This is a genomic window from Psychrobacter sp. CX10, assembly GCF_057621575.2.
On record NZ_CM177736.1, the window covers coordinates 1,903,160 to 1,960,830 of the forward strand.

The 57,671-nt window shown below is 38.8% G+C and carries 45 protein-coding genes (2 of these 45 running past the window's edge); 23 read left to right on the top strand and 22 right to left on the bottom strand.

The window, feature by feature from the left end; translation table 11 throughout:
- Positions 1-322: the 5' portion of an SPOR and LysM peptidoglycan-binding domain-containing protein gene (locus AC21OH_RS07695; protein ID WP_487371099.1), read on the bottom strand. It extends 1,079 nt beyond the left edge of the window; only the first 322 of its 1,401 coding nucleotides appear in the window; its start codon is at positions 320-322; its stop codon lies beyond the left edge, outside the window.
- Positions 323-1,144: 822 nt separating this feature from the next.
- Here AC21OH_RS07695 and AC21OH_RS07700 point away from each other — a divergent pair.
- Together AC21OH_RS07700 and AC21OH_RS07705 are read left to right on the top strand one after the other, a co-directional pair.
- A complete protein-coding gene (locus tag AC21OH_RS07700; RefSeq protein WP_487371100.1) occupies positions 1,145-2,530 on the top strand; it encodes a WS/DGAT/MGAT family O-acyltransferase in 1,386 nt (461 codons plus the stop codon).
- 80 nt (positions 2,531-2,610) lie between these two features.
- A complete protein-coding gene (locus AC21OH_RS07705) occupies positions 2,611-4,053 on the top strand; it encodes a WS/DGAT/MGAT family O-acyltransferase (protein ID WP_487371101.1) in 1,443 nt (480 codons plus the stop codon).
- Between the two features lie 424 nt (positions 4,054-4,477).
- Here AC21OH_RS07705 and AC21OH_RS07710 read toward each other — a convergent pair whose 3' ends face one another.
- Together AC21OH_RS07710 and AC21OH_RS07715 are read right to left on the bottom strand one after the other, a co-directional pair.
- Positions 4,478-7,642 carry an insulinase family protein gene (locus AC21OH_RS07710; RefSeq protein ID WP_487371102.1) on the bottom strand — a complete coding sequence of 1,055 codons (3,165 nt, stop codon included), beginning with the start codon at positions 7,640-7,642 and terminating at the stop codon, positions 4,478-4,480.
- A gap of 806 nt (positions 7,643-8,448) precedes the next feature.
- Positions 8,449-9,201: a histidine phosphatase family protein gene (locus AC21OH_RS07715; protein WP_487371103.1), complete on the bottom strand. Its 753-nt coding sequence runs from the start codon at positions 9,199-9,201 to the stop codon at positions 8,449-8,451.
- 907 nt (positions 9,202-10,108) lie between these two features.
- On the opposite strand from AC21OH_RS07715, the gene AC21OH_RS07720 reads away from it, so the two are divergent.
- Complete coding sequence (locus AC21OH_RS07720) at positions 10,109-11,116, top strand: adenosine kinase (RefSeq protein ID WP_487371104.1); 1,008 nt, start codon at positions 10,109-10,111, stop codon at positions 11,114-11,116.
- Positions 11,117-11,264: 148 nt separating this feature from the next.
- Here AC21OH_RS07720 and AC21OH_RS07725 read toward each other — a convergent pair whose 3' ends face one another.
- Complete coding sequence (locus AC21OH_RS07725) at positions 11,265-12,557, bottom strand: O-acetylhomoserine aminocarboxypropyltransferase/cysteine synthase family protein (protein WP_487371105.1); 1,293 nt, start codon at positions 12,555-12,557, stop codon at positions 11,265-11,267.
- Positions 12,558-12,810: 253 nt separating this feature from the next.
- Positions 12,811-13,461 carry a Fe-S biogenesis protein NfuA gene (gene nfuA / locus AC21OH_RS07730; RefSeq protein ID WP_487371106.1) on the bottom strand — a complete coding sequence of 217 codons (651 nt, stop codon included), beginning with the start codon at positions 13,459-13,461 and terminating at the stop codon, positions 12,811-12,813.
- 810 nt (positions 13,462-14,271) lie between these two features.
- Between nfuA and rarD the strand changes: the two genes are divergently transcribed.
- The 4 genes from rarD (at position 14,272) to AC21OH_RS07750 (ending at position 19,240) form a co-directional block, all read left to right on the top strand.
- Positions 14,272-15,270 (top strand): EamA family transporter RarD, encoded by a 999-nt coding sequence (gene rarD, locus AC21OH_RS07735; RefSeq protein ID WP_487371107.1) that lies wholly within the window; start codon positions 14,272-14,274, stop codon positions 15,268-15,270.
- 179 nt (positions 15,271-15,449) lie between these two features.
- On the top strand, positions 15,450-16,535 hold the full coding sequence (locus tag AC21OH_RS07740) for a bifunctional nicotinamide-nucleotide adenylyltransferase/Nudix hydroxylase (protein ID WP_487371108.1): 1,086 nt from the start codon (positions 15,450-15,452) through the stop codon (positions 16,533-16,535).
- A gap of 218 nt (positions 16,536-16,753) precedes the next feature.
- A complete protein-coding gene (locus tag AC21OH_RS07745) occupies positions 16,754-18,148 on the top strand; it encodes a nicotinate phosphoribosyltransferase (RefSeq protein WP_487371109.1) in 1,395 nt (464 codons plus the stop codon).
- A 330-nt stretch (positions 18,149-18,478) separates the two neighbouring features.
- On the top strand, positions 18,479-19,240 hold the full coding sequence (locus AC21OH_RS07750) for an SGNH/GDSL hydrolase family protein (protein WP_487371110.1): 762 nt from the start codon (positions 18,479-18,481) through the stop codon (positions 19,238-19,240).
- Positions 19,241-19,389: 149 nt separating this feature from the next.
- On the opposite strand, the gene AC21OH_RS07755 is transcribed toward AC21OH_RS07750, so the two are convergent.
- The 3 genes from AC21OH_RS07755 to AC21OH_RS07765 all read right to left on the bottom strand — a co-directional run bounded on the left by AC21OH_RS07755 (position 19,390) and on the right by AC21OH_RS07765 (position 22,444).
- Positions 19,390-19,860: a DUF2127 domain-containing protein gene (locus tag AC21OH_RS07755; RefSeq protein WP_487371111.1), complete on the bottom strand. Its 471-nt coding sequence runs from the start codon at positions 19,858-19,860 to the stop codon at positions 19,390-19,392.
- A gap of 236 nt (positions 19,861-20,096) precedes the next feature.
- Positions 20,097-21,245, bottom strand: coding sequence for a dihydroorotase (locus AC21OH_RS07760; protein ID WP_487371112.1), 1,149 nt, complete (start codon positions 21,243-21,245; stop codon positions 20,097-20,099).
- 116 nt (positions 21,246-21,361) lie between these two features.
- Positions 21,362-22,444 (bottom strand): aspartate carbamoyltransferase catalytic subunit, encoded by a 1,083-nt coding sequence (locus AC21OH_RS07765; protein WP_486536497.1) that lies wholly within the window; start codon positions 22,442-22,444, stop codon positions 21,362-21,364.
- A 524-nt stretch (positions 22,445-22,968) separates the two neighbouring features.
- On the opposite strand from AC21OH_RS07765, the gene AC21OH_RS07770 reads away from it, so the two are divergent.
- Complete coding sequence (locus AC21OH_RS07770; RefSeq protein WP_487371113.1) at positions 22,969-24,009, top strand: class 1 fructose-bisphosphatase; 1,041 nt, start codon at positions 22,969-22,971, stop codon at positions 24,007-24,009.
- Between the two features lie 127 nt (positions 24,010-24,136).
- On the opposite strand, the gene AC21OH_RS07775 is transcribed toward AC21OH_RS07770, so the two are convergent.
- Positions 24,137-24,718: a lactoylglutathione lyase family protein gene (locus AC21OH_RS07775; protein WP_487371114.1), complete on the bottom strand. Its 582-nt coding sequence runs from the start codon at positions 24,716-24,718 to the stop codon at positions 24,137-24,139.
- A 115-nt stretch (positions 24,719-24,833) separates the two neighbouring features.
- On the opposite strand from AC21OH_RS07775, the gene AC21OH_RS07780 reads away from it, so the two are divergent.
- A complete protein-coding gene (locus AC21OH_RS07780; protein ID WP_487371115.1) occupies positions 24,834-25,757 on the top strand; it encodes a LysR family transcriptional regulator in 924 nt (307 codons plus the stop codon).
- A gap of 49 nt (positions 25,758-25,806) precedes the next feature.
- Positions 25,807-26,637 (top strand): TrmH family RNA methyltransferase, encoded by an 831-nt coding sequence (locus AC21OH_RS07785; RefSeq protein ID WP_487371116.1) that lies wholly within the window; start codon positions 25,807-25,809, stop codon positions 26,635-26,637.
- A gap of 207 nt (positions 26,638-26,844) precedes the next feature.
- On the opposite strand, the gene tuf is transcribed toward AC21OH_RS07785, so the two are convergent.
- The 4 genes from tuf to rpsL all read right to left on the bottom strand — a co-directional run bounded on the left by tuf (position 26,845) and on the right by rpsL (position 32,115).
- The gene (gene tuf / locus AC21OH_RS07790; RefSeq protein ID WP_486535648.1) at positions 26,845-28,035 is read right to left on the bottom strand and encodes an elongation factor Tu; all 1,191 of its coding nucleotides are present in this window, start codon (positions 28,033-28,035) and stop codon (positions 26,845-26,847) included.
- Positions 28,036-28,513: 478 nt separating this feature from the next.
- Positions 28,514-30,643 (bottom strand): elongation factor G, encoded by a 2,130-nt coding sequence (gene fusA, locus AC21OH_RS07795; protein WP_486536142.1) that lies wholly within the window; start codon positions 30,641-30,643, stop codon positions 28,514-28,516.
- A 478-nt stretch (positions 30,644-31,121) separates the two neighbouring features.
- The gene (rpsG, locus tag AC21OH_RS07800) at positions 31,122-31,595 is read right to left on the bottom strand and encodes a 30S ribosomal protein S7 (RefSeq protein WP_486536141.1); all 474 of its coding nucleotides are present in this window, start codon (positions 31,593-31,595) and stop codon (positions 31,122-31,124) included.
- A gap of 145 nt (positions 31,596-31,740) precedes the next feature.
- Complete coding sequence (rpsL, locus tag AC21OH_RS07805; protein WP_486536140.1) at positions 31,741-32,115, bottom strand: 30S ribosomal protein S12; 375 nt, start codon at positions 32,113-32,115, stop codon at positions 31,741-31,743.
- A 516-nt stretch (positions 32,116-32,631) separates the two neighbouring features.
- Here rpsL and AC21OH_RS07810 point away from each other — a divergent pair.
- Complete coding sequence (locus tag AC21OH_RS07810) at positions 32,632-33,150, top strand: FKBP-type peptidyl-prolyl cis-trans isomerase (RefSeq protein WP_487371474.1); 519 nt, start codon at positions 32,632-32,634, stop codon at positions 33,148-33,150.
- 203 nt (positions 33,151-33,353) lie between these two features.
- The gene (locus AC21OH_RS07815; protein ID WP_487371475.1) at positions 33,354-34,394 is read left to right on the top strand and encodes an aldo/keto reductase; all 1,041 of its coding nucleotides are present in this window, start codon (positions 33,354-33,356) and stop codon (positions 34,392-34,394) included.
- Between the two features lie 144 nt (positions 34,395-34,538).
- Here AC21OH_RS07815 and AC21OH_RS07820 read toward each other — a convergent pair whose 3' ends face one another.
- Positions 34,539-35,489, bottom strand: coding sequence for a lysophospholipid acyltransferase family protein (locus tag AC21OH_RS07820; RefSeq protein WP_487371476.1), 951 nt, complete (start codon positions 35,487-35,489; stop codon positions 34,539-34,541).
- 324 nt (positions 35,490-35,813) lie between these two features.
- Here AC21OH_RS07820 and hflX point away from each other — a divergent pair, with 324 nt between their 5' ends.
- The 4 genes from hflX (at position 35,814) to AC21OH_RS07840 (ending at position 40,245) form a co-directional block, all read left to right on the top strand.
- The gene (gene hflX, locus AC21OH_RS07825; RefSeq protein ID WP_487371477.1) at positions 35,814-37,229 is read left to right on the top strand and encodes a ribosome rescue GTPase HflX; all 1,416 of its coding nucleotides are present in this window, start codon (positions 35,814-35,816) and stop codon (positions 37,227-37,229) included.
- 432 nt (positions 37,230-37,661) lie between these two features.
- A complete protein-coding gene (locus AC21OH_RS07830; protein ID WP_487371478.1) occupies positions 37,662-38,183 on the top strand; it encodes a CidA/LrgA family protein in 522 nt (173 codons plus the stop codon).
- A 33-nt stretch (positions 38,184-38,216) separates the two neighbouring features.
- Positions 38,217-38,903 (top strand): LrgB family protein, encoded by a 687-nt coding sequence (locus AC21OH_RS07835; RefSeq protein ID WP_487371479.1) that lies wholly within the window; start codon positions 38,217-38,219, stop codon positions 38,901-38,903.
- 463 nt (positions 38,904-39,366) lie between these two features.
- A complete protein-coding gene (locus tag AC21OH_RS07840) occupies positions 39,367-40,245 on the top strand; it encodes a lytic transglycosylase domain-containing protein (protein ID WP_486536134.1) in 879 nt (292 codons plus the stop codon).
- A 309-nt stretch (positions 40,246-40,554) separates the two neighbouring features.
- Here the strand turns inward: AC21OH_RS07840 and AC21OH_RS07845 are convergent, their stop codons facing one another.
- From AC21OH_RS07845 to AC21OH_RS07855, 3 genes are all read right to left on the bottom strand, one after another.
- The gene (locus tag AC21OH_RS07845; RefSeq protein ID WP_486536133.1) at positions 40,555-40,794 is read right to left on the bottom strand and encodes a DUF2789 domain-containing protein; all 240 of its coding nucleotides are present in this window, start codon (positions 40,792-40,794) and stop codon (positions 40,555-40,557) included.
- 268 nt (positions 40,795-41,062) lie between these two features.
- Complete coding sequence (locus tag AC21OH_RS07850; RefSeq protein ID WP_487371452.1) at positions 41,063-42,046, bottom strand: malate dehydrogenase; 984 nt, start codon at positions 42,044-42,046, stop codon at positions 41,063-41,065.
- A 486-nt stretch (positions 42,047-42,532) separates the two neighbouring features.
- A complete protein-coding gene (locus tag AC21OH_RS07855; protein WP_487371459.1) occupies positions 42,533-44,575 on the bottom strand; it encodes a lytic transglycosylase domain-containing protein in 2,043 nt (680 codons plus the stop codon).
- A gap of 641 nt (positions 44,576-45,216) precedes the next feature.
- Here AC21OH_RS07855 and miaB point away from each other — a divergent pair.
- The gene (gene miaB, locus AC21OH_RS07860) at positions 45,217-46,713 is read left to right on the top strand and encodes a tRNA (N6-isopentenyl adenosine(37)-C2)-methylthiotransferase MiaB (RefSeq protein ID WP_487371453.1); all 1,497 of its coding nucleotides are present in this window, start codon (positions 45,217-45,219) and stop codon (positions 46,711-46,713) included.
- A gap of 126 nt (positions 46,714-46,839) precedes the next feature.
- Here the strand turns inward: miaB and argE are convergent, their stop codons facing one another.
- On the bottom strand, positions 46,840-48,102 hold the full coding sequence (gene argE, locus AC21OH_RS07865; protein WP_487371454.1) for an acetylornithine deacetylase: 1,263 nt from the start codon (positions 48,100-48,102) through the stop codon (positions 46,840-46,842).
- A 95-nt stretch (positions 48,103-48,197) separates the two neighbouring features.
- Positions 48,198-48,866, bottom strand: coding sequence for a UPF0149 family protein (locus AC21OH_RS07870; RefSeq protein ID WP_487371455.1), 669 nt, complete (start codon positions 48,864-48,866; stop codon positions 48,198-48,200).
- Between the two features lie 397 nt (positions 48,867-49,263).
- On the opposite strand from AC21OH_RS07870, the gene AC21OH_RS07875 reads away from it, so the two are divergent.
- Positions 49,264-49,668 carry a hypothetical protein gene (locus AC21OH_RS07875; RefSeq protein WP_487371456.1) on the top strand — a complete coding sequence of 135 codons (405 nt, stop codon included), beginning with the start codon at positions 49,264-49,266 and terminating at the stop codon, positions 49,666-49,668.
- Positions 49,669-49,776: 108 nt separating this feature from the next.
- On the top strand, positions 49,777-50,538 hold the full coding sequence (locus AC21OH_RS07880; RefSeq protein WP_487371457.1) for a cell division protein ZapA: 762 nt from the start codon (positions 49,777-49,779) through the stop codon (positions 50,536-50,538).
- 60 nt (positions 50,539-50,598) lie between these two features.
- Here the strand turns inward: AC21OH_RS07880 and AC21OH_RS07885 are convergent, their stop codons facing one another.
- On the bottom strand, positions 50,599-50,985 hold the full coding sequence (locus AC21OH_RS07885; RefSeq protein WP_487371458.1) for a hypothetical protein: 387 nt from the start codon (positions 50,983-50,985) through the stop codon (positions 50,599-50,601).
- Positions 50,986-51,766: 781 nt separating this feature from the next.
- Here AC21OH_RS07885 and AC21OH_RS07890 point away from each other — a divergent pair.
- Positions 51,767-53,425 (top strand): NAD+ synthase, encoded by a 1,659-nt coding sequence (locus AC21OH_RS07890; RefSeq protein ID WP_487370814.1) that lies wholly within the window; start codon positions 51,767-51,769, stop codon positions 53,423-53,425.
- A 113-nt stretch (positions 53,426-53,538) separates the two neighbouring features.
- Here the strand turns inward: AC21OH_RS07890 and AC21OH_RS07895 are convergent, their stop codons facing one another.
- Entirely contained in the window at positions 53,539-54,279 is a 741-nt protein-coding gene (locus AC21OH_RS07895) for a YggS family pyridoxal phosphate-dependent enzyme (protein WP_487370813.1), read from the bottom strand.
- A 305-nt stretch (positions 54,280-54,584) separates the two neighbouring features.
- On the opposite strand from AC21OH_RS07895, the gene AC21OH_RS07900 reads away from it, so the two are divergent.
- Together AC21OH_RS07900 and AC21OH_RS07905 are read left to right on the top strand one after the other, a co-directional pair.
- Positions 54,585-55,625: a type IV pilus twitching motility protein PilT gene (locus AC21OH_RS07900; protein WP_487370815.1), complete on the top strand. Its 1,041-nt coding sequence runs from the start codon at positions 54,585-54,587 to the stop codon at positions 55,623-55,625.
- A 46-nt stretch (positions 55,626-55,671) separates the two neighbouring features.
- A complete protein-coding gene (locus AC21OH_RS07905) occupies positions 55,672-56,787 on the top strand; it encodes a PilT/PilU family type 4a pilus ATPase (protein WP_486536123.1) in 1,116 nt (371 codons plus the stop codon).
- An 85-nt stretch (positions 56,788-56,872) separates the two neighbouring features.
- Here the strand turns inward: AC21OH_RS07905 and fur are convergent, their stop codons facing one another.
- Entirely contained in the window at positions 56,873-57,307 is a 435-nt protein-coding gene (fur, locus tag AC21OH_RS07910) for a ferric iron uptake transcriptional regulator (RefSeq protein ID WP_486536122.1), read from the bottom strand.
- 252 nt (positions 57,308-57,559) lie between these two features.
- Here fur and AC21OH_RS07915 point away from each other — a divergent pair, with 252 nt between their 5' ends.
- Positions 57,560-57,671, top strand: the start of a protein-coding gene (locus tag AC21OH_RS07915) for an outer membrane protein assembly factor BamE (RefSeq protein ID WP_486536121.1). The gene runs 263 nt beyond the window's last position; only the first 112 of its 375 coding nucleotides appear in the window; the start codon lies at positions 57,560-57,562; its stop codon lies beyond the right edge, outside the window.

A 57,671-nucleotide genomic window follows, 5' to 3' on the forward strand; every position in this document is an offset into this window, starting at 1 on the left:
GCTGATTTTCATCACGTGCCTTTTGCATTGCAAGTTGTTCTGCTTTTTCTTGTTCAGACAAAAACTCGCGCGCTCTACGATCAAGCTCTGCTTCTTTTTGCTCACGCTCAATACGTTTTTGCTCAAGTATACGCTCTTCTGTATCCACATCAGCGGTTAACGGGGTCGCATCGTTATCGGCAGTACTGACCTGCTCTACTTTAGGGGTGTTACTATCTACATTAGATTGCGGGGTATCCATTTGCTTCACCATCGCAAATAATAAAATACCTCCGCCAAGAAATACGCCGGTACCCAACAATAATTGACGAGATGAATCCATATTTATACCTTTACTTTAATATTTTAAAACTGACCGATCTAGCTGTTTTTATAACTGTCTTATTAGCTATTTATTGGATAGCTATTTATATAGTCTACATTAATTTTTTACATCTATTTTATACTTCCAATAATATGGTAGATAATTCCATTTGGCGTGCCACACCATATTATAGAAGTAACGGTTGTAATCTGTGTTTATGATTATAAGGATTATATTAAATTATCAATCGATTACTACATATGTCTCGTTAATAGAACTAAGCTTCATCTGATACTTACTAATTATATAAAAGTTTCATTAAGATTTAATAAATAAAAAGTGAAGATTATTGCTCATAAGTAGTCACTAAAAAGGTTTAGACTATATATATTGCAATTTTCGACGCACAGCTCTAACCGTTTATAATTAATAGTAACTTTTCTTTTTAAAAATCGCTATATAAATCAAGTTATATATTATACATTAATATTCATAAGTACTAGCTTGTGGTCATCAACTTATATTGTTGATGAAAGCTCTAAGTATTTTGTGATGGTCACAAGCGTCGTAGCAATAGTGTATGCAACCGTTTACATTGATATTTTTTTAAATTGACAATACTGCCATAGTATTCATTACTATTGAAGTATTCATCCTAGGGTTTAAAGTACTAATTTAAACATATTTATGGTTACAACCGTGCTGGAATATACACCTATCAATACAGATTATTGTTGTGGGTATCGTTTTAAGGTATTGGATGACTTCTTGTCGTTTTTTCATTGTCTTCAAATTAAAATTTGGGCAGCTTGTTTCATTTAGCAAATACAAAGGATTGTTATGAGACTATTATCGTTAGTTGATTTAATTTTTTTATTGATTGAAAAAAGAAAACAGCCCATGCATGTAGGGGGTTTATTTTTATTTGAATTACCAGCGGATGCAGATGAAGATTTTGTATTAGAGATGGTACAACAAATGCAAAAGTCAGAGGTGTCACCAACCTTCCCTTTCAATCAAGTGCTATATAATTTAACACATTGGAAAGAAGACGAAGAATTTGAGGTGGACCACCATTTAAACCATATTTCTTTACCCAAACCCGCTCGTGTTCGTGAGTTATTAGCGTATATTTCTAAAGAACATGGGCGGCTTTTAGATAGAGCGCGTCCCTTATGGGAATGCCATATCATTGAGGGTATTGAACCTGAGTTTGAAGGCCGCCCAAAACGCTTCGCGCTATATTTCAAAATCCATCATTCCTTGGTGGATGGCATTGCTGCTATGCGCTTGGTACAAAAGTCGCTGTCCCACTCTTCTACCGAAACGGTCAGCTTACCACTTTGGGCCATGATGATGCGCCATCGTCATCAGATTGGAACCTTAAAAACAGAACAAAGTGGTTTAGCCAATATTATTAAAGAACAAATCAAAACAGTTAAACCCGTGGTTACAGAGCTTATAAATGCGTTGTCATCTTCAAAAGAATCTGATCTGGTGCGCACAACACAAGCACCTGCATGTATATTGAATCAGCGTATTTCAAGCTCACGTCGTTTCATTGCACAATCTTACGATATAGAACGTTTTAAAAATGTCGCGGAATGCTTCGGGGTAAGTATTAATGATATCGTTTTGACCATATGCTCAGGCGCATTACGTGAATATTTGATTTCCCTAAACGCCTTACCAGAAGATCCGCTTATTGCTTGGATTCCTTTTTCTATGCGAAAAGACCAAACAGCTGATGGCAATCAGTTTGCGTTCATACTTTGTAATTTAGGTACTCACTTAGAAAAGCCTATGGAGCGATTAAGGTTAATTCATAGAAGTATGAATGATGGGAAGACGCGTTTTGGTCGTATGACCCAATCAGAGGTGATTAACTATAGCCTAGTATCGTATAGCTGGGAGTTTGTTAATATCATTACGAACGCCTACCCCAAAAAACAAGCGTTTAATTTAATTATCTCAAACGTACCTGGGTCTCAAAAGAAGCTGTATTGGCACGGTGCAGAGCTGCGTGCATTGTATCCCGCTTCAATAATATTTAACGGACAAGCAATGAATATAACTTTGGCCAGTTATTTAGATCGTATTGAATTTGGTATTGTTGCTTGTAGCAAGACACTACCCAGTATTCAAAACTTGTTAAAACTTTTTGAATCTGAGCTATCTAATCTTGAAGCCATTTGTAAAGAGCGTAAGTTAGGCGTACGTCAATAGCTCTAGTCATGATATTATTGCGCGTTTAAATTTTTGTCATTAGCGGCTACCTTTGCTGATGCACTATAGTGAGAAAGTTTATGCGTGTCATGTCATTAGTTGAGCAACTTTTCTTCTTACTTGAGAAACAAAAGCAGCCCATGCATGTAGGTGGACTTTTTTTGTTTGAGTTACCTAGTAATGCGGGATCTGATTTTGTAACGACATTGGTTGAGCAAATGCTCGATAATAAATCAGTAATTGCATATCCTTTCGATCAGGTCGTGCACAATCTGACGTTTTGGAAATTAGAAGACAATATTGATGTAAACGCTCATATTAGACATATCAGCCATATCAATTTTGACACGATTCAACCTGATGCAGCTACTGATAATATAGTGAACTCAGACCCTATCAGCGATGCTGATTTGCTAGATTACGTCTCTAACATTCATGCCAAGCCCCTTGATAAAACTCGTCCTTTATGGGAGTGTTATATCTTTGAGGGCATCGCTCCTGAATCAGCCGACATGCCTGAGCGATTTGGGCTTTATTTCAAAATACATCACTCCGTGGTAGATGGTGTCGCCGCAATCCGATTGGTACAACACGCTCTATCCACCTCACCGACTGAGATCATGACTCAACCGCCTTGGACATTTTTAGAAAGCCAACACCACAAAGGTTATACCATCGAGCCACCCGATCGCTCGCCCGCCAAAATTATCAAAGAACAATTAGGTACTATTAAACCAGTATTTAGTGAACTCAAAAAAAGTATTGCCAATCGCAAACAGCCCGATCACGTCACCGTTACTCAAGCACCAGGATCAATTTTAAATCAGCCAATTTATCAATATCGTAGACTCTCTATTGGTTCCACGTCCTTTAAACGTTTTGAACAAGTAGCGCAAAAGCTGAATGTCAGCATAAATAACGTAGCGCTGACGGTATGTTCAGCTGCACTACGTCGATATCTGCTTGAATTAGATAAATTACCCAGCGAGCCATTGATTGCTGCTGTTCCAATGTCTCTACGTAAGGATGACAGCGCTACGGGGAATCAAGTCTCGCTGGTACTATGTAACCTAGGTACGCATTTAGCTGATTCATTAGACAGACTTTCAATTATTAAAGACAGTATGGAAGTGGGTAAAAATAGATTTGATCGCATGACTCAGGCCCAAGTCATAAACTATAGTGGCATCGCCTATGCGTGGGAAGGCGTTAATCTTATTACAGGTGCCTTTCCTAAAAAACAAGCCTTTAATCTTCTAATCTCTAATGTAGATGGACCAGATCAAACCCTATATTGGAATGGTGCTAAGCTAAAATCATTATACCCTGCGTCTGTATTATTACATGGACAAGCACTTAATATCACATTAATAAGTTATTTAGACCGTATGGATTTTGGTATTGTGGCCTGCCCAAAAGTACTGCCCGACACACACAAACTCATTACTTACATTAAACATGAATTAAGCGTATTTGAGAGGCTTAACGCTAGCCCAAACGATAAAGTAATGAATGATACTTGATAGAAAAAAGTGAAGAGCGCCCTAATGTTACTATGAACAAACCTGCCTATTTAATTACTTATATACAAACCCTGAGAGCAAAAACTATAGTCGGCGAACTTATAAAGAGTCACGGTGTTACCTCGTTAAGCCTACCCTAGTAGTACTTGCACTCGGTTGCCTTGTGACTACTTTAAAGTTCTTTGACTATTAATGTTAGTAATAAACTGCGTCATAGATAAACTACATCATAAATAAGCAGCACCATAAATAAAAAGGGACAAGTCGTTAAACTCGTCCCTTATATAAAGCTAAAAAATACCAAAAGTTGAAACCTAGCTAGCTATCTATTTAAATAAACCAAATCGAAACATAAACTTATATACAGATTAGAATAACTCTATAAAGATTTTGAAAACGATTCTTTTAGGGTTATATAAATGACCTAACTCGATATTTTATTTATGTTGAATCCTAATGCCTTAACGGTGTCTTCTTTATCAAATGGAGCAAGTACGGCTTTAGTACACACTTGGTTTTTTAGATAGGTACTTGCCACCCGTTTTAGATCCTCTAAAGTCACCGCCAAAATATTTGCACGCATTTTTTGCTGCCATGCTTCACCGCGCTCGTGTAACTCAGCAAAGCAAGATTTAACCGCTTCACCAGCTGGCGAGCCTGGTTTATCTAATGCAGACACAATGCCCAAAATAGCTTCTTCAAGTTGCTCTGGCTGTTGCGGCTCATTAAGCAGCCATTCAATACTGTTTTCAAAGTGTTCAAACGTTTCTATACAATGTGGGTCTCGATAGCTAAAGAACTTAAATGCAAAGGCATTGGCATCATATCCCGCACCGCCACCATAAGCACCGCCGCGCTCTCTAATTGCACTGTGTAGATACCCATTACGTAGGTATGGCGCCAGCACCATCAAAGGCGCGCAGTCAGCATGATCTGCAGTGACAGCGGGATAAGCGGCTGCGTTATGATACACATTGGTTGCAACCAACCACGCTAAATCCTCTGATTGTCTATGATTCTGAACGCTGCTAGACTGCTCATCTTTTGTCTGTTCACCTGTTAAAAGCTCACCAGTTGTCTGTTTACCTGCTAACTGGCCTTCAGTTGATGGCTCATCTACTATTTGCGCTTTAGAATTTGAAGGTGCCAGAGTTAATGATAATTGGGTATACTCTTCTGGTATATTATTAAATGCAGACAGCTCGCTATCCTCGCTATCCACATGGTTATCATCCTGCGTGGCCGAATGCTTAGCATTTGAATAAATTGAGGTTACCCAATTTTGTTCAATAAGCGATTTTAGACGGTCTTTTTGCTCAGGCTCGCACACCAACAATACCTGTTTTGGTAGGCTTGCTAATCGTTTATGCAGCGCCATCAAAGCATTAGCAAGCTCATCCCACTTGTTCTTATTGTCCGCAGCATTGTCCAAAAACAATTTAAGCGCGTTTAAAGCTGGCAAACCACTGCGTACATATTCGAGCTCAGCTTGACGACTCATACTACGGCTAGCCGTTTGCATCGCATAGGCATGACCTGCACTTGCTAACCTCGATTGCCATCCTGATTGTTTTTGTTGTAAAAGCTCTTTTATACGATCATGCTCTGTAAACACACTATGTTCTAATACTTGTTTTACAAGATCTATCGCTTCAGGTTTACGATTTAGCGCTCGTGTTGACACAACAAAATAACTCGTTAAGCTATTTGCATCATGTATGGAAGTACGCTGGCTCACTCTGGCGGTTACCCCCGACGAATGCGCCGCCTGAACTGCTTGAAACTCGCGAGCCGTTAAATCTTCGGTTCCTAGATCAGATAATAACCCTAAATATATGGGCAATAATGGGTGGTTAATGAGATCATCTTCACCTGCCAGTGGCATTATGAGCTGATAATAATACAACCCATTGGTACCTGCTTCATATTGGTAAAGCGATGAGGTCTGACCTGCAATCTTTATATCACGCTGCTTACCATAGGTAAAACTAACCGATTCTGGTACATCTTCTAAGCCAACTTTAGGCAAGACACTTAAATCATCCGGCATGGATTGACGTGCTTCTAAATCCAGTGCTTGTTTGTTGAGGACTGCTTTGTCATCTTTAGTAAGTCCTGCCTCAATTTTGTCCAATCGCACCTGTTCATCCGCTGCTAATTTAGCCGCCTTCGTGGCATCAGGAACAAGTGTCACGCGAACGCGGTGCATATTATTTAGCAAATGCTGTTTTAATAATCCTGGCAACCATGTTGGGTCTTTAACCTGTTCGCGAAGCCACGCGAGATGATCATCTACTTGCCACACATCTATAGGATTACCATCATGAATAGCCGTACTAAAGCCCTCAAGCATTAGGTTAAGCCCATAAGGAATACTATCGCCACCAATATGCCGTTGGTCGATTTCGATTTGATGTAAGATGGTTTCAATTGCTTCAGGATCGATTTCTCGACTGGCCACCTCTTTAAGTAAGCTTAAAATACCTTGCTCAATATCATCTGCATGTTCTTTTTCAGAACCCCGTACCCCGGTATAAAACACCATTTCGTAATGACTGTCGTCTAATCCTAATAATGGGCTTGGGCCTGTCGCTAAGGGATGGCTGTCAAGATAAGCACGTAAAGGTGAGCCTGCATGTTCGACAAGCACGCCTTCTAAAAGGCGTAACGCCAAACGCTGCTTTGGATCAGTAATAGGGGGTAACAACCACGCTATCACATGATGCGTTTGCGCCTTATCAATTGTATCTACCGTATAAGTTTCAACCGCTTGAATGGGCGTGTTATATCGCTTCTCGGCACGGGATTCATGCTTTTTACCCTTTTCAAACTCGGCTAATGCATCTTCATGTATTTTGCTTTGGGTCTCACTCATTGGAATGTTACCAAAGCTCATGATGACACTGTTTGAGGGATGGTAGTGGCTTTTATGAAACTCAACCAACTCTGTATGCGTTAAATCGGGTATGTCTGCTGGATCACCACCAGAATTATAATGATAAGTGGTGGTCGGGAACAAATGATGCGCCACACTATGATAGAGCTGATCAATCTCACCGCTCATCGCGCCTTTCATCTCGTTAAACACAATACCTTTAAATTGCGGCTTGTCATTTTCATCAAGCTCAACCCGAATGCCTTCTTGAGCAAAATCAAGCGGATGCAGAGTTGGGAAGAATGAGGCGTCAAGATACACTGATAACAAATTAAAATAGTCGTTTTTATTCTGAGTTGCAAACGGATAAGCAGTCCAATCTGCAGCTGTCATTGCGTTCATAAACGTATTTAAAGAACGTTTAATCATCGAAAAGAAAGGATCGCGCACAGGATACTTTTCTGAACCACACAAGGCGGTATGTTCTAATATATGTGCTTCGCCTTTAGAGTCCATTGGCTGCGTTCTAAACCCCACCAAAAAGGCATTTTCATCACTCGGATGTGCTAAATGATAATGCATCGCTCCGGTTCGTTTATGTCTTGAGATAAGTACGTCAAGCGATAGAGCCTCTATTTTATGATGTTCTATCAGCTCAAAGCTTGAGTGTAAGGATAAATCTGGATTGTATTTAAATTCACTTTCTTTATACATAAATAGACTCTTTTAATAATATTATGTCGTTTGTTTAAATTTTATTGGAATGTAGGTTAGCATAGGCTTGAATAGGCTAATGAGATATAGTCGAACCCCTCTTAAAGTGGTACAGCGTTAAGCCCGCTTGGCTAGCTAGTCGTACTTGAACTCACTAGCCTTGCACCACTTTTAAGATTAATTGACTATAGATTGGGCTGCGTTACAGTCGATTTACTTAGTCGATTTATTAAACCGATTTAACAGATCAAAAAATAAACTGGATTAGTAAATTAATTAATAGATCCTCTTATTAAAAAAATACGTCGTTATAGCAGCTTTAAATATCGTGCTAACCACTATACGCACCTCTACCTTTGATGGTGTCGATATCTTTTATTTAAAGGTGTATCTTCGGTGAAGTTCATATTTGTAGTTGAACACGATGAAACTGTAATCTATTAGTCCATGCAATCTCTTTGTCCATGCAATCTCTTTGTCTAAAGCGGCTAAAGAAATTTAAGATTACTTAAACTATGGTTAGGGGCTGTATAGAATTGATTCATGGAACTGGCAGTGGCTATTTTTTAGTCAATATGCAGGGAAATTCTCGCAGCTTAGTTGTTCTAAGTTAGATAATTTCACAATATATTGGCAAAAAATAGCCCTGACCTGTAAGGCTGATGCTAAAATTGCCCCAAACGTTGTTGTAAACCTAGCTAAGGTCTAGACATTATCAGCGGTTTACGCCTAGTTTGGAACAATTTTAGCTATCAGCAGTCCTAATTAATCAATTCTATACAACCCCTAGATGAAATAAGCTTAAATCAGGCTGAAAAATCAGAATTTTGCTGCGGGCAACTTCTAACTTTGACAATTGATGGCAGATAATCCGTAGCTACCTGTGCCGTAATCGTCTCACTTTGTGTTAATAGAGAACCTCTATCGTCTTTTATTGACGCGGGTGACTTTATCAAACGTAAACAAAAAACCTCACAATTTTGTGCGCGTATAGACTGCTCAAATTGGCGAAACTTACGCATGGCTTCTTCACCTTTGGAGGGCTGACCTAAGATTTGCCATATCAACATACTGATCCAAAACCCATGCGTATAAACCACATGATTGCCATCGGTAAAGGTTTCAAAATGCTTTAGAACACCGCTGACACGGTGATAAAAATTATCGAAAGTTTCGGCATCCTCGCCATGCGCTATGCTCGGATGCTGAGTGTCCCAATAGTGATTGGCCATTTTAAGTCGTTCATCAAAAGACAATAACCCTGCTTTTGCAACACTCATATAATTGAACTCTTGTAGCCCCTCGATTACTTGAGGTTCGACTTGCAGCTTAACTAATAAAGGCTGTGCCGTTTGCTGCGTACGCAGATAACTCGATACATTTACAGACTGGATATTATTACCTGAAGTATCAATACCTAATGTATCGATGACCCAATTAGCAACCTCGTAAGCCTGTTCATGCCCCAGTATTGTCAACTCGATGTCTTTATTTGGTTGAAGCTGACCGCCTGCATTGCTGGTGCTTTGACCATGCCTAACCAGATATATAGATTTCATATAGTACGCTCAATTTTATATTTAACGATTATGTTTTAAGAGTGACTTTTTAAAAGTGACTTTTTAAACTTAACTTGTTAAAGGTAGTTTATTAAAAGTGACTTTTTAAATTTAACTTGTTAAAAGTTGTTTATTAAAAGTGACTTTTTAAATTTAACTTGTTAAAAGTAGTTTATTAAAAGTGACTTATTAAAAGTGATTAGGGTGTGCTAGATTCAGTCAAAAATGATTTTATTATTTTAGAGGTTTCGTTAAATTTGTTATATCTCTCTGTGAAACAATGGCGCCTAATCATAGTAATTCTTCAATGAATGGTTTTATGATTAGATATAGTATTTATAAAGCAGAACAATATAGGATAAAATCAACCCCCTGCCAACCCTTATTATAATAAGCAATTCAGGAGTTACCCCCAACCACTGTGGATAAGTTTGTGGATAAGTGAGCACTTGACATAAATAATCATATAGCAGATAAGGATTATCAAAGATTGTTCATTTTTTATACAATTTATTTATCTAATAAAATCAAACACTTATTATTACTAGATTGATAACTTTATATATTTTATGAATTTTATGTTCATTCAAAGTTACTCGAATGTTTCACGATAGATTTTAAAACTGTACTCAAATGCCCTGCTCTAGACCAACTTGTTATATCGGTATCGAATAAATTAAAGTACGAACGCTATTGCAGTAAACTTTGAAATTAATGGTGCGTCATACAGCTGCTCATATAAGAATTGCTGTTTTGTTGGTTCAAAACAATTGTCGCCTTACCTTCATTATTAGATAGTTATAAAGTATGATACTCAATTCTATATCTCTCTATTTATTAAATACTTTTGAGACCTATTTCTCATTTTAATCCTTATTCTTTAACCCTAACTTAAACTGGACATACTATGTACGACGTAATGGCACTTGGTAACGCTTTGGTAGATCATGAATACCTATTAGACGATCAACAGCTTGATAATACTAGCCTTTCTAAAGGCAGTATGACGTTGGCCAGTCTGGAGGAACAAACCCATTTATTGGATCAATTTAAAGCGCTAGGTCTCACCCCTTCTAAACAAACAGGAGGTGGATCGGCCGCAAATAGTATGTTCGCTTTTTCATCACTTGGTGGTCAGTCATTTTATGCATGCCGCGTAGGCGACGATAAAGAAGGACATTTTTATCTGCAAGATCTAAATGATGCCGGTGTTGCCACCTCTCCTAAATCAATATCAGATCAAGGCATCACAGGGTCATGTGTCGTGGCTATTACGCCGGATGGAGAGCGTACTATGCAGACTCATTTGGGTACTTCTAGCGATATAAATGATGAAAACATTGAATTTGATGCGCTCAATAGCAGTGATTGGTTATATATTGAAGGTTATTTAGCAATGTCTGATAGCCTTCGTCCTGCTATTAAACAGTTGCGTCAGCAAGCAATAGACAATCAAACCAAAATTGTAGTTAGCTTCGCTGATCCAGCAGTAGTTAACTTTGCAAAACAGGGCTTGCTCGATATTTTAAGTGGCGGAGTTTCTACCATATTTTGTAACTTTGAAGAAGCACGAATCTTTACTGAGACAGAAAGTATTGAAGAGGCTGCCAAGGCACTTACCAAGTTTTGTGAATTAGCAGTCGTTACCAACAGTGCAGATGATACAGTTATGTGTCAAAAAGCAAACGATGGCTCATTGAGTCTAATACAAGTATCTACGCCCCATGTGGAAAAGGTTATAGACACTAATGGCGCTGGTGATAATTATTCGGGATCATTCTTATATGGCTTATCAAAAGGGTATTCTCTATCACGCTGTGGTGAGCTTGCAAGTAAGGTGTCTAGTCGCATCGTTCAACAATTTGGACCACGCTTAAGTGCCGAAGAATATTGCGCTATTGCTAAAGAAGTCTAAATATAGGTAGCCAACTACTATCAGCGAACACCTAAATAGTGTTAGTCGTCTTAATTAGAAAGCCCATACACACTGTGTATGGGCTTTCATTGTATAAACTAATCAGTAGTTTTATCTAAAGCGTGTACTAGTTAAAGGATAAACCTTCTTATAAATTTGATAATGCCTGTTCCAAGTCAGCTTTAATATCTTCAATGTGCTCAATACCGATTGATAGTCGCACCATATCTTCGCTAACACCAGCTTGCTCAAGCTCTTGACCATTTAACTGGCGGTGCGTGGTAGACGCAGGATGACATGCTAGTGATTTAGCATCTCCAATATTAACCAGTCTAACCACAAGGTTTAGAGCATCGATAAATCGTGCGCCTGCTTCACGCCCGCCTTTGACCCCAAACGTTAATATGGCTGAGGGCGAACCCTTCATGTATTTTTGCGCAAGATCATGTTCTGGATGATCGCTCAAACCTGCATATTTAACCCAGGCTACGTTGTCATGCGCCTTTAAGTATTCTGCTACCGCTAAAGCGTTTTCAACATGTCGCTCCATACGTAACCCAAGCGTTTGAATCCCCTGCAAGATACTAAATGCGTTAAGGGGACTAAGTGCTGCACCCGTATTACGCAGTGGCGCAACCCTAGCGCGAGCAATATAAGCAGCTTCTCCAACATCTTTAACAAAGTTAACCCCATGATAGCTGACGTCAGGCTGGTTCAATAATGGAAAGCGCTCGGGATGATCCCCCCACTTAAACTTACCACTGTCTACAATAGCGCCGCCTATAGAGGTACCAGTACCACTCATATACTTAGTTAAGGAATGTACAATAATATCTGCGCCATGTTCAAAAGGTCGACACAAGGCAGGTGTGGCGACGGTGTTATCAATGACCACAGGCACCCCATATTGATGAGCAATGTCTGATACTGCTTGTATGTCTATGATATTACCCAGTGGATTACCAATACTTTCGGCAAATACCATTTTGGTTTTATCATCTATCAAATCATGAATTGCTTCTGGATTTTGATAATCAAAGAAACGGACTTCAATGCCTTGACGCGGTAAGGTATGAGCAAAGAAATTATAAGTTCCGCCATATAAAGTCGATACCGCAACTATATTATCGCCAGCCTCACAAATGGTTTGTACGGCATAAGTGATCGCAGCCATACCAGATGCTACCGCTAAGGCACCTAATCCACCTTCAAGTGCAGCGACGCGCTCTTCAAGCACGGCATTTGTCGGGTTCATAATACGGGTATAAATATTACCTTGGACTTTAAGATCGAATAGATCTGCACCATGTTGAGTATCGTCAAAAGCGTAAGAGCTGGTGTGGTAAATGGGCACCGCTACCGCTTTGGTGGTGGGCTCAACGCTGTAGCCTGCATGAATAGATAGGGTTTCAAGTCGCTGGTTTTGAATTTGGTTACTCATTTTTTCCTCAATTGTCCTTAACTAGGAACATTAGTTGATATCTGTATACTTAAACGTAGACGCCATAAAGCGCATCCAAACGCAATAAAACGTCGTCACCGTTAAGCTATGGCAATTTGTTGGTTTTTAATTACATAAAATTAGGGATTTATTCTAAACCAAAAAAGCTGGATTATCACATGATAACCCAGCTGGTTTATAAATATAATGACTAATTCTTACTATGCTTATGATAGATTAAAACAAGTCTTGATTATTTATAGTATGCATTTTCCGTACGGGTATGGTCCGTTTCATCAACGACTTGGGTCAGCTCAGGAATTTGCTGTTTTAACTGAACCTCCACGCCTTGACGCAAAGTCATATCAACTGCCGCACACCCTTGGCAGCCACCACCGAATTTAAGTACGGCAGTAAGACCTACACCGTCCTCTTCGATGAGCTCAAGCAATTGAACATCACCACCGTGTGCAGCAAGGCCAGGATTAATTTCGGATTGTAATACGTAATTAATGCGCTCTTCTACACTGGCGTCAGCACCAACTTTAGGGACTTTAGAATTTGGCGCACGGAAAGTGAGCTGACCTCCAAATCTATCTTTATTATAATCAATAACCGCATCTTCTAAATAAGACACCGAAGAGGCTTCAATAAAAGCGGTGAACGCCTCAAAAGGCATTTGCAAATCTGCTTCATCTTCTTCACCTGGCTGATTATACGCCATGCAGCATTCAGCGCGCGGCGTACCTGGATGCTCAACAAATATACGCACACCAATACCCGGCGTATCTTGTTTGGATAAGAGCTCAGCTAGGTAGCCTTGCGCTGATTCAGTGATGGTAATGTTACTTTTAATATCAGTCTGTTCAACGTCTAAAGCTGAAACTTGTGCATTATCAGTCATATGATGACCTCTTATTTGTGGGAATATAATCAATTAAAGTAGAAGCTAATTAGCATATAAATAAAGCGATATCTAAAATTTAGAAAGATTTAATTTAAACTCTTAATACAAGCTTTATGGCGGTGTTTACAAATTATTCAAGGTATATATTAATAAATGAGCGCGCATAAATACCCGCACTTAAACAATAGGCATTTAAAACCAATCAATAACTGACACTATAAACCAACACTTAAAAACTGCAATTCAAAGCTTGAAACCTAGAAACTGCAGCTTAAAAACTGCAACTTAGAAACTGCAACTTAGATACCCGATACTAGATACTAGTCCCTTTAAAACAAAGCACTAAAAGTTTAACTGGCGCTGTTATAACACAGTTTTATGTCCGGTAAAGCTTTATATTTTAATATGCCTTATAATACCGCTGTTAGATTGACCAATTCCTAGGGCCGTGCCCCTAATATTCAAGTATTAAACAACCGAGATTATTTAACAGAACTTAATCACACTATTTTTGAAGACACAACACAATAATACTATGTTGATGAGTGTTGTGCACCGCTAGAATAAATGGTGGTGATTTCAAAAGTAGTGTTTGCAATTATACGTATTTATATCAAATTAATGGGTTAACTATAATGAGTCTTCCAACTGCAATCTTTGCAGTTTTTATCTTAATAGCTATTAGTGCCGTGGTTTCAAGCTCAGATCTTGCTGGCTTTAAGTAAGCTGTCTTGATCCAAATTTAATATGCATCAGACTTTATTTAACTCTACTCTCATATAGATTTATTTCATGCGGGTGCCGTACATGTCCAAACCAACTTTAAGACCTAGAGCGACACTCCCCTTTTCATCCATGTGGATGTCAGGAGGCCTAAAGCAGCGTACAGTGACTCTGGGTGTCCTGTTAGCCGTAGTATCGAATTTCCTATTTGGCATACTCTATTTTTACAGTAGCTTGTTAAAACCATTAACAGGGACTCAAGTGTTTATATGGCGCATGCTTTCTATGTGGGTAATTTTAATAGCCTTCATGCTCATTCGCGGACGTTTACATTATCATCTAGATATCTTAAAGCGGCATAATACACCGAAGCAATTGATCCGGCTGCTATTACCTACGCCTATATTTTTTAGCCAATTGTGGCTATTTATGTGGGCGCCTGTCAATGGTCAAGGAGTTCAAGTTGCGATGGGTTATTTCCTATTCCCATTGATGATGGTGTTGTTTGGATTTGTTTTTTTTAAAGAGCGCTTAAGCAAGCTACAGTGGACAGCGGTAGGGTTTGCAGTGGCGGGTATTACCCTTGAAATAGTCAGGACACAAAATGTTTCATGGGCTACTATATGGGTATGTGGTACTTATCCTATCTATTATATTATGCGCCGCCTGCAAGGTATTACAGCAATGACAGGGATGCTGGTTGATTTGACCTTATTTTTACCTATTGCTTTGTTTTATTTGATTTTCATCTCTCCTGAGAATTTAGCGTTTGTATTAGGCTCTGGCATATATATGTTTTTAGTGATTAGCCTTGGGGTTTTGAGTATTTTGGCACTGATAACCAATGTTGATGCCAGTCAGATATTACCGGTAAACGTGTTTGGCATGATGAGCTATCTTGAGCCTGTTTTATTATTCTTTTTATCCATCACCTTTTTAAACAACAGCTTTGAGACAGGTATGCTTTATAGTTATGGACTAATTTGGATTGGCATCATGTTTCTTATTGCGCATGCGGTACGTCAGTTACGTGCTAATAGAAGAAATAGAAGGCCTTGGATGCGCGGGGCGCGTGTCAGCTAAAAGTCTAACAACCGTTTTGTGTCATTATTAACGACGCTTATGTGCATTTATAAGCTCATTTTATGAACTCATTGCTCATTGTCATTGCAAAGCCTAATGTGTCAATATATAGACGCTAGTAAAATTAAACTAAATATTCAATATGATCGTTGGATGCTCATATTTTTGGAGCGGATATAATGAGTGTGTTACCTGAACAAAGCCCTATAGCCTCTAAGCAAAAGCCTAACCATCAAAATGAATCAGCAGCCTCTCACCGTTATAAATACCTCGTATTTATAGGCCGCTTTCAGCCCTTTCATATGGGACATAAAGCCGTGGTTGATGAAGCCTTAAATAGAGCAGAAAACGTCATCATGTTGATAGGCTCGGCAAACCTTCCTAGAAGTTTGCGAAATCCTTTTACGGTGGCAGAACGCACTCAAATGATCAAAGGCGCTTACGATACCGAACAAGCGTCTCGCATTCATTGCGTTGGATTAGATGATGCATTATACAATGACACACGCTGGCTCAAATATGTTCAATCTTCTATCAAGTCCGTCACTCATGATTTGCGCGAAGATATCGCTTTAATTGGGCACTCTAAGGACAGCTCGTCATATTACTTATCTTTATTTCCTAATTGGGATTCTGTGTCTGTACCCAATTACAAAAACCTCTCTGCAACTCCGATACGTGAAGGCTATTTAATGGGTGCAACCCCAACTGGCGAGCGTACCCCGACCTCGACTCGTGAAGTTTTAGAGCAGTTTAAGCATACAGAAGCCTATAAAGCGTTACATGAAGAAGCTTGGTTTGTCGACAATTATAAAAAACAGTGGCGAGACACCCCGTATCCGCCAACTTTTATGACCGCAGATGCTGTGGTTGTCCAATCAGGTCATATCTTATTAGTAGAGCGCCGTAGTATGCCAGGTCGTGGTTTATGGGCGCTGCCAGGAGGATTTGTTGATCAAAAAGAAACCTTGTTTACCGCTTGTATTAGAGAGCTTCGTGAAGAGACGAAGTTGAAGGTGCCCGAACCAGTACTGCGTGGTTCAAGACATTCTCAGCATACTTTCGATGATCCTTATCGCTCTGCGCGTGGCCGCACCATCACCCAAGCCTTTTATTTCCAATTAAAGAATGATGCAAGTGGCTTACCCAAAGTTAAGGGCGGTGATGATGCTGCCAAAGCTTTTTGGTTACCTTTAGCGGAGCTTAATGCCAAACAAATGTTTGAAGACCACTATGCTATTATTACCAAAATGGTGGGATTATAAGTGTCATTAAAAGTTTGTCATTGCCTAACAAATTAGAATTAGTCAATCTTGTAATAATGTATTAAGGTTGATCTATCAACGTTGATTACCACTTTTACCCAAGCCGATAGACGGCAAGGGCACGGCGCACCGATTACTCTGAACAAACTAACGGTGATAATGAGCAACCTAGACAGTCTTGTCTATTGCTCATTAAATTAAAACAGAGGAGTTCTGTTATGTTTACAAGTAACTTTAATAATTTAATTTTAAATTCTGATAGCTACAAAACGTCACACTGGCTGCAATATCCGCCAGGAAGTGAGTATATGTCAAGCTACGTTGAAGCTCGAAAAGGCGATATCGATGTCGTATTTTTCGGACTTCAAGCCTACATCAAAGAATATTTAAATAACCCAATCACAATCGAACATATTGATGAAGCAGAAGCCGTCATCAAAGCTCATGGGTTGCCATTTAACCGTTCTGGATGGGAGCGTTTGGTTGAAAAGCATGACGGTTACCTCCCCATTCGTATTCAAGCCGTACCCGAGGGTACTATTGTTCCCGTATCCAACGTGGTGTGTCAGATCGTAAATACTGATCCTGAGTTTTATTGGTTGCCAAGCTATTTGGAAACGTCATTACTACGAGCCATTTGGTATCCATCCACTGTCGCAAGCGTATCGCACTATTGTAAAAAAGTTATTAAATACGCTTTAGAAAAGTCGGCAGATAACGCAGAGGCACTCCCCTTCAAACTACATGATTTTGGTGCACGTGGTGCATCAAGCATGGAATCTGTAGCGCTAGGCAGTCTTGCTCATTTGGTGAATTTCTCTGGTACAGATAGCATGACCGCACTCGTTGCTGCTAGTCGTTGGTATGGTATGAAAGATGACATGCCAGCATTTTCAATTCCAGCCGCAGAGCACAGTACCATGACCGCGTGGGGCCGTGAGCGTGAACGGGAAGCTTATGACAATATGTTAGAGCAGTTTGGCGGTGAGGGACAAACCGTTGCTGTGGTTTCAGACAGCTATGATCTTTGGAATGCTATTGATAATATCTGGGGTGAGGAGCTTAAAGATAAAGTCATCAATATGGGTGGCACCTTAGTCATTCGACCGGATAGTGGCGACCCAGCAAAGGTGGTACGCGAAGCATTAGAACGGTTGTCAGTCAAATTTGGTTATACGGTCAATTCAAAGGGCTACAAGATACTTCCGGAATATTTACGTCTAATACAGGGCGACGGTATTAGCTCAAACAGTTTGGGTGATATATTAGAGACTGTTATGCAAGCAGGATTTAGTGCTGATAACGTCACTTTTGGTATGGGCGGCGGTTTGCTACAGCAAGTGACTCGTGACACCATGAGCTGGGCAATGAAAGCCAGTGCCATAAGGATTGATGGTGAATGGAAAGAAATCTTCAAAGATCCCATAACCAGTCGATCGAAACGCTCAAAAAAGGGACGTCTTGCACTCGTTAAAGATAAAGACAGCAAAATAAAGACAGTAAAAGAACACACCCTTGCAAATGATGCTGATAATTTGCTTAGAGATGTCTTTGTTGATGGCAAGCTGTTAGTCGATGATACTTTGAGTGATGTGCGCAAGCGCGCCGAGTAGACTTATTAACAGGCCAGACAACTGTTAGCGTCTTTTGATATACCTGTCTAATATATATCAAATATTTAATATATCTCATATATACGTCAATATTAAGAGCCTATCTTTAGATAGGCTCTTTTATTATTTGTATGCTTTAATTTATAGATGGTATCCTATAGTCAAAGAAGTCTAAAATGGTTACAAGGCAACCGATTGCAAGTACTACTGGAGTAGGCTTAACGAGGTTAACACTGTAACCGTTTAGTAGTTCGCTGACTATATCTCTTATCTTTTAATTTATCTAAACTATATTCTTTTATAATTTTATTAAAATACATTAGGATTAACATGACGGCAAAAGATATTGCATTGGCTCCTCTATATCTATATCAGGGCTTTAAGCTTAAACGGACTGCGCTACGCCTTCCCGAAGCTTCAGGAGAACGGCAAGGTTATCTTAAACTAGGATCTTCTGACGATATTGAGGTAACAACGCGCTCGTTTGAGCTTCTACTGGCTGGTGACTCCTCTGCTGCAGGCGTTGGGGTTAGTTTGCAACAAGATGCCCTAATAGGACATTTACTAACCAAATTAATGAGTTATCCAAAACTGACTCGACACTATAATCGTCTTAACTGGTCACTACACGCAACATCTGGTCATACTACCTTTGATACACTGCGTAGACTTTACGTGTTAAAGAAGCCTAAAACAGCGGTAGATGTTATGATCATACTGGTTGGGGTTAATGATACAACAGCCAACATACCACCTAAGAAATGGCAGCGTCAGTTGCGTGAAATAATTCGTTTAAGCCGCCGTAAATTTGACGCAAAACATATTATATTTGTAGGCTTACCGCCCATGCAAGATATGCCAGCAATACCACAACCTTTAAATCAGTTCTTGGGTAAAAAAATCGTTCTTATGAATAATAAGCTGATTGAGGTCTGTGATGAGTTCGAGCATGCCATAGCGCTACCGCTAGACTTTACCAATACTGGGCTAAAAGCGAGTAAACTCTTCGCAAAAGACGGATTTCACCCAAACTCTGTAGCCTATGAATTTTTAGCTAAAAAACTGGCTAAAACAATTAATGCATTGGTTTAGTTGTCGAATTTGCTCATAAATAGCTATTTTAAAACCATCTATAAAAAAAACGTCCGACCAGTTTGACTGATTAGACTCTGTTTCATTAATGACGAATGCGTATGACGATTGACTATTTACGATACGTAATCAAGTTTAATGAATACATTTCAAAGCATTCCTTTTTTACGCATATGTCGATACACCACATACACCACCAGCGTATTTAATAATAGTACCGCAAGCTTAAACCAATCGAATGGACGTACAATGAAGTAATACAGTTCAACAGGAATAAATAGACCATAGCCTAATACACTAAACCAGTAAGCCCATGTCTTATCATTCCATAATCCATAGGCTTCTATGAATCTAAGTGCTGCATATCCTAATGTTATCAAAATAAATAATACCCAATTTTCCGCGCCTCGTTCTGCAACGCGTGCTAATGCGTCAACTTGAATACTAAATGAATCACCAAATCTTGTTATCCAAGTTTGTTTTAACGTGTCAATAATATCGATAACATCATTGTGCCAAAACCATAATGCAATGGCAGTGGCAATAGCGCCAACCCCTTTAAGGATCTCATAAAAGGTTACCGCCTTAATAGAACTGTCAAGGCTAGATGATTTCGTCAAAATTTGTCCCTGTCATAGGTTATATAGTCAAATAAGTCTAAAATGGTCACAAAGCAACTGAGAGTTCAATCATTACTCATGTAGGCTTAGCGAGGTTAACGCCGTAACCGTTCAGTAGTTCGCTGACTATTCCTGTAGGCTTAAGTCGCTTGTATTAATCGTGCTAAAGCTTAGCCCTTGAAAGTTAAAACCTTAAAAAGTTAAGACCTTGATAAATTAGCACTGTTAATAATAGCTTAAAAATAAGTAGCAACCACCTTACCTTGTAAGTTTTGATTTAAGAAGGGACTGTTTTTACCTTTTGATAACATGGTATCTATTGTCAGCTGCCACTGCTTATCAGGATCCACTATGACGGCCCCACCTAATTTATTATACTGTTCTTCGATACCAGCGATTCGAGCTGGCGCCAGACAAATTTTATCCACCAATTGTTCAGGGGTTAATATTTGATCTCGAACCAATTTACAAGCCAAAGCCATAAAGGTATCAAAATTTGAAATACCTGGTGTGGCTTCAGCAAATGGTGCTTTCTTAGCGGTATCGTTTAAGGGTTCATGATGGCTACAAATGGCATCAATAGTCCCATCTTGCAAACCTCTTATAAGCGCTTTTTGATCGGTATTACTACGTAATGGTGGTATGACATAGGCTTGAGAATTAAAACCTTCTAAATTATCATCGGTAAGATGTAATTGATGCATAGCCACATCACAAGTAACCGGCAGACCTTGGCTTTTGGCTAAGCGAATTAAGTTGATTGAAGACTTACAAGTCAATTGACTAAAATGTGCTGCTATGCCTATTTCTTCAACCATCAACAGCTGGGTAGACAAGGCGACCGTCTCAGCCAACCAAGGAATTCCTTGTAGACCATGAAATGAGGCAATATATCCTTCATGAGCTACCCCGCCTTCTGACAGACTAGGCTCATTAGGGTAAAAGAATACTTTAAGACCAAAGGTTGCCGCGTATTCTAGTGTTCGAAACATCACCAAGTCATTTTCAAAAGCGTGACCTGCATTGGTTACGGCAATACAGCCGCCTTTTTTAAGGCCCGCCACATTGGCTGGACGTTCTCCCTTTAAACCTGCAGTTAAGGCACCCAAAATATGCAGATAAATACCACCATCTAGTTTGGCACGTTCTCTTAAACCTTTAAGTAATGAGCCATTTTCTAACACTGGGTTGGTATCTGGCGGAATAACAACATGTAAAAACCCATTTCTTCTTGCTGCTGTCCCTTCGGTTTTTAACGTCCCGTGTTGTTGTAGACCAGGCTCACGCAGGCGCGCACATAAATCTACCAAAGGCGGTAGCAGCCAATGATTCTCTTTGTATTCGATATCAGGCTGTGTGAAGTTTTTTGGCAATAAATTAAGCATGTAAATTCCAATCTATTTTAGTTTTTTAATTTTGGTTTAAACTTATCTTTTTTAAAATCAGCTTTATTTAAACCAGCTTTATTTAAACCAGCTTCATAAAGAATCCGATCGTTTGTTTATACCTTCTGAGAATATTGCATGGCCTGGTATTCTCTTTGTCCCTGCATCGCCATTGATAGTACTGCCATGCGGATGGCGATACCATTGTTTACTTGTTTAAGAATCAGCGATTGGGGTCCATCTGCAACACTTGAAGCTATCTCTACGCCGCGATTCATTGGGCCTGGATGCATCACTACTGCATCTGGTTTGGCTTTTGCCAAACGTTCGGGGGTAATGCCATACTTTTTGAAATACTCATTAGAGGCAGCCATTAATGGAGAGCCTATTCGTTCATTTTGAATGCGTAGCCCCATCAGTACGTCACAATCAACCACACCTTCGTCGATATCCTCAAAAACCTCAACCCCATAGCGCTTTATCCCTTTAGGTAATAAAGTTCGAGGCGCTATCACTCGAATCTCTTTAACGCCCAACGTTTTTAAGGCGGCAATATCTGAGCGTGCGACACGTGAATGTTTAATATCTCCTATAATGGCTACGGTCAACTCTTCAAAGGGACGTGGTGCCTCACGGTGGATGGTTAGCATATCAAGCATTGCTTGGGTTGGATGAGCGTGCCAACCATCACCTCCATTGATTATGGCTATCTCAGGGGTTACTTCTGTCGCCATAAAATGGGCGGCTCCGGAAGCGGAATGACGGACGACAAATATATCCGCAGTCATTGCCTGCAAGTTCCATAACGTATCACGTAAGCTCTCACCTTTTTTAGTGCTGGATCGAGCAATATCTATATTTAATACATTGGCACCTAATCGCTTTTCCGCCACCTCAAAAGTCGTCCTAGTACGGGTGGAATTTTCAAAGAATAAATTCATCACCGTACACCCTTCTAATTCGGGACGGTTAATCAATTGACCATTGTCATCAAAAAACGTTTCCGCTTTGGCTATAATGGCTTTTAACTGTTCGCGGCTCAAGCCTTCAATACCTAAAAAATGGCGAATGTGTCCATCTTCATTCAGTTGGGGTCGACTTAACGAGGCATTTAGTTTGGCAGTGGTGGTATCAAAAACAGCAGTATTTGAAGAATGAATTTTCGGATCTGTCTGAGGCTTATGTTTGGAGTCAGTCATGGCAATTAGCAGTATCCTTTATAGAAGGTTAATTATAGAGGGTTAATGTTGTGATGATTAATGATGAATAGGCATTTTATTTTTTATTTTTTCTTCTTTAATGAGTTGCAAGATTCTAATAAGTGACAAGCGATTAACCAGTTATTGTGTATTATAGATTCTTCTGTCTAAGCTTAAAACAGTAAAGTCTTTTTATATCATTTTAATAGCATAATTTATGCCATGAAGTTGAGTTATATAAATCATTATAAGTAAGTTACATGAGAAATATTGCAGGGTTTTTGCTACACTTTGCCCATCTTATATTATTAATTCTAAGATTTAGATAGACTTTTATTTAATTCTAATATCTGGGAAAATCTAAATAATTCATTCATCAAAATAAACGAAAACTTAAACAGTCAATCAATTAGAACAATACACAAAGCTTGCTTTAAAGTCTTAGGTGTTCTCAAATTAATGTTACTGTCACCTAATTATTGTTGTCCCAGCTATTATGTCCGAGTTACTAAAGGAAACCAAAAATGACCACATTATCTGACTATTTTAATAGTTCTGTTGACGCTAATTCCGTCAATACCGATACCAATATCAGCACCCTAGCTGATAGATCCGCTGTCATAGACGTGATTAAAACTATCACAGAAGTAGGTAAACAAATAACAGAGCTGCTTCGTAAAGGCGCTTTGGCTGATATTCATGGGAAGGCAGGTGCTGAAAATGTCCAAGGTGAGCAGCAAAAAAAGTTGGATGTGATTGCTAATGATTTATTATTAGAAGCATTAACAGCCAATAAGCATTGCGCTGGTGTTGCTAGTGAAGAGCTTGAAGACGCGACGCCTGCCAATGAATCTGGTGAGCTTTTGGTATTGTTTGATCCGTTAGATGGGTCTTCAAATATTGATATCAATATGCCTACTGGAACCATATTCTCAATTTTACCTCATACTAATAAAGGTAAAGCAGCTCAAAACACCGACTTCTTACAAAAAGGCACCGATCAGCTTGCTGCAGGTTACTTACTATACGGATCATCAGCCATTCTAGCGTTTACTTTTTCTGAAGCCCTAGACAACAATAACGATGGGGTTGTTATGTTTAGCTTAAACCCATCAACTGGCGAATTTGAACTGATTAAAAAGAATATTAGCATCGATGAAGATACCAAAGAATACGCCATCAATGCATCAAACACTCGGCATTGGTTACCGCCTATGCAGCTATATATCGAGGAGCTTTTAGCAGGTAAGAGTGGCCCTCGTGGCAAAAACTATAATACCCGCTGGGTAGCCGCTATGGTCGGTGATGTGCATCGTATCTTATGCCGTGGTGGCATTTTCATTTATCCTAAAGATACCAAAGACCCTAATAAAGCAGGTAAGCTGCGTCTAATGTATGAAGCCAATCCTATGAGTTTGCTCATTGAACGTGCAGGGGGGGCAGCTACCGATGCTGTCAATCGTATTATGGATTATAAACCGACCGATATCCATCAACGTGTAGCCGTAGTATTAGGGGCAAAAAATGAAGTTAAGCATGTACAAAAGCTGCATAAAAACAGCTAATCAATGTTTATAGTGATTTTGCATTTGGCATAGTATAATTTAGTCGATGAAACGAAAAAGCAGACCTCATTTCAAGGTCTGCTTTTTAATACATAGCCATTTAGCTATTTCTTAAATCAGTGCACACTTAGCTATATGCACCGGCTGAATAAGTTAGCTCATAGCTGTGGCTATAAATTTCAATGATATTGCCAAACGGGTCTTCCATATAAATCATACGGTAAGGCTTCTCGTTTGGAAAATAATAGCGAGGCTCAGGCATACGCTTTTTGCCCCCTGCGGCCACAATCTTATCCGCCAATTCTTCTAAATTCGGGTCTTGTACACAGAAGTGGAAAATACCCGTTTTCCAATATTCAAAATTGTTCTCAGGGTTTTGTTGTTTTTCAAACTCAAAAATCTCTACGCCAATGCGGTCGCCAGTTGATAGATGAGCAATTTTAAGTGACCCCCACCCAGCACCAAATACATCGGTGCACATCACCCCAACCGGTGATTCATCTTCGATAATTTTTGTCGGCTGCATAATAATATACCAACCCAGCACTTCAGTATAAAATTTTACCGCCGCTTCTAAGTTAGGCACTGACAGCCCAATGTGCGAAAAGCTCCTTGGATAAGCGCTTGGTAGATGCGTTTGTTGACGCGTTTGTTGGTGCATTTGTTGGTGCATTTGTTGAGTGACATCTGTTTTCTGTGCAACAGTCATAACCTTCTCCATTTTATTTAAATAAAACGTCTTTTGAACGTGAAGTGTATGGTAGACTAAGCACCCAATTACTGGAAATTATCATTCCTTATAAAAATGATAATGAAATATTATCATGCTGAATTTAAATCCCGCTCATCTGCAAACCTTTAAAGCACTAGCTGAAACCAAACACTTCTCCGAAACAGCACAGCAGCTGCATATGACGCAGCCTGGCGTGAGTCAGCACTTAAAAAAGCTGGAGCATGTTTTAGGCCATACCTTAATACAACGTGAGGTATCGCCGTTTCGATTAACGGAGCAAGGCCGATTGCTTTATGACTACATTTGTCATCTGGCTCAGGCAGAAGATGCGTTGTTAGATGAGATGGGCTTTGATGACTTATACACTGGCGTGTGCCGAATTGCTTGCTCTGGCGCCATTGCATTAAAGATTTATCCAGAACTGTTAACTTTACAGCAACGCCATACAGGACTAAAATTTGAGCTTGAAGCAGCGCCTCACTACCGCATTATAGAAGGGATTATCAATGATGATTTCGATATTGGACTAACCACACATCAATCCAGCTCTAAATTGGTGGAAAGTTCAGTGATTGGTGAAGAACAAATCAGTTTGGTGATAGCAACTGATCTATGGCAAACCTATGAGACGCCCAAACCCGCGCTTATCGACATCATCAATGATGCTGGATTGATACAACATCCTGATTTAATGCACTATTTACACTTGTTTTTTGAAAGCTGTGGGGAGATAAGTTTAAATCAAGCGAGCAACAATCCTCGCAAGCTATCTGAGATTCCAATAACAGGGTATACCAATCAAATTAGCCAAATTTTATTGCCAGTCAGTATGGGGTTAGGACTTTCCGTCATACCTCATAATGTCATTAGTGTTAGCGCATATTTACAGAGGCTAACAGCACTTACTACACCAAATAAGGTGACAGAGCCTGTATACTTACTAAATTCCTATGGCAGAACTCTGCCGAAACGTTTTGAGCAAATCATTGCTCAATGCCAATCAGCTTTAACGTAAAAAAAGTGCTTCAAGCTGTAAATTCAAACCCCGCCAAAATGAGCAAATCATGACCAATATCACCAACAAGTACTCTAATAATCCAGTTATTACTTCAGAAAAAAACCCGACTGCTAAACTAGCTAAAGCCTTACTGACCCAATCTCGTCAGCGCAAAAAAGCAGGCCAAACTGTACTCGAAGGCGTTCATCTTATTGAGGCTGCACTGCAAGCTGATCACCTACCAGAGCAAATTATAATTTCATATAGCGGACTGTCACATCCAGAAGTTCAAACCCTATTGAACTTATTAACCGACTATCATCTTGATAATAAACTAACGGTTGTTAGTGACGGTGTCTATCAAAGCATCACTACATTAGGCAGTGGTGTGGAGATAATGGCTATAGTTAATATACCGCAGCATAATCTACATACCCTTAAAGCACCTATTACTACTGATTGCCTTATATTAAACGACGTTCAGGACAACGGTAATGTGGGTACACTGTTACGCACAGCAGCAGCTGTAGGTATTAACAATATAATATGTACCAAAGGTAGCGCTCAAGCATGGTCACCTAAAACGATGCGTGCTGGCATGGGTGCTCAGTTTGGCTTAACCATTTATGAAGGTGTTGAAGCTGATGAAGTGCTAAGCTATTTAAGACTACCAATTTATGCCACCAGTTCACATACCGATAATATTATCTATAAACAAAACTTAAATCGTCCCGTTGCTTGGGTAATGGGCCATGAAGGTCAAGGCGTATGCGAAGATATCATGAAGCAAGCTACCCCAGTTGCCCTACCTCAGCCCAACGGTCAAGAAAGTTTAAATGTAGCGATTGCCGGTGCCCTTTGTATGTATGAGACCCTTCGTCAGAGACACTATAGCTAGTGAAATGAATAATTTTATTGAGTTTAAACAAATAGAGGTATCGCTATAGCGACACCTCTTTTTTTTATTGAGATTAATTCAAAAATTTTAAAAGACCCTAAAAAAAAGACCATCTCAAAGAGACAGTCTTTTTAGCTTAGTGCTTGGCTACTACTACTATTCCTACTAAATAACAGCAGCTGACCTAGCAACGTTCAACCAATACAATTAGTCTTTAACGTTAGCAACAACACCAGCACCTACAGTACGGCCACCTTCGCGAATTGCGAAACGTAAGCCTTTATCCATTGCGATTGGAAAGATTAGCTTCACGCTCATCTCAACGTTATCGCCAGGCATTACCATTTCAGTACCGTCTTGTAGAATGATTTCACCTGTTACGTCTGTAGTACGGAAGTAGAACTGTGGACGGTAACCATTTAGGAATGGTGTATGACGGCCACCTTCTTCTTTTGATAGTACATATACTTCGGCATCAAAGTCTGTATGCGGTGTGATAGATCCAGGCGCTGCTAGTACTTGGCCACGCTGTACGTCTTCACGCTTTGTACCACGTAGTAGTACACCACAGTTTTCACCAGCACGACCTTCGTCTAGTAGCTTACGGAACATCTCTACACCTGTACAGGTGGTTTTTTGAGTGTCTCTAATACCTACGATTTCGATTTCATCGCCTACTTTGATGATACCTGATTCTACACGGCCTGTTACTACGGTACCGCGTCCTGAGATTGAGAACACGTCTTCGATTGGCATTAGGAATGCTTTATCGATGTCACGCTCTGGCTCTGGGATATATGTATCTAGTACTTCTAGTAGTTCGATTACTGCAGGTTCGCCATATGGACCGTCATTGCCGTTTAGGGCTTCTAGCGCTGATCCTTTGATGATTGGGGTGTCATCACCTGGGAAGTCATAGTCTGATAGTAATTCACGTACTTCCATTTCTACGAGCTCTAGTAGTTCTTCGTCATCTACCATGTCACATTTGTTCATGAATACGATGATGTATGGTACGCCTACCTGACGTGATAGTAGGATGTGCTCACGTGTTTGTGGCATTGGGCCATCTGTCGCTGATACGACTAGAATTGCGCCATCCATCTGTGCGGCACCAGTAATCATGTTTTTCACATAGTCTGCGTGACCTGGGCAGTCTACGTGTGCGTAGTGACGTGCTTCGGTGTCGTATTCGATGTGTGAGGTGTTGATTGTGATACCACGTGCTTTTTCTTCTGGTGCTGAGTCAATCGCTGCGTAGTCTTTTGCGTCGCCGCCTGATGTTTTGGCTGCTACGGTTGCGATTGCTGCGGTTAGTGTGGTTTTACCGTGGTCAACGTGTCCAATGGTTCCTACGTTAACGTGCGGCTTATTTCTTTCAAACTTGGCCTTTGCCATGGGTGTGTCCTCATTTTTTAAATATGTAGTTCAAGTAACAGATCAAATAATATAAAAATAGTCTGTGACTACAATCATTAATTATCTGTCATAAAATTTTATCTAAAGCAACTTATACTTTATTAGTAAAGATTCTGAAGTAAACAGTTACTTAAGAGAGTTAGTATAATAATTACTTAATAAGAAAATACGAAGTAAGATATTATTTAAGTCAGTTGCAAATGATATAAGATAATACAAGTAATTGACAAGGGTTTGATACCTAAAAGGTTATAAATTCAGTAATAAATTACACTTTCGATAAGTTACTAGCTGTGTTTATGTTAAAACCTATTGAATAATATTAAAACTAATCACCTTTAGAAGTATCTAGGACCTTGAACAATTAATATCAAACGTAATTATTATTCAATGAATATATAAAGAGTACTTAGCTCGCTAAGTACTCCAATATATTTATACAATAATAAAACTAGAATTACTCGTCTTCGTCGTCTTTACCAGAGAATTTCTTCATAATATCTTCGGCTACAGACTTAGGTGTTTCAGCATACTTCTGGAATTCCATAGAATATGTAGCACGGCCTTGAGACTGTGAACGAAGGTTGGTTGCATAACCAAACATCTCTGCTAATGGAACTTCAGCACGAATCTGTTTAGTGCCACCAGGTAAATCATCCATACCTTGAACCATACCACGGCGACGGTTTAAGTCACCCATGATATCACCCATGTACTCTTCTGGCGTTTCAACTTCAACTTTCATAACCGGCTCAAGAAGTGCTGGGTTAGCATTCATGAAGCCTTTTTTGAATGCGATAGAACCTGCCATTTTGAATGATAACTCATCCGAGTCAACATCATGGTATGAACCATCATATAATGTAGCTTTAACACCAACGATTGGGTAACCGGCAAGGATACCATTCTTCATACGTTCTTGAATACCTTTATCAACTGCACCATGGTATTCTTTAGGTACGACACCACCAACGATTTGTTCTTCAAACTCATACTCAGGACCTTCATCAAGATCAAGAGGCTCAAGCTTCAACCAAACGTGACCGAACTTACCACGACCACCTGTTTGACGAACAAATTTACCTTCTTGTTCAACTGAGTTACGAATGGTTTCGCGATAAGCAACTTGCGGTGCACCGATGTTAGCTTCAACTTTAAATTCACGCTTCATACGATCAACAAGAATTTCTAAGTGAAGCTCACCCATACCACTAATAATCGTCTGACCAGATTCTTCATCAGTATGTACACGGAATGATGGATCTTCTTTAGCCAAGCGTCCTAAAGCCACTGACATTTTTTCTTGGTCAGCTTTAGTTTTTGGTTCAACTGCTAGACTAATAACTGGGTCTGGAAACTCCATGCGCTCAAGCGTAATGGCTTCACTTTCATCACAAAGCGTATCACCAGTACCAACGTCTTTCATACCCACTAGTGCAGCAATATCACCCGCACGGATTTCATCAAGCTCTTGTTGCGAATCAGCATGCATCTGTACGATACGTCCAACACGCTCACGTTTCATTTTAACAGGGTTGTAAACGCTTTCGCCCTGCTTAATAACACCAGAGTAAACACGTACGAACGTTAAGTTACCAACGAACTTATCATTCATAATTTTGAATGCAAGAGCCGCAAATGGTGCATCATCAGAAGCTGGACGAGTACCTTCGGTTTCGTCTTTGTCATCAAGGATACCACGGATAGCTGGTACGTCTTGAGGCGCTGGCATATACTGAATAACAGCATCAAGCATTCTTTGAACGCCTTTGTTCTTAAAGGCAGTACCACAGAACATAGGAATGATTTCGTTATTGATAGTACGCTCACGAATCGCAGCATGAATTTGCTCTTCAGTCAGCTCTTCACCTTCAAGATAGGCATTCATTAGCTCTTCGTTTGCTTCAGCAGCAACTTCAACTAATTCACTTCGGTACTCTTCTGCTTTATCTTGTAATTCTGCAGGAATCTCACGCTCTTCGTATTTCATACCAAGAGATTCGGTATCCCAATAAAGTGCTTTCATGCTAATAAGATCGACAACGCCTTCAAAGTCATCTTCTTTACCAATTGGAATAACCATAGCAACAGGGTTGCCACCTAAACGGGCTTTGACTTGTTCTTTTACACGGTAAAAATCAGCACCCACACGGTCCATTTTATTAACGAACGCTAAACGTGGTACTTTATATTTGTTTGCTTGACGCCAAACAGTCTCAGACTGAGGCTGTACACCACCAACCGCACAATAAACCATACATGCACCATCAAGTACACGCATTGAACGTTCTACTTCAATAGTGAAGTCAACGTGGCCTGGGGTATCAATAATATTGATACGATGTTCAGGAAACTGTTGACCCATACCTGACCAGAAACAAGTGGTCGCAGCAGAGGTAATAGTAATACCACGTTCCTGCTCTTGTTCCATCCAGTCCATTGTAGCGCCGCCATCATGAACTTCACCAAGTTTGTGGCTAACACCGGTATAGAATAAGATACGTTCGGTCGTTGTTGTTTTACCAGCATCGATATGTGCTGAAATACCAATATTACGATATCGGTTTAGGGGGGTTGCACGTGCCATAATTTTTTCCTAATGGAATGTCTTTATAATTTATTTCGTTATATAGATTTTATGATAGCAATGACTGGTAGAATAACCAAAAAAGATGTCATTTTAATGATACATAACTGTTTTAATTTCTTTCAGTTTGTATCGTTTGATGAGCGAACTTTTAGTCAATTAAACTGCTTTACTGAAGCGGCAGCTATACAATCCTACTAGCACCTACCAAAACTTTCTTACAACTTAATTTTAGATACCTTACTCATATTATTTAGACTCACCTACTTAATGTTTGATCACTTAGCATTTAGCATTTAGCATTTAATGACTTAGCATTTAGTAAGATCTCTATATCATAAGCTATAAGTATGTAACTTTTAATTCTTTAGTGAGTTCTTTATTTTTTAAAGTGCGCTATCAAAAACTGACGTTATTGATAGCGTTAAATCATTATATACAATTTGCTTCTTATAAATAAGCTTAAAAGTTAATAAGCTTAGAAACGATAATGTGAGAATGCTTTGTTAGCATCTGCCATACGGTGAACTTCATCACGTTTTTTTACAGCAGAACCTTTACCTTCTGATGCATCACCAAGCTCGCCCGCTAAGCGATGAGCCATAGACTTCTCAGAACGTTTAGAAGCAGCGTCAGCTAACCAACGCATCGCTAGAGCTGTACGACGGGATGGGCGTACTTCCATAGGAACTTGATACGTTGCACCACCAACACGGCGAGCTTTAACTTCAACCATAGGGCGAACGTTTTCAAGTACTTCTTCAAAGAACCCTACAGGATCTTCAATGTTACGTTTCTCAACTACTTGGTCAAGTGCACCGTAAACGATACGTTCAGCAGTAGATTTCTTACCATCCACCATAACGTGGTTGATAAATTTAGCAATTGTTTGGCTACCAAATTTAGGATCCGGAAGGATCTCACGGGTAGCAACGACGCGACGTCTTGGCATAATAAATTCCTTGTCTTCAGGGTTGTCTGGCATTCATAACCATCTATACGATAAGGTTAGATAATGGTTACCAGCCAGCCTTACTGCATAGCGGTATGTTCATTTAGAACACCAAGCCTATGCGTAATATAGAGTAATGTGCTAATTATGATTTTGGCTTCTTAGCACCGTATTTAGAGCGACCTTGTCTGCGGTCTTTCACGCCTGCACAGTCAAGTGCGCCGCGAACAGTGTGATAACGTACACCTGGTAAGTCTTTAACACGACCACCACGGATAAGTACAACACTATGCTCTTGTAAATTATGGCCTTCACCACCGATGTAGCTTGATACTTCATAACCTGAAGTTAAGCGAACACGGCATACTTTACGCATAGCTGAGTTAGGTTTTTTAGGTGTAGTTGTATATACGCGAGTACATACACCACGGCGTTGAGGGCATGCTTGTAAAGCAGGAACACCAGACTTTTCCTTTAATACTTTACGACCCTTGCGAATCAATTGGTTAGTTGTTGCCATAAGGCATCCTTCTCCCGTTTAATAAATACAAAAAAATGGGTTACTAAGCCATCCGCTGCTTAACGCCACTTTATGATTAACCCTCACTCTCGGAGTGTGGTTAATACCAAAATAAGCTTAAGCGTCACAGAAGCTTACCCATTTTTCGGACACTATATTATATAGACTTAATACCATCTATTCAAGTAGTCATTATGAATAGTATATGGACTTAAATCTGCTTCAGCTGCCTATTTTAGGTCAACTTAGTTTATTTTCAAGAGGTACACTTTATTGATGCACCACTTAACGACTTACCCTATTACTTAACCTGCTTACCTGCTTTAGTTCAGTTAAATTGCATTAGTCTAATGGCTCGTATTTACTCAATACCATTAAGTCCCTCTTCTTCTTTAAAGCATTTTGAAATGTATATGTATCTGTCTAAAGCGGGAGTATGTTTATGATAAACTAGCGTCATTAATTCTATATACCCCAGCCTTTTCATATTAAAAATTTGTATAAGCGAAAATATTTATGACTAACTCAAATCAACCAACCTCAATCATTGATTTTGTGACACCAAATCAAGACATTCGTATTACAGACGGCAGTCATGTTCTTCTTCATTTTGAAGTATCATTAGAAAATGGCACAGTTATTGACTCTACATTTAGTCGAAGTGAGCCGGTTGCTTTGACAGTAGGCGATGAGAGTTTATTACCTGGATTTGAGAATGTATTAAATAATCTACGCGCAGGCGACACCCGCACCGCACATTTAGAACCAGAGCAAGCTTTTGGCGAATGGAATGAAAACAACGTACAAACATTCACCCGTACTCAATTTGCATTATCAGAGCCAAATCCAGAAGTCGGTATGATGATGGAATTTGAAGATAAAGGTAAAAACACTTTGCCAGGTGTCATTAGTAGTGTTAATAAAGATGAGGTTAAAGTTGATTTTAATCACCCTCTTGCCGGACAACCCGTCTTATTTAAGGTACAAATATTTAAGGTGACGCCACCTGGTCAAGTAGGTATTAAATTGATGTAGTTTAGTAGCTATACTTTTAGTAAACTTTTAATAGACTTTTAAATCTCGTGCAGTAAGCTTCATTATATGAGCACAAAAATATAAGTACAAAAATATAAGTACAAAAATATAAGCACGAAAATATAAGCACGAAAATATAAACACGAAAATATAAACACGAACAGTCTGTAAAATAAAAAACAATATAAATAAAGGATATGTTTATGAAATATTCAACCCTTCCCAAACTCGGTGATAAGGTCTCTAAAATATGTCTTGGCACCATGACATGGGGACAACAAAATACAGAGTCCCAAGCGCATGAGCAGATGGACTTTGCATTATCAGAGGGGGTAAACTTCTGGGATACAGCAGAAATGTACCCCTCTCCACCTGATAAAGACAAACAAGGTGATACAGAAAAGTTCTTAGGCTCATGGATTGCTAAAACCAAACGTAGAAATGACATTATACTGGCAAGTAAAATCTCGCCCATGAGCTTTTTAAGAGAGGGTAATACTCAGTTTAATGCAAAGTATATTAGTGAGGCGTTAGATGACAACTTAAAGCGCTTACAAACGGATCACATCGACGTTTATCAATTGCATTGGCCCGAACGACGAACGAATTTTTTCAGTACTCGTGGCTACACCCCACAAATGGCAGAGCAAGACTTAACGAATCTGACGCCATTTCTGGAAACCATTGAAGCCCTAAACGATGAAATAAAAAAAGGTCGCATTAGAGCTTATGGATTATCCAATGATACCCCTTGGGGTGTGATGCGCTATTTGTGGGAGGCGGATAAAGCAGGGCTTCAAGGCCCTATCACGGTCCAAAACCCATATAGTTTGTTAAATCGCTTATATGAGGTGGGTCTGGCTGAAGTATCGCACCGAGAGAACGTCGGTTTGTTGGCTTACTCCCCTTTAGGATTTGGTGTGTTGTCTGGTAAATACTTGGATGGAAAGCAACCTGAAGGCGCGCGCTTAACTATTTACGATCGCTTTGAGCGTTATATTAATGACGAAGCAAAATCAGCTACTTTACAGTATGCTGAAATAGCTCAGCAAGCAGGATTGAATATGGCTCAAATGGCGCTAGCTTTTGTTAACAGCCGTCCGTTTGTTACGAGCAATATTATTGGTGCCACGTCGATAGATCAGCTCAAAACAAACATAGACAGTATCAATGTAGAACTGAGTGATGATGTATTAGATGCTATCGAAGCGGTTCATACCAAACAGCCTAACCCTTCGCCATAAACTTTCATATTATGCTTAGGCTATATTAAATAAATTTTTACTTGATATTAATAATAAATCCCGCTCGTAGCGGGATTTATCTATAAATTTTAGAGCTAGAAATAATATTTATAAACTCTTAATGAACTATATAGCCAATTGGTATCAATCTGACTTAACCACTCGACTATGTAACTCCTCTAATCCTATTTGCATATGCTCTTGTAGAATTTGGGTCAATTCTTCTTTGCTTCTACCTTCAGGATAAATCGGTTCTAGCGGGAGAACATAAGCTGTCACAGGATCGCTATCCATGATTTGAAAGAGACTTTGTTTAAACGTCATACCGCCATAAAAAGGCATTTGATCATCTAACTTGCCCTCTTTATTCACATAACAAAGTACAGTTGGCTGAATAGGATGATCAGAGTCAATTGCAGATTGAAGTAACTTACCGTGCAGCTTTTTGATCTGCTTTCCATCTGTGGTTGTCGCTTCAGGGAAGAATATAATTGAATAACCTCCATTTAAAAAGTCTGCCATTTGCTGGGAGACTGATCCTGCATCCCCTGAGCCGCGATGGATAAATAAGCTACCACAAGCGCGTGCTAATCTACCAAATATAGGCATCTCTTTAACTTCTGCTTTAGATAAAAAGAAGGCCTGACCGATAGAGCCATTAACTGGAATATCCATCCAAGACACATGATTTGAAGCCCATAGGGCATGAATATTAGGTATAGGCTCTACAGCAACTACCGTAACATTAAATGCCGCTGCCATGTTGCGGCAAAAAGCTTGAATGTATTTGGGTAAAATATCGCGAGGCGGTTCATGCCAAGCTCCTATTTTGGTAGCAGCACGATAACCGCCAACCAATGTATTTGATAAACCCGCGACTGACTTTGCACGGCCTAAGTTATTTTTAGCCTGGTTTTTTAGCGTCTTTAGTAGCTTACTTTTTTTAGTTAGTTTAGCTTTACCTTGATAAGTTTTGCCATCATAAGCTGTAAAATCTTTGTTACTATTATCTTTGATTGACGTGTTATCTTTAATAGATGAGGCTTGTGTTTTAGTCGACTCATTAAGCTTATTTAGTTCATTCGTTTGCAACATAGCGAATCCTTGGTAAAATATTTAATTTTTTATAAAAAACATTATTCCTTTCAATCAACAGACACTCATACCAGTATTTAATGAATGGATTATGACAGAGTATAGCAAAAAATATGATTGAGTATTCAAGTGTTCACTGAAAACTAACTTAATTTATTTAGTTCTTGCTAATGGTATGTTAGAAAAAGGCTAATTTATTATTAAAATTATACCCCTTTAAATTGTTATAAACATCGCCATTAATAGTATATTGCAGTAACTACTTTTAAAGTTAATTTGAAATAACTACTGCTCAATATAAATTTAGAAAATAGGTGATTATTTTTGGAGTATTTTGAGAGACATGAAGGTGGTGAACGTGCCATCCTCGTACATTTAGATATTAGACAGATTACTGATCCAGATGATTTGGATGAATTCAAGTTATTGGTGGATTCGGCAGGTGCTGAGCAGTTGACCGTTATTACGGGGTCGCGACAAAAGCCAGATGCCAAATATTTTATCGGTAGTGGTAAAGCTCACGAAATCGCTGAACTAGTCAAAGAATTAGAAGCGGATATTGTGATTTTTGATCATAGTTTGACCCCATCTCAAGAGCGTAATTTAGAAACGTTGTTTGAGTGCCGTGTTCTGGACCGTACTGGTTTGATCTTAGACATATTTGCTCAACGCGCGCGCACATATGAAGGTAAGCTTCAGGTAGAGCTTGCACAGTTAAACCATCTTGCAACACGCCTAGTACGTGGTTGGACGCATTTGGAGCGCCAAAAAGGGGGTATTGGATTACGCGGTCCTGGTGAAACACAGTTAGAAACCGATAGACGACTTCTGCAAATTCGCGTCAATCAGTTAAAAGCCCGTTTGGATAAAGTGAAACAAACTCGAGCTCAAGGGCGAGCAAAACGCCAAAAGTCTGATGTTCTTACCATCTCTTTAGTGGGCTACACCAACGCGGGTAAGTCATCCCTATTTAATCGTTTAGTCGATGAAGATATATATGCAGCCGACCAACTGTTCGCGACGCTTGATCCGACATTAAGACGTCTTGACTGGCAGGGTGTAGGGCGTGTGGTCTTAGTAGATACCGTCGGTTTTGTTCGTCACTTACCGCATGAATTGGTAGAATCTTTTCACGCTACATTAGAAGAAACACTCGAAGCTGACCTGTTACTGCACGTGATAGATTCCTCAAGCCATGATATGCATGAGCAAATCAAAGCGGTCAAGAATGTACTTGCAGAGATTAATAATGATGTGCCCGTACTCAATGTATATAATAAAATTGATATGACAGGCGAGCCTGCGCGTATTAAATACGCTGAACAAGGCGTGCCAAGCCGCGTATATGTCTCTGCTAAAGAAGATTTAGGCATGAGCATGTTAGCGACTGCCGTACAGCAGCTTCTTACCGGTAAACTACATACCTTTGATATCACGCTACCTTTTGATGCTGGCAGCTTTAAAAATGATTTATATCTTTTAGATGTGGTGGAGCAAGAAAGCTATGACGAGTCTGGGCATGAGCTACTGACCATTAGATTACCTGCTGAGAAGTTACAGCAGCTTCTAGGTGAGTCCAATATCGATCCATTTAGTGTATTGCCCCAAGAGCAAGCGAAGCTGTTGGTGCCAAAGCTTGAACCTTTTGAAAAAGAGCGCTTAGCAGATCAAGATCAACTTAACTCGATATCAGATGAGGCGCTTGAATATACTGAAGGGCTTGAAAATGATGATCTTTAGAGCATTGTTGATATTGAAAGTTATCAAACTCTAAATCAGTTAATTTAAAACTGTTACTCTAAAATATGTTGCTATCGTATGCACTGATTCTGAAATTCGATAATAAAAGCTATTTTTAATAATCCCCATTATTCTCTTAAGATTAATGGGGTTTTTTATGTCTATTCTTATAATATATATAGAGTATGATATCCGATAACTATTGCCAATATATAAAGTGGCAACTATGATAGAGTTTTATACCCGTCATAACCGACACCATAAGTGAAACCATAAATAAAAGATGTCATCTATGAATAAACTTTAATGGTGATTATATATAAAATAGTAGTCCAAATTCTATATGTCTCATGATTTCTAAACAGGTCATTTGATTAAAGTTCTTGTATGTATAAAGTAGTCGTATTTTAATACTTAAAGGCCCTACCCAATATGTCCCTCTCCAGCACAACGTCAAATTCTAAAAGACTTGTCTCATTACCAATAGCGATTATAATAACTTTAACGATCGTTGTTTGTATTCGCGAGACTGCCGTTTTAATTTGTAGAACTTTGGGTTACGAGAGTGCAGGCAATATTGTAGGTCTAATCACTCTATTTTTAATATTAATGATATGGCGCTTCACCTTCGGCATACCTGATTGGATAACCTCTGCTAGTAATACACTTTTAGTTGACAGCGGTTTTGCTTTTTTACCGGTTTCAGCTGGTGCAGGGTTATTAATGTTTGGGCTCGGCGATGAACTTCTAGGTATTTCAATAACCATCATTATTAGTACATTAATTCCACTTTGGTTTTTAGCAAAATTAAGTGATACGTGGTTAAACAGTCATCATACCGAATCTATTAATACGCCACATGATAATGAACCACTTCAAAAGGCAGAATCTACGAATAAGACGCTTGATAAAACCAAATCCTACCTTAAACGCCCTAAACACCCTAAAAAATGATGCTGTGCTAAGGACATGATAATGCTAGATTCTATGCCTGATGGCACAACATACCTGGTAGTTTTAGCAGCGTTTATGCTTACTTTAGTGGCCCATGTTACGGCTCGACTACTATCTAAACGCTTCTCTTCACTACCTATGGTCATTACTGCACTGGTTTTAGTTTTGGTATTTTTATTCATCTTTAGGTGGGATTACACGCATTATTATGCGGTGTCTAAACCAATCTTTGATCATCTGCTTGGCTATGTTACCGTTTTATTAGCCATACCTTTGGCTACCATGAGTTTTAAAGGATTACCTCTTAAAAAATTAACCATTATTGTCTGTATTGCCAGCATGATAGGAGCAATTCTACCTATGGGCATGGCTTACCTATTTGCTTTGAGCCAAGATACGATATTAACTTTTGCCACACGTTCAGTAACCACACCAATTGGACTGAGTGTTGCAGAAATTATTAAAGCGCCTTTAGCCTTAGCAAACCTGATAATTATTGTTTCAGGATTACTTGGTGGGACGATGGCGAGGTTTTTATTTAAGAATGTACATGATGATAAAGCTAAGGGATTGGCTCTTGGGCTTGCTGCGCATGCATTTGGTACGGTTGAAGCTTGGCAAATCAGCCATACTGCGGGTCGATATGCTGCCTTTGGCTTGGCGGTTAATGGTTTAGTCACAGCGATATGGGTACCCGTATTCCTCTCAGCTTTTATATAACCTGCCTATATATAACCTGCCTTTATATAACCTACATATATAATTCAGAGATGTAAACACTCTAGAATTAAACAAATAATCTTCAATGATATATCTATAAGAGTACCTTTCTTATCAATTATTATTTATTTATAATCAATATTAACAATCAAAAATGTTCTAGGTATTCATAGTGTCCTAAACTTTATCTATTCTGTTATAATATTTATTAAATTTATAGTTTTTTCAATTATCCTTACAATTAGATTGATTAAACATCAGAATGTGTTAATTAAAGTCTGTCAATAGAAATCTATTAATTATAGGCAATCTATTAAAGTCTCTTCAACGTATTTTAAGCTTTAACGAGCTAATTAGATTTCTTAGATTCTATTAAATCTTTTATAAAATAGATATTTTTCTTGGTAGGAAAACCTTTTTTATATACGTTTTACAATCAATACCGTTTAAAAGTGAATTTCTTATGTCTGAAATTATATTGAGAAGGGTAATTCGTCCGAATTGTCTTACTGTTAATCATTCAATACTTCAATCCGCATTGCTTTCTACAACACTGCTTTCTATAACATTACTCTCGACCATGCTGTTGTCAATGGTGCCGCAAAAGGCGCAAGCTGGCAATATGTATATCTATAAGGACGATAGCGGTCAAGTCTTGCTGACTAATATTAACCCCTCTGGTAACTTTAATAAATTTAATAAAAAAGTTAAGGTAACTTACTACCCTAACGCCTCAGTATCATCTACGAATACTAGTACAGACTTTACGTCATCATCTACTGCATCAAGCCCTACTAGCTATAGAGCCTATGGAGCTTCTAGAAGCTCTAACCGCAACGCTTACGATGCCTATATTCGCGCATCTGCTATGCGACACGGTGTAGACCCCGCTTTAATTAAAGCGATGATGCATACTGAGTCTGCTTTTAATCCCAATGCGCGTTCTCCAGTTGGTGCTCAAGGGCTTATGCAATTAATGCCTGCTACGGCGCGACGTTTTTCTGTTAGAAACGCATGGAATCCTGCTGAGAATATTGAAGGCGCTGCTAAGTACATAGCTTGGTTAAGCAAACGCTTTAATGGCAGAATAGATCATGTACTTGCTGGATATAATGCTGGCGAAGGAAATGTAGATAAATATGGCGGTATCCCACCTTTTCGTGAAACTCAAAATTATGTAAAAAAAGTGATGGGTCGTTACAATAGTTTATACAAAAATGAATCAGGTATAATGGGTGTATCAGGTTCAAGTACCAATGGCAGTACGGCACAAGTTCAAAGAATGAGCTTTAGTACCAATCGCAATAGCTACGCTCAAACTGCCTTTGATGCTTTACGTTAGAGTTTTGCATCAGTCCTTTACGTCGGGCCATTAAATGGATTAGTTGATTTAACCTTAAAATAAGAATTGATTAAAATAAGAATTGATTAAAATAAGCTTAAAGCGTCAAAGATGCAGCATTTATTGAATATCCAAATAAAAAAGACCTTCCTAAATAGGAAGGTCTTTTTTATTTAGATTGCAAATTAAATAAAAGCGATACTTAAATTATTTGCTAATTTAACAACTTATTCACTTTTAACTAACTCTTTATTTATAACAACTTCTTAACTTAAAAGTGTCTTGTTATAGATCTAATATGTGAAAAATCTAAGCAGTAGGGTGCAAACGAACATTTAACTCATCGATAACTTCAACCCAAGCTGCGTCGCGTTTCCATTCTTCAGTCAAAAAAGCGCGCTGTGAGTCTGTCCAAAAATCAGCGTCTTTCAAGTTTTCATCTTTGCCCAATTGATGATCTTTTATAAACTGATCAATGGCTTCATCAGAGCTTTCTAACCCTAATTGTGCAAATAAATTATTCATTGTATATTCTTGTTCACCTAACATGATGCCTCCAAAATTATTATCAAATTAATATACTTATCTATGTTAGCACTATAGTAGCAAAATAGAATATTTATTCTGTTCATTTCCTATTTAGAAGCTTTGCTTTTGTGTTAACACGTTAGGGCATTACTAATAAAGCGTAACCCTAAATGATTCGCTTAAAATTGATACTAATACAAAAAGACCCACAATAAATTGCAGGTCTTTGAATAATATGTACTATTAAAGCTTATGCATAGTTTTCATAAAGCATAATTATTATGTAGAACTATGGTAGTAAATGCTCTACTGCGTCACGCTCTTCGCTAAGCTCTTGCTCAGTCGCTTTCATTTTCTCTTGTGAAAACTCAGAAGACGTGTCTAAACCTTCAACAATTTTCCAGTCGCCATTCTCGCAATGACATGGGAATGAATAAATTAGACCCTTAGCGATACCATATTCACCTTGTGAATAAACGCCCATAGATACCCAATCATTCTCATCTGAACCAAGTGCCCAAGAACGCATATGCGCAATAGCAGCATTAGCGGCAGATGCGGCAGATGATGCACCACGGGCTTGAATAATAGCAGCACCACGCTTTTGTACGTTAGGGATATAAGTGTCTTCATACCAATCACGGTCAACCATATCTAAAGCAGGCTTACCATTAACGGTACACTGGCTTAAATCAGGATACTGAGTTGAAGAGTGGTTGCCCCAAATAATCATCTTTTTGATGTCATTAACAGTGCTGTTTGTCTCTTCTGCAAGCTGAGCCATACCGCGGTTATGATCTAATCGAGTCATGGCGGTAAAGTTGCGTGGATCTAAATCAGGTGCATTACGCTGAGCAATCAAAGCATTGGTATTTGCTGGATTACCTACAACCAATACTTTTACATCACGACTGGCCACTTCATTTAAAGCTTTACCTTGAGCTGAGAAAATAGTTGCGTTAGCTTCAAGTAAGTCTTTACGCTCCATACCAGGACCACGAGGACGCGCACCAACCAATAGTGCATAGTCAGCATCTTTAAACGCTACGTTTGCGTCATCAGTCTGCACAATACCTGCTAATAATGGAAATGCACAATCTTCAAGCTCCATAACTACGCCTTTTAGAGCATCTAAAGCTGGTGTGATTTCTAATAGTTGTAAAATAACAGGTTGATCTTTACCTAACATTTCGCCTGAAGCAATACGAAACAGCATAGCATAACTAATATTACCAGCAGCACCAGTAACAGCAACGCGAACAGGTTGTTTCATTTAATTCTCCTAGTGGATTTTTAAGGTTAATTTATATCGTTACTAGGGCGTGCCCCTAATAATGTCATATCTTGATATAAATAAGCAGTGAATGAGATTTATTAAATCAATTGACCAATTTATCAAATAATAAAAAACCTACAACATTATCGAATAATTAATTATCAAAGATCTGCAAATAAAAGTCGATTTATAGGTATTGCTCACTATTATATATAACTACTTTGTAATGTGGACAGCAATACTATAAATCACTATATTAAGACGCGGTAAAAGTGTAGCACCTTTCAAAATATTGCTCAAACCTTATTATTTACTACTTAGCTAATCTATTAATGATCGCTCTAAAATAAGTCACATAAATTTTTGATCACTTTTTACTTTCAAATATTTAACTTGCGACCTAAACCCTATTGAGCATTTAAAATGTTATAGAGCACATCTATGGATAATTTTATGTCATCACCAAATTTAAACGTATCAATATTATGGAGAGATAGTACCCATACGAGTAGATATCGGTATTGTAGTGCCTAACAAACTACTATAAATGGTTGCATTCTCCATCACCCGTTTGACATAGTTTCGTGTCTCAGGATAAGCAATAGTTTCAACATACTGATCCGCAGGTAACGACCCATACGTGGGCTGCCAGCGTTTGGCTTTGTTAGGCCCTGCATTGTATCCTGCGGTTGCCAATACAGGCTGGTAATTTAGCTTGTTCATAATATCGCTCATATACCAAGTACCATAGCGAATATTCGTATCCCCGCTATTGGCTTGGCTAGCACTGTATGGCTCTCCAAGTTTGCGAGCAATATACTTGGCAGTACCTGGCATAATTTGCATGAGCCCACTGGCACCGACACCCGATCGCGCACTACTTACAAAGCGGCTCTCTTGACGCATGATGCCATAGGCCCATGCAGGATCAATTCCCACATTTTGGCTGTAACGTACCACAGATGATTGATAAGGCATGGGATGTGATAACCCATAGCTCATAACATTATCGGTAGTATCAATAGCATAAATAGAACGGTCTAGCCAGCCAATATCGTGCGCATATTTGGACGCCGCCAATATCATACCGGTATCATTAGCATCTCTTGCTTTTTTAACCGCCCAGTTCCATTCACGATTGGCATAGGTTCGACTAGAGCCATTATTGTATAAGGCCAATGCTCGCGCAAAATGCGGATTACCTAGCATTCGACTAACATCACTATTTGGAACATTAGGCACACCAGTTCCGCCTGCACGCCGTGCACTAAAGCGCTGACCGACGACATCTTGGGCCAAAAAGCCATAATAATTATTCTTACCAGCGAGTCGCTGATATATTTGTCTAGATAAAGATTTTTTACTGCTGTCGGCAGACTTTGCGTAAGCGCGCGCTAACCAGTACTGCCATTTGTCTTCTTGCTGCGTGGCATTGTCCATACTACCAATGGCTTGAACCACATCTCCCCACTCGCTATACCTTATAGCAGCAATAGCATAATCCTCGGCCTCTTCATAATTAAAAGGAACGCCTAAGCTTTTTTGAAACCAAGTTAACGCCTCTTTATTAAACCCGTCATCGGTCGTATAGTTCATACGCTTAACACCTAAAATACGATAGGCATAGCGGCGTGCTTCTTCGCCAATTAGTTTTTGAGCGCGCAAATCATCTTGTTTGATATCGAAATCGACTTGCATGGCCGCTTCGCGATAGGATTTGTCTGCCATACGTCCTATCGCATAAATATAAAGATATTGGTTTTTGGGGCTATAAGGCTGACTACTCATACGCTGTATGAAGGCGTTTGGATTGAGCTGGATATCACTCAATTCACTATAATCTATAGGAATGCCAAGGGTACTTGTAAGCGACATAATATCGCCAGTTTTTACCACTCTAAGCATCCTTAACAAACGCGCTTGGCGATCCGCATTACTGATCATCGGATTATTATTCATTTCCATTGCCAATTGATAACACAATGCAGGCTGTTTTTTTGTGTTTAACCATACTTCAGGTTTTAGGGACATGGCGCGCATGGCGTCACCACCATTATTAAATCCTAGGGCGACAGCACATTTTTCACTGGTATCAGCATTAATAATATTGTTAGAAACTTGACGTACAGCAGCATAATCGCCCATCTGCGCTTTGGCTTCTGCATAGTCTGCTGCTAGCTTCTCTGCCATAACGCTGCCATTATATTGGTTGGCAAAACGTGTAACGACACTTGGATGTAATGTCGATAGATCATTATTCAAACGCCAATACGTTGGATACATCGCAAATAACCCGCCACTCATCATCTGCTCGTATTGATAGAGCATATTAACATCACCACTTTCAGCAGCTGAGAGCGCTTCATTAAAATAGCCAATACTGGTATCAGAAGATGAGGTCGCCATTGAGTCTTGATAAGTCAACTGGCCACAGGCAATCTGCGACATCCCAAATAAACCTAGCAACGAGGCAGTCAATGTCGCTTTTGACAACAAGGTCTGTTTAAATTTTGCAGTATGGCCCATAATATTAATTTCACCCTTTGGCTTATCTAACGGCGCATCTATTTTTAATTGAATTTTTTTTAACATATAATTTTATGTACGTCCTTTTATTACATTAGCACACATGATTCGTTTAGATAACTTTTTAAAATTGTGGTTAGAATTCAAGTTACGATTCTTAAAAACGGTGCTTTTCATTAGGTTTATATTGAGAATTAAAATCTAAGGTTTCGTTTCTAGTTTCTAGTTATAATGACCTATATTTTTGGGTTATCAAGTCTTCGATAATAGAATCAGATAAAATTATTATAGGCAATAATCCTTACCTCGCCCAAATGCTTTATGTAAGCTCATGTTGCAGGCATATTTATGTACCTACCGCATTCTATTTATATTGAAAGTAAAACCTCTAAGCACACAGTATTCGTGTGATATATATAAAAATAATTTTGTATAATTTATAATCAACTTGAATGGCATTAATATTTAATGTTTAACAGCATGTGGTATAATATGCCCCTTTTATGATTCAATTAAGCATCTTAAAAACGTATATCAAACACATAGATGCTAACCTCTTCATTTAATTTCGATATAAAAGCGCCAGTCGCTTTCAAGTCAGTTAGCCATACATATCATTAGACAAACCTGGACTGCTTATTATGAGTGCTACTTTATTTAATCCTAAAGCATTTGACCCTAAAGCTTTATCTGCCAAAGAGACTAGGGTTTTAGTTGAAGACCCCTCTTCGAATGATGTGGTGGAGTCAAATCCTTCAACAGATGCTCCAGTAAAAAAAGTATTCATCTCAACTCAAGGTTGCCAGATGAATGTCTATGACTCTGAAAAAATGGGAAATGTGCTTGGCGACTCTCATAACATGATTGTGACTGACAATATTGAAGACGCCGATGTGTTATTGATGAATACTTGCTCTATTCGTGAAAAAGCACAGGAAAAAGTCTTTTCTGAACTGGGCCGCTGGCGCAAACTAAAAGATAAAAACCCAGACCTAGTGATTGGTGTTGGCGGCTGCGTTGCCTCTCAAGAAGGCGACAATATTCAAAAACGCGCGCCTTATGTGGATATGGTTTTTGGCCCACAAACCCTACACCGCTTGCCCGATTTATATGACCAATCAAGTACACAAAAAAACGTAAAGCCAAAAGATCGTATCGGCACGGTTGATGTCTCTTTCCCCAGTATAGAAAAGTTCGACTTTTTACCTGAGCCTAAGGTTGAGGGTTATCGTGCTTTTGTTTCTATTATGGAAGGCTGTTCTAAATACTGCTCATTCTGTGTGGTGCCCTATACGCGCGGCGAAGAGCTGTCAAGGCCACTTGATGATGTATTAGCAGAGATCGATAGCCTTGCAGAACAAGGTGTGCGTGAGGTGACGCTACTGGGTCAAAACGTAAATGGTTACCGCGGTGAAAAAGACGATGGAAGCATCTGTCGTTTTGCAGAGCTACTACACTACGTTGCCCATGTTGATGGCATCGAACGTATTCGTTATACCACCAGTCATCCACTAGAGTTTACAGATGATATTATTGACGCTTATGCTAAGTTACCGCAGCTAGTGTCACATTTGCATTTACCCGTTCAAAGTGGTTCGAATAAAATATTAGCAGCGATGAAACGTAACCACACCATTGATGTTTATATTAATCAAATCAATAAGTTAATGGCGGTGCGTCCTGACATGCATTTGTCGAGCGACTTTATTATTGGGTTTCCGGGTGAAACAGAAGAAGACTTCCTTGAAACCTTGAATCTTGCTAAAGCTTTAGATTTTGATCATTCATATAGTTTTATTTATTCTAAACGTCCAGGAACGCCTGCTTCTGACCTACCTGATGATGTGAGCCTAGAGACCAAGAAAGAACGTTTGGCAATTTTTCAAAAAGTTATACGTGATTCGACCGTCAAGAAAACCCGTGAAATGGTTGGCAATACAGTTCGTGTAATGGTCGAAGACATTGCTGATCGCTACCCTAATCAATTACTAGGTACAGCAGACAATACCCGTTCGGTACTCTTTGAAGCCACCGAGCTGCAAAAGTCTGAATTAATGGGCCAGTTTGTGATGGTTAACATTAAAGAATTCGTGAGCCCGCATATGGTACGCGCCGAATTGGTAGAGGTTTTAGTTTAAAGTCTTATTTTACTTCAAGCCTTCTTAAAAAAAGGAACCTCATAAACTGAGGTTCCTTTTTTAGTTTTCGTGGTCATTTAATAATGGTCATTTAATCATGGTCATTGAATCATGGTCATTGAATCATCAGCATTGTAAGGTAGTTAATACTTCATTAATAAATACATCGCATTGTTCAATTTGGTCAATCTCGATATATTCATCCGGTTTATGCGCTTGCTCAATACTGCCTGGACCACATATGATAGTAGGAATACCCGCATTCGTAAATTGACCACCCTCTGTTGCATAAGCAACTTTATGCCGCGCAGACTCTTTAACTAATCCTGCAATCAACTCTTGCAATGCTTCACTTTCACTATCGGTCATCGCTGGCACGCTTTCAAGCTGCTCAATCTCAATACCTGTATTCCTATCAATATGCTGCATTTGCTCATTTAACTCATCAATTTTCTGCTGAATAGCCGGTAGAATGTCTTTGGTATGCATACTTGGTAGGTTGCGATAATCGAAAGTAAACTGGCATAAGTTCGGTACGATATTAGTGGCCGTACCTCCCGCTATTGTCCCAATGGACAGGGTAGAAAATGGGATATCAAAACCATCATCATTATTTTCTGAATGAGTTAAGCGATTCGCCAATTCGTCGATAAAGCCAATAAGCTTTGCGGCATAACTAATGGCATTTACCCCCTGCGGAGTGAGAGAAGAATGTACCGACTTACCGTGAACTGAGCAGCGAAATACAGAAATTCCTTTATGTGCGGTGACAAGCTTCATCGAAGAGGGCTCACCGACAATACAATAATCGGGAGTAATGCCTCGTTGCTGTAGATCCTCTAGTAATAATGGCGCGCCCAAACACCCGACTTCTTCATCAAACGATAGCGCTAAATGCAGTGGCCGCTTAAGCTTGTTTTGCTCTGACAACATCACAGCTTTCGGTAATGCAGCTAACGCACAGGCGATAAATCCTTTCATATCACAAGCGCCGCGTCCATACAATCTGCCATCTCTGATTTGCGCTTCAAAGGGGTCTGATGTCCACACTTGCCCATCGACAGGCACCACATCGGTATGCCCAGAGAGTACAATGCCTCCATTTAAATGATTTGCATTTAGATCATTTGCAGATGCGTTAAGCGCAGCTTTGGTAGCAGGTATAGTCACAAATAAGTTAGCTTTGGTTTTAGCCTCATTGTAAGTCAGATAAGGCGTTAAGCCTAAACTATGACAGTAAGCTTGAACCTCTTCAATAAGTGCTAGATTTGAATGGCGACTCACTGTATCAAAGCCAATAAGTTTGCTAAGCCACTTTATACTATTTGCTGGATAATCATCACTACTAGACCAGTTAACTTGAGAGGTACTGCTGCTTTTGGAAGTCATACTTTAACCTTTAACAAATAGCAATTATCACATGATAAATAACAATAAGTCAGCCTAGACCTTTTTGAACATACCCGCAACTTTAAAAATTTAGGTTACGATGGATTGTGTCTATTCATCGCATCGACGACCGGTGGCATAGGTGATTGAGTAGGAGTTTTGGTATGTCCTTCTTGTTCAAGCTCCTGCGCCGTCTTTGCACCTAGTGATAACCCTGCAATTAACGGCAGCGACATTAGCGCCTTACGAGGTCTTGTAGCAAAGCTGACTGGCACCATACGCACAAATTCGTACAAGTAAAGATAAGACTCTTCTCCGCCCTCAAACTCATCCTCAGGAGAGATACGGATACTGCCTATTTTGGACAGATCAGATAAAATCGTATTCTCCTCAGCGCTTAATTTAGAATCAGTCACCCCAAATCCTGTCATAAAGCCATTAGCCCAATCTTTTAAAGCTATGACTCGTTCGAACAAATTGTGCTCATCATCGGGTAGTAATGGCGAATACTGATAGGCATCGTCTTTATCTTTTAATTGAAACGCCGTATCTTCAGCTTCTTCAGCAAGTAAAGTTAATGCAGACTCACTTGGAATAGAAAAGCTTAATTCTGTTAATAACTCTTCCCATTCTTGAGTGTTTGAGGGGGCATGGCATACGGTCATTAATCCTGTCATAAGACCATGAAGCTCACTGATACTGATATCATTCCAATCAGCAAATGCTCGTGTCCAGTCATTCCAGCCTGAAATATCATCATTCATAATTCTTTAACCTTTGTATCATCAAATGCATAAGTCGTCTTAAAGCAAAACATACGGTTGCTAGCGAGTAGAAACTTCTTAACTATGATCTAAATTGTTACGCTGTAGATTGTTGAGCCGTAGATTACCGTGAATTAATAATGTTGTCTCTACCTACTTTAAAAACATTCGTTAACATCCTAATGCTAGATATAATGTGGGCATCTGTGGCATTATTAAAGGTAATGAACATATAATATTCAATTTATAGTCAAAGAAGTCTAAAATGGCTACAAGTCAACCGAGTGCAAGTACTACTCATGTTGGCTTAGCGAGGTTAACGCCGTAACCGTTTAGTAGTTCGCTGAATATATATAGCATTTAAACCAAAATACACCTTTTTTAAAAGTGAATACTCATGACCGAACAGTTAATTGAAAAGTTGCAGCGTTTGGATGAAGTGCTTCATGACGCTCGCCAGCGCTATCAATCCACCCATACAGAGTTAAATACCTTAAAATCTACACCGTCTGCGGATATTGAGGAATTAAATCAAGTCAAACAACAGCTCAATGATTCTGATACGGCTTATAATAAAAGCTGTGAACAATATACTGAACTACAAAATAAATTTGATCAATTAGATAAAGAACATCAGTTGTTGATTGATAGTCACAACCAACTAAAAGATAAGCATACTGAAATGGCAGCGCAGGTTAAAACACTTGAAGAAGCGAACCATAAATTGCTAGAGAAAAACCGACTGGCACGTGAGCATACTCGCGTGGTCTATGAACGATTAACAAAAATTGATCAAGCTTAATTCATACTCTATTGAGCGATACCTTATCAGAATGTGAAATGGTAAATAGTTACAAACCCTCTTTCTGATATGACACCTAATTCCCGTCTAATATCTTACGAGAAGCCTATGTCAAACCTAAATAATACGAATAACAGCAGTCACGATAGTTTAAATAGCTCGAATAGTTTAAATGAAAGTCGTTCAAAACCTTTAGAGGTAGACGATGCTAACTATAATAATGTAGAGTCAGAATTCGTTAATTCAAAGGCTGAGACAAATTTAGAAGCCAATCAAGAGGTTCATATTAGCGCGCCCAATCATGACTACCCACATGATAATATTGAAAGCATAGACAGTGGCGATGTTGAAGGTGTTGAAGGTGATGCAATTAATAATAATAGCGCCACAAACGCTAATAAGTCAGTCTTTAATAATCAAGATTATATTGATGAGGAAATCATCATCGAACCTCAAAGAGACACTCAAGACAGCTTCAATCCAATTGATTATGATGATAATGATGATTTTTTAAATGATACCATTACTGCTACCCAAAGTAGTGTTAATGATATAGACAATGAATTAAACATTGAGCCGCCCTCTTTGCCTGTTGATATTACTATATTAAACGAGGACTACACTATTTATTGTCCTGAGGGCGAAGAAGAAGAGCTATATGCTGCCACGCGAGATATCAATGAATTCATAAATGATTTACGCGACGATGCACCTATGCTATCGCCCAAAAATTTATTGGTATTAGCGTGTTTAAATCTATATGAAAAAATGTCGCAAGCCAAACATTCAGCAAGCTCGGATGCGCAAACTTTGCAACAGGCCAATACATTGGTAGATCAAATGCTACAAGACTATGAGCATAAAGACTAATTATTCAGATACTATCTAACTAAACGCTCTACAATACAATAGTTTAAAGCTCACTAAATCCTAACTTCTTTCAGCATGAAATTGAGCTTGATGTTCATAATTGCAATAAAACCAAGTCGCTAATTGCTTAGCGGCTTGTTTTTGTTGAAAGAGCTGTTTTTCTTTTTCTTCTAATTCAGACTTCGCTTGACGCTTTTGTTTTAGCGATAGATATTTGTACCCCGCTGCCTGTTTGACCTTTTCTTCCTCTATAACCTTTTTAAGCTTTTCAATTTCGCTCTCAATACTATTGAGTTTGTCTTGTTGGTGCTCAGTAAGAGTATCTAGAGGTTTTCTCTCTAACACACCACGGTATTCAGCTAACGGGTGATTACAATAATCACACTCTCTGGGAGTAATTATATCCCCTAGTTTTGGCATAAAAGCTTTCGGTGGTTTTGGATACATAAATTTAAAAAATGCCCACATTAAGACCCACATTATGGTGAAAAGAAATAGAAAAGAAAAAAACGTGAGCATAGACTTATCTCTATTTGAATAGATGTGTTATAAAATAACTGTTTTAAAGCGATTTAATTGGCGCTATAAAATAGTTGGAATATATCCGATATAGTGATTAAATATTTATGTTTGTTTAAATAAAAACTATAACACTTAATTTGATTTGATAATGAGTGTATGGAATCACTTGGTTTATTAAATTATAAATTAACAATAAATTGATTTACACAGTCATGTCAAAATATTTATAAAGTAATCAATACTATATCTATACATCATTTAATTAATAGGAACAAGTCTTGGACAAGAAGTATAACTGGTTTATAAATGATTAAATTTTTGATGCTATACTAGTAATATTTATTATAAAACGTTATATATTTAATTGCTGCTATAAAAATTATTGAAAAGCTTATTATAAGCGTTGGAGAATAACTGTTCATGGGTTTACTTTACCCTTGAAGAAATTTTAATTTAAAATATTCTGTTCAAATATATATTAGTCAGCTCAGTTCTAAATGAGGTAATTTTAATAAAAGTTATAGGACTTAATAGATTTAAAAAGAACTCTTATCATCTATTTTACTTATCTTACTATTAATTTGACGGGGCTCATATCTTCTTATATGGATAATTAAATAATTATTTGATCTGATATTACCAATTTATTTTAATAACATAACATTCAATACATAACACATGCACACCCAAATTTATAGGATATTAAATGTCAAGCGATAACACTCAACAACAATTAAAAGGAAAACAGCTTAAATTTGCCCTCGCCCAGTCCCACTTCATGGTAGGTGACATTCAAGCTAACATTGATAGAATGCGTGCCTTAGCTATCGAAGCTCGTGATAATGGTGCGGATATTATTGTATTCCCTGAACTGGCTTTATTAGGGTATCCACCGGAAGATTTATTATTACGTCCTCGCCTATCCGATCGTGTTAAAGCTGCTCTAAATTCTCTAAGCGATATTAATGATATCGTGATGATTATTGGCTATCCGCATGTTGATTATCATGGTACGTTCAACTCAGCCGCTATCATACAAAATGGTCAACAAAAAGGATTCTACCATAAGCAGTATTTGCCTAACTATGGTGTATTTGATGAACGCCGCTATTTTGATAAAGGTCGCAATCAAGTCTTGTTTGATTATCAAGGGGTGACCATAGGTCTACTGATCTGCGAAGATTTATGGCAAGAAGAGCCGCTTAAAGCTTTAAAAGATCAAGGCGCTGATTTAGTTATCAGTATAAATGCGTCTCCTTTTGAATCGAACAAACAGTCTGTTCGTCAAGCCATGCTTAATGAACGTGCCTCTAAAAATAGCATTCCAATCGTATATGTGAATGCGGTAGGTGGCCAAGACGACTTAGTGTTTGATGGTGGTTCTATGGTGGTGCAGCCTAACGGCCAAGTGGCGCATGAAGCGTCAAGGTTTTTAGAGCAAACCCTATATGCAACCTATGATATTGAACAAGGTAAATTCGATACTCAAGACAAAGCACCTTTGCAGCTGAGTACTGAATCTGAAATGTATCAAGCACTTGTCGTCGGTCTACGCGACTATGTTAATCATTCTGGATTTGGTGGTGTTATTGTTGGGTTATCCGGTGGTATCGACTCGGCATTGACTTTATGTATTGCGGTTGATGCGTTAGGTGCAGATAAGGTCTATGCGGTTATGATGCCTTATGAGTACACTTCACAGATTAGTCTAGAAGACGCGCAAGCTCAGGCACGTCGTTTGAATGTGTCTTACACTGTCTGTCCCATACACGACGCTGTCGATGGTATGCGTCATACGCTCGCGCCCCTATTTAGCAAATCTAAAGCAGATACTACTGAAGAAAATATTCAAGCTCGAGCGCGAGGCATGATATTAATGGCACTTTCTAATAAGTTTGGTCATTTGGTCATTACGACAGGTAATAAGTCTGAAATGGCAGTAGGATATGCGACATTGTATGGCGATATGGCTGGTGGTTTTGATGTGCTTAAAGACGTCTACAAAACACAGGTTTATGCGCTTGCAACCTATCGTAATCGCTTAGAAGATTCCGATGTTATACCAGAGCGTGTAATAACACGCCCGCCTTCTGCTGAACTGCGTCCTGATCAAAAGGATCAAGACAGCTTACCTAATTATGATGTTTTAGATGCTATTTTAAAAGACTATATTGATAATGATTTAGGGTATGAAGATATTGTTGCTAAAGGATTTGAGCCCGCCGTGGTCAGTCGAACCATACAACTTGTAGATAATAGCGAGTTTAAACGTCGTCAGGCACCTATTGGTACTAAAATTAGTCACAAAGCTTTTGGACGTGAGCGTCGTTATCCACTCGTTAATGGATGGAAAACGGAAGAATAGTTTAGCGAATTAGCTTTTTATATGAATTTAGAATTAAAAGTTAAAAAAAGGGCCGCAATATGCGGCCCTTTTTTATAAAACAAAATTATCTGTTAGATTGATTGTATTTGATTCTATTCACGTTCACCAAAAATAGCACTGCCGACTCTTACCATAGTAGAACCCTGAGCAATAGCTTGTTGTAAGTCACTACTCATTCCCATACTTAGAGAATCCCACATTGTTAATTCAGGGTGACTTTGGCGAATGTCATCAAAAAGCGTTTTGGTACGCTCAAAAGCGCCCGTATCTTCCGTAGATGGTATAATCATCAATCCGCGTAAATTTAATCGATCATATGTTTTAACCGTTTTGACAAGCTCGTTCAGCGCTTCTGGCATACATCCTGATTTGCTCTCCTCTTTATCTATATTAACTTGGATTAATACATTCAAATTGTCCTTATCATCAGGACGCTGATTATTTAATCGTTTGGCAATGATGTCTCTTTCAATGGTATGTACCCAATCAAAAGCACTGGCAATATCGTGGGTTTTATTACGCTGTATATGCCCGATATAGTGCCATACGAGCCGTTTAGAGGCAGCTTGATCAGAGTCACCAGCCAACAGGTGATAGACCTCATTAATTTTATCTTGCGCCTCTTGTAAGTAGTTTTCTCCAAAATGAACTTGACCCGCCTTTGCTAATTCTGCCACCATTTGAGCAGGTTTGGTTTTGGAGACTGCCAAAAGAGTCACTTCATTTTTTTTATTAATATTTTCTATTGAATCACTTTGAGATATTGAGTCTTCTACTTCACAAATTTGGTCACGTACGTTTTGCCAATTCTTTATAAGGTTTGTTGCTGTCATTTCATATTCTCGATTAATCTATTTAAATATAATCCTAACACTAGCGCCAGTGTTTCTCTAATACACTCGTCAGTAAATTTGCAACACCAGGTAAAGTGGCTTATATTTTAATATATACTTCGTCAAAATTTAATAGAAGTTTAAATTAAAAGTAAATGAAATAATATCTGACAATTATTTTTAGCCTTGATATGATAGTGGCACTTAAGAATTATACAACTTTGAGCTTAATCAAAAAATGAGTCATCTATCTAATCAAAACCGACATAGATTTAAAAAGGAACCATACGGTGTCAGAAAAAGGAATTGTTAGCATCGAAAGCCTGTTAAGGTTTGCGCATAAACACAATGCCTCAGATTTACATTTATCAGCAGGCATGCCAGCCATCATTAGAGTGGATGGCGATATGGTTAAGGTCAATATGCCCGCTATGGACCACAAAATGGTTCAAGGCTTAATATATGATGTCATGACTGATCAGCAGCGTGCTGACTATGAAGAACATTTGGAAACAGACTTCTCATTTGAAATATCTGGTTTATCTCGCTATAGGGTAAATGCATTTAATCAAAGCCGTGGAGCTAGCGCTGTACTGCGTACGATACCTGAGTCAGTTTTAACATTAGAAAACTTAGGGCTAGGTGAGGTATTTAGAAAGATATCGAGTCATAAGCGTGGTATTGTCTTAGTAACTGGTCCAACAGGGTCAGGTAAGTCCACAACGCTTGCATCCATGCTAGATTACATCAATGAGACTCGTAAAGAGCATATATTGACTATCGAAGACCCTATCGAATTTGTACATCACTCTAAGCAAAGCTTAATCAATCAGCGTGAAGTTCATCGTCATACGCATAGTTTTGATGCTGCATTACGCTCAGCCTTGCGCGAAGATCCAGATGTGATATTGGTTGGTGAATTACGCGATTTAGAGACCATACGTTTGGCATTAACCGCGGCTGAAACAGGACATTTAGTATTTGCCACCTTACATACGAGCTCAGCAGCTAAAACGATTGATCGTATTGTGGATGTTTTTCCGGCCGCAGAAAAAGAAATGATTCGCTCCATGCTATCTGAATCTCTACAAGCAGTAGTGTCTCAAGTATTACTCAAAAGAAAAACAGGCGGACGTGTAGCAGCACATGAGATTATGATTGGAACCACTGCGGTACGTAACCTGATAAGAGAAAACAAATTGGCGCAAATTTACTCCTCTATCCAAACGGGATCAAGTGAAGGTATGATCACCTTAGACAAGTCTTTAAAAAACCTTGTGGACAATAATACGATTGATTTAGCAACTGCTAAGCCTTATGCCAAACAACCAGACTCATTTATGTAATCACTACATAATGATATTAATGACTCTTATCTCGAGCTAAACTGCCATGAATTTTAACGACTTGCTTCAAACCTTTATTACTAAAAATGGTTCTGATTTATTTATAACCGCAGGTGCCCCGCCATCACTCAAAATCAATGGGACAATCAGAGCTGTCGGTAATACACCGCTTACTAGTGAACAGTGTATGAAGCTGGTACTAAACTGTATGACAGAGCAGCAGCGTCAAGAGTTTAATCGGCATCAAGAGCTGCAATTTTCTATCTATGATAAGTCGCAAACCACGCGGTTTAGAGTAAGTGCGTTTATACAACGGGGCAGCGCAGGTATGGTGCTGCGTAAGATTGAATCTAAAATCCCTACCCTTCAACAATTAAACTTTCCCCCTGTTATTAAAGACCTAGCCTTAGCAAAACGCGGAATAGTTTTAATCGTTGGTGGCACGGGTACGGGTAAATCAACCACGCTTGCTGCGATGTTAGGTCTGCGTAATCGTGAGACCAATGATCATATTATCACTCTTGAAGATCCTATTGAGTTTGAACACCACCATGAGGGCTGTATTGTTACTCAGCGTGAAGTGGGGGTGGACACAGAGTCTTTTGAAGTGGCACTTGAAAATACGCTACGTCAAGCACCTGATGTAATCTCCATTGGTGAAATTAGAAACCGTGAAGTCATGAGCTACGCCTTACAATATGCTGAGACTGGCCATCTAGTACTGGCAACCTTACACGCTAACAATGCCAGTCAAACATTAGATCGCATTGTTAGTTTTTTTGAATATACTCGTCATGATCAATTGTTTATGGATTTGTCTTTAAATCTTAATGCTATTATAGCGCAGCAGCTTATACCCGCAGCACACGAAGATGGTAGATATGCGGCACTAGAGATCTTATTAAACTCTACCTTAGTCAGTGACTATATACGTAAAAAGCAAATTAATGAGATAAAAGAGCTCATGGCACGGTCTAATGAAGTGGGCATGCAAACCTTCGATCAAGCATTATATAACTTGCACGAACAACAAAAAATTACCTATAAAGACGCCATTCGCAATGCAGATTCACCTAATGATTTACGCTTGAGAATTAAGCTTGAAAGTAAATTAGATAATAATAGGTCTGAAGATTTAATGGCACTATCAATCGATCATTGATCCTAATCTGTATGCTTAAGCTTAAGTTTTAATGTAAAAAAAGGAGCGAACCAGCAGGTTTGCTCCTTTGATTTATATAAAAATATTATTTAGAGGCAATATTTTGGCATTCTACATTATTACAAATACCATATAATACCAATGAGTGACCTGATAACCTAAAGCCATGTTCCTGAGCAACTTTTAGCTGCTCATTTTCAATAATTTCGTTATGGAACTCAATAATTTTACCGCATATATCGCAAACCAGATGATCGTGATGCTCATCTGTCATTATTTCAAACACAGATAAGTTATTTTCAAAATTGTGACGCTCTACGATACCTGCCTGTTCAAACTGAGTTAAAACGCGATATACTGTTGCCAGACCCACATCTTCACCTTGTTCTATGAGAGCTTTATAAACTTCCTCTGCACTCATATGGTGGTGTTCAGCGCTTTCAAGAAGTTCTAGTATCTTGACACGAGGTAAAGTAATCTTTAACCCTGCTTTACGTAAATCCTGATTTGTAAATTTCATAGCATTCCTTATATATTTATAGTTGTGAATGTTTATTAGGCTTTAGTTAGCATAAGCGCTTATTAGCAAATTATATTCAAAGTATGTATTAAAACAAAATTAGTTAAATAGTCTCTTAAGTGGTAGGCATTTGCAAGTAATTAACGTATCATTTGTCTAAATAATATAAATTACGAGTCAATTAATCGTTTACCATCAATGTTAATTGACACATGCCAAGTAAACAATGAGTAACTATTAAAACGTGATATTATGAATAAATTAAAATTTTTACTTTTTCCTATCGCTTTATCAAGCTTCTTAACTCTTGCAAGCTGCTCTGTATTTAGTGTTTATAAAATTGATTTGCCTCAAGGTACGCCTA

Bases quoted from the DNA above. Each gene is read 5' to 3' on its own strand.
- AC21OH_RS07765 (WP_486536497.1), bottom strand. From the start codon at position 22,444: ATGACTGACTCCAAACATAAGCCTCAGACAGATCCGAAAATTCATTCT.
- rpsL (WP_486536140.1), bottom strand. From the start codon at position 32,115: ATGGCAACAACTAACCAATTGATTCGCAAGGGTCGTAAAGTATTAAAG.
- AC21OH_RS07780 (WP_487371115.1), top strand. From the start codon at position 24,834: ATGCTGAATTTAAATCCCGCTCATCTGCAAACCTTTAAAGCACTAGCT.
- AC21OH_RS07905 (WP_486536123.1), top strand. From the start codon at position 55,672: ATGAATTTTAACGACTTGCTTCAAACCTTTATTACTAAAAATGGTTCT.
- tuf (WP_486535648.1), bottom strand. From the start codon at position 28,035: ATGGCAAAGGCCAAGTTTGAAAGAAATAAGCCGCACGTTAACGTAGGA.
- AC21OH_RS07870 (WP_487371455.1), bottom strand. From the start codon at position 48,866: ATGAATGATGATATTTCAGGCTGGAATGACTGGACACGAGCATTTGCT.
- AC21OH_RS07845 (WP_486536133.1), bottom strand. From the start codon at position 40,794: ATGTTAGGTGAACAAGAATATACAATGAATAATTTATTTGCACAATTA.
- AC21OH_RS07700 (WP_487371100.1), top strand. From the start codon at position 1,145: ATGAGACTATTATCGTTAGTTGATTTAATTTTTTTATTGATTGAAAAA.
- AC21OH_RS07895 (WP_487370813.1), bottom strand. From the start codon at position 54,279: ATGACAGCAACAAACCTTATAAAGAATTGGCAAAACGTACGTGACCAA.
- AC21OH_RS07855 (WP_487371459.1), bottom strand. From the start codon at position 44,575: ATGGGCCATACTGCAAAATTTAAACAGACCTTGTTGTCAAAAGCGACA.
- AC21OH_RS07840 (WP_486536134.1), top strand. From the start codon at position 39,367: ATGTCTGAAATTATATTGAGAAGGGTAATTCGTCCGAATTGTCTTACT.
- AC21OH_RS07885 (WP_487371458.1), bottom strand. From the start codon at position 50,985: ATGTATCCAAAACCACCGAAAGCTTTTATGCCAAAACTAGGGGATATA.
- miaB (WP_487371453.1), top strand. From the start codon at position 45,217: ATGAGTGCTACTTTATTTAATCCTAAAGCATTTGACCCTAAAGCTTTA.
- rarD (WP_487371107.1), top strand. From the start codon at position 14,272: ATGTCCAAACCAACTTTAAGACCTAGAGCGACACTCCCCTTTTCATCC.
- AC21OH_RS07720 (WP_487371104.1), top strand. From the start codon at position 10,109: ATGTACGACGTAATGGCACTTGGTAACGCTTTGGTAGATCATGAATAC.
- AC21OH_RS07705 (WP_487371101.1), top strand. From the start codon at position 2,611: ATGCGTGTCATGTCATTAGTTGAGCAACTTTTCTTCTTACTTGAGAAA.
- AC21OH_RS07890 (WP_487370814.1), top strand. From the start codon at position 51,767: ATGTCAAGCGATAACACTCAACAACAATTAAAAGGAAAACAGCTTAAA.
- rpsG (WP_486536141.1), bottom strand. From the start codon at position 31,595: ATGCCAAGACGTCGCGTCGTTGCTACCCGTGAGATCCTTCCGGATCCT.
- AC21OH_RS07745 (WP_487371109.1), top strand. From the start codon at position 16,754: ATGTTTACAAGTAACTTTAATAATTTAATTTTAAATTCTGATAGCTAC.
- AC21OH_RS07725 (WP_487371105.1), bottom strand. From the start codon at position 12,557: ATGAGTAACCAAATTCAAAACCAGCGACTTGAAACCCTATCTATTCAT.
- fur (WP_486536122.1), bottom strand. From the start codon at position 57,307: ATGAAATTTACAAATCAGGATTTACGTAAAGCAGGGTTAAAGATTACT.
- fusA (WP_486536142.1), bottom strand. From the start codon at position 30,643: ATGGCACGTGCAACCCCCCTAAACCGATATCGTAATATTGGTATTTCA.
- AC21OH_RS07820 (WP_487371476.1), bottom strand. From the start codon at position 35,489: ATGTTGCAAACGAATGAACTAAATAAGCTTAATGAGTCGACTAAAACA.
- AC21OH_RS07710 (WP_487371102.1), bottom strand. From the start codon at position 7,642: ATGTATAAAGAAAGTGAATTTAAATACAATCCAGATTTATCCTTACAC.
- AC21OH_RS07760 (WP_487371112.1), bottom strand. From the start codon at position 21,245: ATGCTTAATTTATTGCCAAAAAACTTCACACAGCCTGATATCGAATAC.
- AC21OH_RS07850 (WP_487371452.1), bottom strand. From the start codon at position 42,046: ATGAAACAACCTGTTCGCGTTGCTGTTACTGGTGCTGCTGGTAATATT.
- AC21OH_RS07750 (WP_487371110.1), top strand. From the start codon at position 18,479: ATGACGGCAAAAGATATTGCATTGGCTCCTCTATATCTATATCAGGGC.
- AC21OH_RS07810 (WP_487371474.1), top strand. From the start codon at position 32,632: ATGACTAACTCAAATCAACCAACCTCAATCATTGATTTTGTGACACCA.
- AC21OH_RS07715 (WP_487371103.1), bottom strand. From the start codon at position 9,201: ATGAAATCTATATATCTGGTTAGGCATGGTCAAAGCACCAGCAATGCA.
- AC21OH_RS07770 (WP_487371113.1), top strand. From the start codon at position 22,969: ATGACCACATTATCTGACTATTTTAATAGTTCTGTTGACGCTAATTCC.
- AC21OH_RS07830 (WP_487371478.1), top strand. From the start codon at position 37,662: ATGTCCCTCTCCAGCACAACGTCAAATTCTAAAAGACTTGTCTCATTA.
- AC21OH_RS07880 (WP_487371457.1), top strand. From the start codon at position 49,777: ATGTCAAACCTAAATAATACGAATAACAGCAGTCACGATAGTTTAAAT.
- AC21OH_RS07875 (WP_487371456.1), top strand. From the start codon at position 49,264: ATGACCGAACAGTTAATTGAAAAGTTGCAGCGTTTGGATGAAGTGCTT.
- nfuA (WP_487371106.1), bottom strand. From the start codon at position 13,461: ATGACTGATAATGCACAAGTTTCAGCTTTAGACGTTGAACAGACTGAT.
- AC21OH_RS07835 (WP_487371479.1), top strand. From the start codon at position 38,217: ATGCCTGATGGCACAACATACCTGGTAGTTTTAGCAGCGTTTATGCTT.
- AC21OH_RS07775 (WP_487371114.1), bottom strand. From the start codon at position 24,718: ATGACTGTTGCACAGAAAACAGATGTCACTCAACAAATGCACCAACAA.
- AC21OH_RS07785 (WP_487371116.1), top strand. From the start codon at position 25,807: ATGACCAATATCACCAACAAGTACTCTAATAATCCAGTTATTACTTCA.
- AC21OH_RS07740 (WP_487371108.1), top strand. From the start codon at position 15,450: ATGAGTGTGTTACCTGAACAAAGCCCTATAGCCTCTAAGCAAAAGCCT.
- argE (WP_487371454.1), bottom strand. From the start codon at position 48,102: ATGACTTCCAAAAGCAGCAGTACCTCTCAAGTTAACTGGTCTAGTAGT.
- AC21OH_RS07815 (WP_487371475.1), top strand. From the start codon at position 33,354: ATGAAATATTCAACCCTTCCCAAACTCGGTGATAAGGTCTCTAAAATA.